Here is a 45,552-nt window from a genome sequence, read left to right on the forward strand (position 1 = left end):
TAACAAGTTTTTACTCATAAAGAACCCCGTTATTACTATCAATAAAACTTCTAGTAACGAGTTAATAGAATTTTTTTTTTATCTAACCTCCCTTTCCATATGTGGCGATTAGTTACTTTTTTCACCATTGCCAAGGGGAATTAGACCCCTGCCAATCTGTTCTATCAACTCGTTGAGGCTCAATCCGCGTTCAATGGCGATCGCGCGAATTCCCTCCCATCCCACCGACGTTACCTGGATATTTCTTTGCTTCTTGGGTTCTTCATAGCGGGGTTGTCCCCCAGAGCGGTTGAGGTTGGCTAGTGAGTTGGGATGGGGGTGAATTCCTTTCCTGGGTGACATAGCGTCGATAGCATTTCCTTTTTTTTACTATTTTCGCATTTTCTGGAGGCTTTTCGACGACAACTATGTTAGTGTTGAATAGTTCAAGAAAATTCCTGCCCGCGCTGACTCCCCTACTCCGGTTGCGGTCGAGCGCGGGCGAGCCTTGCATTCAACAAACTCGCCAGGAATGCGTCAAATGCAATCAGAAGCAGACGATCGGGAGCCGCAAGCGTTAATTGTTTTGCCGGGGGGTATTGGAGGGTGTACCTCTTGTGCTGCGAAACAACTGCGAATCGACCCCGAATTTCAATCTCTCATTCCTCCCCTGAGTAAAGACGAAAAAGCCGCCCTGCAAGCGAGCATTCTGGAGGAAGGATGCCGCGATCCGTTAGTAGTCTGGGCCGAGGAAAAGCTTCTCATCGACGGCCACAACAGGTTCGCCATCTGTACCGCGCACGGCATACCATACAAAATTGTAGAGATGTCTTTTGACAGTCGGAATGCAGTCAAGGTCTGGACGATCGCCAACCAGCTCGGGCGGCGCAGCCTGACACCAGAATCTGTTAGTTACCTGCGTGGCACGTGGTACGAGCTGACCAAGCAATCTCACGGGGGCAAGCGTTCGGCAAACTGTCATTTTGACAGTTTGACAGACAAAATATCGCCAGATAGAGCAAGCTGTCAAAATGGCAGCTTGACAGACAAAACAATGCTAGATGAGGCAAGCTGTCAAAATGACCACTTGACAGACAAAACAATGCCAGAAGGAGCAAGCTGTCAAAATGGCAGCTTGACAGACAAAACAGCACGAGAGTTAGGAGAACGGTTCAAAGCTTCCCCCAGAAAGATTTACCGGGATGCCCAATTTACTCGAGCTGTGGATGCTCTCAGTTTTACTGGAGGGGACGAAGTGAAGTGGAAAATACTGAATCGCTCTGCTGGGCTGACCAAGAAGCAGGTCATCGCTTTGGCAAACGACACTCGCAGCAATCCGGCTCAGGTTGCCAAAACTTTACAGGGGCGCGACAAAAAAGTAAAACCTGAAGGCGAACCTAAGATCGCCCACCACCTGACGCTCAAAATTGGTTCCTTGGTGGAAGTGTACGCGCCCGATCGCCAGGACGTTAACGGTCGGTTGGGGCGCATTCAGTCAGTGGGCGAGAAAACGGCTACCGTGTGGATGCGGCACATCCCTACTCTTGCCATGAATTTGCATACCTTCAAACACTCGGCTCTTACTGCTGTACCGCTCGAAAATCAACCCGGACTTCAAGAAATTTGCGATCGCACTGGCCGACTTCACCAATTAGGAAATCTAGACCCGTTTGAAATAGAAATTCTGAACTTGTTAGAAAGAGCAACGGTTCTTACTCCCACCGAATTGCAGTATTTAGAACAGATTGAGAACACACACAAGCTTGATTGAGTGCCTCACAACTATTCTTCTTTTTGATATCAGCAATAACTTCGGAATTTTTAGTTGATTCACTTGACAGTTCAAACACTGAGTCAATCAATTTTTGTTGAGCTGCTAATTGTTGCAGTGAATAACAAGCTATTGCTCGCACTCGCTCAGGAGACTTGCTAGCATTTTTAGCAGCAAACGGCCCCCAGAAAGCACTCAGTACAATCTTAATCTGTTCCGATATTGGGTATGTTTGACTCAAACAGTAATCCCAAACCATCTTATCGAATGGGTCGTCTACTGCAACTAACACACCCGATATTTGCGACTGCACTTGCTTCTGATTTTGGTCAGGTAACGGCTGATTGTTCAAATTGGCTATCATAGATTTCTCCTGTTAAGCTAACTTATTTACATCCCATTCTCGATTTTAGTATTTGCCCTCAAGGAACAAACTCTCGTTCTTGAGGGGAGCGAATCCACAAAGTACAAAATCCTTTTTGTGCAGGTTTCCCCTCTACTGTCAGTGTCACCCCCAATCGATTTATCTCAGTTTCACACAGTTTTTTGCCGCCTTTTTCGCTCAACAAAGCTTGATTCCAGCTCATAAATTGGCGAGCATATTTCCCTTCATTGCTGGTTGCCCACTGAATTGTATCGGCGTTCTTGCGAGCAAACTGACCCTCTTTGCTCAGCCCCCATTCGAGCGCTACGGCTTGTTCTAAAGTGAGCTGGCGCGGCCCTTTTGGGTCGAGTTCAGGCGGTGGAATAAACCGGGGCAGCGCTAACCCGATAAACGCGCCAATCGCCATTGCCCCTAACACTACCCCGCTCCCAAAAATCACCGACCAAATATCGTGAGCAACTTTCTCTAAAGCTGCTTGTCGCACTAGGGTGTAAACTGAGTTGGAAATGTGGCGATGTTGCACCTTAACAGCCGCTTTTCCCTGCCGTTCTAAAAACTCCCTGCTTTCTTTTTCCCAATTTTCAGTAAGCTGGCGAACTTGTTCCAGTTCTTGAGAAATAACAGCTTGAGAATCTTTCAAATCACCTTGCCATTGAGATTGCCAATTCTTGAAAAACTGGTCAATCTCTTGTGGTTTTTTTTCTAACAGCAGTTCGAGTTGACCTGTAGCCAGCAATACGATAAAAAGCGGGTCATTTTTATTGAGACCGTATCGGTAAGCTGTCTGAATGACATGAGAGCGAAATTTGGAGTCTTTGCCCTTGAGTACCTGGCTGATTAGTGACTCAGTATCTCTCTCGTACATGGGAGGGGCAGATAAAGGATCTCTGTTCAGAGCTTCTCTTTCCCTCGAATCATCGTCTATGAGTTCCCAAAACTCCTCTTCATTTAGCTTATTCCCATCTAATCTCAACTTTTCTTCTACTGCATCTTCTGGGAATGTATCTGGAGAATCGGGCAAACTTTGCGAATTTTCAGCGGATTGTATGGAATTATTTTTGGTATTATTAAGTCTGCCCTGTTCCCTTGGCGTTTCCAATATCTCGCCAAACTCTTCAGAGTCAACTTCGGAAAGTTCTTCTAAAAGTCGATCGGACATTTAACCTCCTACCTAATCAAAATCCTAATCTTTATGCTGTTCTGCATCGCGCATTCTATAGTGTGAACTCATATTTTGTCCGTCTCCTAACGAGTTCATCACCCATTGATATCGTTTCCGGCTGCATCGTCAGGTGATAAATTAGAGGGCAATTTATGAATGATTGTTACAAGTCGCCACCTATCTCGGCGCAATTTTCAGTTGTTCGATTCACAGTCAACAGTCAACATCATAAGGAGTGCAACCGGAATTGATATGACTGTAAAATTTACAGGAATACCCGCAAATTATCGGTTTAGACACTATCTGTAGTATTAAGATGTGTTTCGGCACACCCAGCCCGCTGGCCCAGTGGTGAAGAAGTTTTTGAAACCCTGGAAATCTCGTAGCGGGCGATCTTCTTATTTTCCGAATTTAAACGCAATAAACAACGTTTATTGCTAATATCCAACACCTGGGATAACACAACTGCGTTGATTGCCCTCAGCCAGCGGGCTGGTTTCGGCACACCCTATCAGTAGAGTCTGTGCGTAAGCCTTAATTTAGATTCTTAAAAGCTTACGATACCTTTTTTACAAATTACAGCCTCCTGAGACTTTACAACCTGTTGCTTATTTTGTTACTCAATTTGTGGCTCATTTTCTATCTGCATTTCCTCATTTTTTTTTAGTTCATGGGGCGCGATGGCTTCTTTTTTATTGCGATTGGGTGCGTTGTTAAACAAACCTACATCTTCTATCAGACGGAAACAGTCTTCCAGAAAAGTATGCAATCGCTGCTGACTAATTAAGAAGAATTCAGAGTGTTTCATTGCTTGAGAAAATGACAACCGCTTCGTATCAATAAACTTGCGCTCTCTTGCACTCAGAGCCGGCAAATCTACGACAGGAATTCGGTAATTATTAATGAGCTTGTTCATTTCCTTATGGCTTTGTACGTGCGACCAATCTTTGCAAACTCCAAAATTGCGGACAAAAATGTGATTGAGCTGACCTTCAAAGTAGTTGAAAGAGTCAATAAACATTTCAATGCTGTCCGTCGTGCCACCGCAAATAAACCACTTGCATACATCAACTCCTGACTGCTCTTTAAAATCAGGAGAGGTTAAATTAGCTTCGTCAATCCATTTGTTGATAATGCTGTAAACCCGAGCTGGTAAATTGACAATCACAGGAGTTTCTACTGCTGTTTCAAAAATAATATCGATATCGAAAAACTTCTCTTCATCTTCAACTAAAGCTACGATTTTTGCATTGTGTTCAGGATAGCGCTGCTGCACGTCAGGATTTTGAAAATCGCCATCAATTAACGTGTACAGCAGTTCATACTTCTGATTGAATTCAACCAGAATCCGAGTTAGCATCGACTTGCCAACGCCACCTTTCTCGCCGTCAACCAAGTGAATCATGTTAGTCATTTCATTCCTCCTTGCTGGATGTCGATGTCTATTCAAGACTTAATAATTTTTAACTAAAGCTAGGCCCGACCATTGCTGGATCGAAACCAGCTAAGTTAAATGCGCTGTTTTCAAACTCAACTTCTCCCGAAAATTCCTCTGGTTCTTTTTCTTCGGGCAAACTTGCGGGATTTGAACTCTCAGGGGCAGTTAATTCCGTAGCAATAGATGCACCTGAATTCGATAAGTGAGGGAAAGTAGCTAAAGGAATTAAACCCGAAGAAATACCAGGGGCAATTACTCCTAACTCGGTACAGTTAAATCCCGCATCTCGGCAAACTTCATCTATCTGCCTGAGCAAAAAATTAATGCTTTCTCGCCTCAAATACTCTAAGTCTGTACTAGAATGACTACCGCTATTGCGTAAAGATGCTAATAGCCACCGCGCTTTGATCAGAGGTAAAATCGTTTCTTTGAAGCTAAAAAAAGGATGATTTTGTAGGTAAGACAGCAAGATAGCGTCTTCGGAATCTGGCAAAACTTGACAGCGCCAGCAAAATTCCTTGTAGCGTTTTCTAGGCATAATTCCTCACCTTCTTTCCAGCACCTCGGTAGGGCCCTCCCAATAAGAGAGCTGCATCTAAGTTTGCTTCTGATTCCTCTAATGAAGGTTCTGTATTCGACGACTCATCACTCAATTTATTAGAATCATCTAAGCAGCTATCTTTGATACTTGAATTAGCCTGTTGTTGAGCGCAAATTTCAGTGTTTTGTTCAGTAATATCTTCAGTGTTTGGTTCAGTGGGTTCCTCAAGTTTTGGTTCAGTAATATCTTCAGTCTTTTGTTCAGCGGGTTCCTCAAGTTTTGGTTCAGTAATATCTTCAGTCTTTTGCTCAGTAGATTCCTCAAATTTTTGTTCAGTAGATTGCTCGGATTTAGCGTGAGTAAATTGCTCAAGTTTTAATTTAGTAGGTGGCTCGGATTTTGGGTGAGTAGGTTGTTCAGATTTTGGCTTGGTAGATTGTTCAGATTTTGGCTTGGTAGATTGTTCAGCACATTCTTTTACACTCTGTATATCAGTCGTAGGGACTGGAGCATCTCCTGAACTGGAAGTTGTATCTTCTGCCCTCTGAGAAGTTGCCGCAACAGACCTTTGCCTCAGTACCTCAAACTGAGATTTGAAGTAAGAAAATAGTCCGTAAACATCAGCTACGCGGCAACCTAAACCATCAGGATCGAGCGTTTTTGGCACTGTTATACCTGCGTGCCAAGACAGCGAATAATGAGAAAACTGATTTCGCAGTTCGGGCTTCATATATTCAGAAGTCCCCCCGCAAAATACAATTTCATCTAAATCGGGCGGCAGCACTTCATTAATCCAATGAGATAGCATTCGAGCGTAGTCGAAGCGAGACAGCTTGACTGCTTCAATCAATTGGTCAACTTCTCGATCTTTCGCTGTCTCCTCTCGATTCCGAGCAATTCGGTAAAAGTAAGGGCGGTTGTAGCTTACGCCCGCTTGAGCGATTGATAAAGCCAAACGGGAAGCATCATAGTTAGAGGTTCGCTCTTGAACTAGATCCACCAACCTTACCATTCCTAAGTCTGAAGTTTTGCCCTTACCGACAGCACCGCGTGCCGAAACTATTACCGAAGCATTGCGAAATCCTACCATAACAAAGGCAGTTACCCGCTGCTTGAAAGCTGAACCTAAATTACTGTTGTGGATCAAAGCAATGCCGCCACCTTCTTGCAAAGCTTGGGTTTTGTCCAGGGTGACGGATAGCTTGCCTGTGGGTGTTTCAAATGAAGCCGAGTATTGACTTAATAGCTCAAAAAATTGCTTGGAGTCATTAAATTCGCCTGGGGGCAAGAAAACGGAGATCGCAGCGCTGAATTGATTGCCTAAATCTAACTTCCGCGACACTACCCACAAAGCTGCTAGAGCTTTGTACAAAGCGCTACTGTACTTCAGTCCCGCTAAACCGATGTGAGCATTGAATTGCGCTGCTGCCAAGTAGCCAACGGCTCGGCATTCATTACCAATTGCCACCCAAGCAATATTTTCGGGAGATGCTGATGCGAGGTTGGGTTGTGTGAAACAATTGGCTATGTCTTGGCTCACCGGCCCCACCTGCGATTCCATTACAAAGGAGCTTGCTTTACTGGCTGCTTGCGAGCTTTGGCAGAAAACTCTAGTAGATAAGCCGCCAAAATCTATAGCCAGAATTGCATCGGGTATTGAGGATTTTTTCTTCATAAATGCTGGCTTTTATTACGTTATAAAATGATAGTATTGGCTTCTATTTAAGTCTGACCTCACCAAATCTGGTGGTTTTAGATAGTTAAAATAGCCCCCTCCAAATGGCGGGGTACAGGCTGCCTTGCAAGGAAAAAATCTCGGTTTGTGTCGGTTGCTTTGCGCTTCCTACAAATAGCAACTATGTCAAGATTAGGCTAAGATGAAAGGCGAAAGATTGATTTTGATAACTATCCTGTCTTCGTTTAACTCAAGCTGAGCGGGGAGTTCTGGAGCTTCAAAGAAATAAATTGGGTACGGTAATCTTCGGGCAGCTTGATTTGATGTTGCCGCTCGAAACTTTGCAACTCGGCTTCCGCAAGCGTTTGCCTCAGTTTGTATTGGTGAGAATCTGCGCGTGTTCCGTGCAGATTTTTATCTTCTTCCTGCAAGGGTTGAAGCAGTTCTGCTAATTCTTTAATATTCTTTGATATTTTCAATTGCCGATTCCAGAGAGCAATCCATCATATCCCAGTCAATGCCATCATCGGGGAACAGCGATAATTGCCCGGGTGATACGTTGGATTGCCCGCGGTTGTGATAAGAAAGGTGACACGCAGTACAAAGGGCTATTAAATTTTCTGGACGGTTGTCCTCCGGTATCCGGTTGCGGTGGTGCACTGTCAAAGTTAGGGAACATCGTTCGGATTTGGTTAAGCCACTTTTCTTACCGGGTCGGAGGCATTGTTGATTGCACTTAGCGCAGCGCCAGAGCGCACTTTCTTTCACGGATAACGCAATCTCTCGCCAATTTTTTGGATACCTTTTGGGTTTTGCCATAAACGTCAAAGCTCATCTCTCTATAGGGCGATCGCTTTTGTTGCCATTACTCAGAATACCGCCTCCTCCGGGCATAAAAGCGATCGCATTCGGGGAGGCAAGGGCATGGCGGGCGGGTTGGGGTTTGGGTTTAGTTTGGCTCGAAATCTGGGTTGGCGGCGATCGCGCATGGCGCTACAGCTCAAGATCCTATTAGTTTTTTCACTCCTTCAAGATAGAAAATCCTGATATTACCGAAACTCCTGTAGGCTTAAATACACTTGACTATCTAAGTAATTAATAATCTCCCGGCGTTGCGCTTGACTTAGATATGCTTTTGATCCTTGATACTTCAGTTTTAATTCTTCAACTCCATTTTCGATAAATTTCATTTTGCATTGACTGATAAATGTTGCTGATACATTTAATATTTTTTGAATTTTAGAACAAGGCATCCCCTCAATCCACATCATTACGGACATTGCTCGCTTCAGTTCTCGCTAAAGGAGGGGTTGCTCTCGATAAAATCACTTAACTCTTTTAAAGGTTGTTGCTCACACATATTGTTTTTTTCACTGAAATTCAGTATGCAAGTATTATACTCCACAACCATTATAAAGTATAAATTTTGGTGAATCATTTAGGATTGCTATAGCCTTTCTCAGAAAGATGAGGTACTATCCGGCATAGGGCATAGGGCATAGGGCATAGGGCATACCTCACTTTTTTGAGAACCGCTATATATGCGGTCAAGTGATTGCTGCTGCTGTGACAGAAGACGGCGAAACAATAGGGCTGACAGAAGCTCAGTTTCAATTAGTTGCGGCTAATCTGACTTTGGTTATCATCCTGTAATAAATTCTGCCTCAAGTCCGTACTTGGGGCAACTCGATTATTTTAAAAACTACCTAATAACACATAACTAATAACTAACACAACTAAAACGAAATGGCTATCGCAATGGGTGCAAACAACAATGGTGAGAACATCATGCCCAGAAAGAAGACGCAATTACCTGCCTCCCAGGAATCTGTTACATCGACTGAATCTACGCCCAACACCTCCTTATTGGATGCCATTTGCACTCAATTGCTAGCAGCATCAGAACAGGGAATAGAAGCACTGACCGCCCTCAAAGCTCAACTAACAGCACAGCACGACACCCCGGATACTCCTGAATCCGACTCAATTGTGCAGCAAGCGTGGCAACACATGAATCCAGAGCAACGCGCTCTTATCTCCAGTCGCTGCGATGCTCACCGAGAAAAAGAACGAGTGCGCGGTAAATCATTGCACCAACTCACCGCCGAACTGGAGGACTTTGATGAGCTAATCGACAGCATCGAAGGTGAAGAAATCACACCCGAATTAGAAGCAGCGGTGCAACAACTACTCGAACAACGCGATAACACCCACGACCAATGGCTCATCAAAGTAGACAATTACTGCGCTGCCATCACCAACCGCCACGCTGTGAGCAAACAACGGAAAGCTGAAGCAGAACGCCTGAGTAAACTAGCAGCATCGGATAGCACACGGGTTGATTGGATGAAGCAACAACTCAAGAAGTGTCTCGAATCCCAGGGTGTGAAAAACCTGAGCTTACAGCGTTTCCACTTAACTATCAGCAAGAAGGGCGGAGTGTTGCCCATCAAACTCGCTTGTGAAGTAGCACAACTTCCTCCCCAGTTTCAACGCATTGAGGTATCAGCCGATAACTCCGCTATCCGCAAAGCTTTGGAATCAGGAGATATCGAAGCTCAGCAAATTGCACAATTCGGAGAACGTGAAACCCACTTGAGTGTGCGGTAATCTTAGCATTAAAGCCTAAGAATATCCTCCTGGGTAACAAAGCTAAATTGTCAGGCTTAAATGTTAAAATAGAAACAAAAATAATGGCAAAATAATGGCTACCGCTAGTGTAGAAAAAATAGTAAGTTAGAGGTGACACCATGCACTTTAGGTTTAGATTGCGCTCAAATGGGTTTAGATGAATGCGGAGAGTGCATCAATGAAGAAAGTTGCCACCACTACACAGAAGCTTGGAATTTGTACGAGATAGTGCTACTCAAAGGATTACCAGGAGCGGTGTATATATGCTGGCCTGGCAGAGATGCGAATACCGAATGGACGAATGAGCAATGGGGATTTAAGCACCTCAATAACTGCGATTGGTTCACTACACAGCATCATTGAATACCTTTGCCCAGTGGCAACACGCCTATTACAAACTTAGCTCTAGAAAGAACACCAAGTACGTTCGCAGTGACTTATTTGATGAGTTTGAAGCGTTGAGAACGCAGGTAGACACGGAGTACGGGAAACGACAAGAAAGCAGCGCTCTCATCCTATTTGAATAACAGAACACATAAAAATGACCAGAAACATTCACACATTCCTCAGAACGGCTTGCTTCGTGAGATGCCGTCACCCTTCCCATCACGAACGAGGATACACCTTAAAGCATCATAAACTTGAGGGCATCATTCAAGTTTGGTTCAACTCTTTTGAGCTGTTGGATGAGGCAGAAAAAGTTTTGAGAACAGAAGGGCTTGAACTAAAGATAACTTTGGCTTATCAATCTAACGGCTGTTTTCTTTCGATTGATTGTTAGATAACTACTACACTCTTGGATTAATGGAGTCATAAAATATGCAGATTTTCTCATTGAGAAAATACAATCCCATGTCTCATTCCAATCGGATGGTATCGCGCTATGAGTATCCCTACTGCTATCACGACAATGTGTATAACTTCAAAAAAATGATTTATCCAATCAACCCGTTTGATGATGGGGTATGGATTGAAGCTAGTCGAGTTCCGCCTGAAGTGTTCGTGCAGTCTATTAAAGTAGAGTTGATTCTGAGAGATGCGAAAAATCCTTGGCTGAATGCCATCAAAAATGATTCATCAGAAATGATGGTTCGTGTTGATGCCCAATGGATTCAAACATTTAAAATACCCCGATATCTGGGAGGTAACTCAAATGAAATAACAACAAAATAAAGAGCAATTCGTTGTTGAGCATTGACTGAAACAACGGTAGATATTGAATACACGAAAGGGCAAAAAACCAGCGTTTCCATGCCTTTTTACTTGAACAAGGAGGAATCATGTTAGGAACACACTTCATCGAATTACCCGTAGCGATGCCACCCATGTTACCCGGGATGGTGGGAGTCAACAACACTCAATACTTTGCTCTTTATTACCAAGGAAGCAAAGCCACATGGAGTAATGGCAGAGCAATGGCTACATTTAGCTACTACGCCGTGTATGCGCCACTGATAGAACACATAACTCTCGCAATCCACTTAGAATCTTACAACTTAGGCTCTGATGATGAATTGCCCGAACACGCAATTTTATGCGACACTGTTCGCCATAAAATGTATGTCGGCGCGTACAAAGAAATCGATTATTTCCTGTTACAGCAGCATCCCCATGAGCCGTCCCACTTGACCGCCCAAGAGTTTGAAGAAGCCGTGAAAGCGGTGGAAAGTATGACCTTAGAGCAAATGCAGCGTTTGGGAATGTTCGAGATGTTCGGCAACACCAATCCCCAAGCGCGCCTCGCAACCACAGAATTGGTGCAGTGGCTAGACCAACAAATCACCGAAGAATTGATACAGCAATATATCCAATTAGCTAATCGGGGTAATTGGACAGCGGTGAGGGCATTAGACACCCTCAAGCGTAGAATCTCGGAAACTAGGAAATACCACCAGCAATTAGAGAGCAACTAAATTATCTATGCCGGAGAAGTCTCGATATTACAGCCTCGGCATGGGTACAAAACACCCATAGTGTAGCAAACGCGGAGTTAGCCCATGAAGCGATTGACTTGGAGGGATAAAGCAATTTATTCAGTAATTTTCTCAATGCTTGGCAGCTTTCTAACAGTAACGAATACCTTTAATTCTGGGGGTCACCTCGTTCGAGGCGTTTTGACTGCCTCAACAGCTCAGGTGTCGAGTTTATCCTTAGCCTTGTTTGCCCTAAGCCGATCGTTTACCAAGCGTTTGTTGCTCTGTTCGGTATACGCTGCAAAACCCAGTACCCAGAGCATCCGGTGCAATTCGGCAGGTTTCCAGCCCTCATCCTTGGCTAATTCTTGCATTTGCTCTAAAAGGGGAGCAGGCACGGAAAAATCTATGCGTACCATTTTAGGAGCATCAATGTCGGGCATTTTCAATTTCCACAATTCATATACTGCTTATCCTACAAGGATTTAGGGGCTCCTAAGTCCTTAAGGATTCTCCCTCATGCCCAATATTCACCTCTGAGGGTATACACAGGGCCTCAGAAGGGTATAATGTGGAAATTCATCCAAAACCAAACCCCGCCCCCTCTGACTCGCAATCTTCTGGGGCGGGGTATGGCACTCACTTTCGGGAGATTTCCTCTATGTTCGCAGATTACGGGCAGCCATCGCAACCCGCCCGACCAAGCTTTGTAGAAATACCCAATCCCCGCGTCACCACCACAATGGGACGCATGGAAGTGACCGACGTTCGCCCTGAAACAGTCACCGGTCGCCTGCTAAATGACCGAGATAATTTGATACAGGAAGACGGACAGCCAGTTTACATCTGCGTTCGGAAACATGAGATGTTGTGTGACACCGAACGAGCCAACATGATGAGTTGGTGGGAACTGGGGGAACAAGCGATTGCGGGACACACAACGCCCCGAAAATATTCCCTCGAATCCTTAATCAACAGATTGGACGGGTTGAAGTTAGATGAACTCTACGCTTTGCGAACCTTCGTTTGTTTGGAGAGCGACCCATTCCAAGCGTATTCGGGTAGCGTCAACAGCGACTTATCCCACTTGCAGGCTTGGTTCCCGACAGTGCGAGTTCTTGAGCGTGTCGAACAAAACCAACTAGCAAGCGCGCTGTGCTGGCGAATAGCTAGCAACTCCAACGCATCAAGCGCACCATCTCCAGGCGACGGGAGGGACGATCGATAGCGATCGCCAGTTTCTTCCATCAAGATACCAGTGAGGAATGACCATGACCAACGGCAATGGGTCTAACGGCGTGTCGCCTCAGCCAGATCCAATACAAAAGTTAACGGAATATGTCGAATCTTTGGAAATTTCTCTGGAAATTCAGGAGGATAAAACAGACGTTATTGAAGATCAGGTGGCAAATCTGACCGAGCAGATAACTGAGTTAAAACAACAAGTAAAACAGATATATGGAGATGAAGAGGACTGGGAACGTATGTCCAAGACTTGACGGACTTATCGCACGCCGTCAGGCTAAAAACCGATTGCAACTGTCTAAGCTGGAGCGAACCAAGCGCTTGCGAGATGAAGCTGCTTTGGGTAGACCTTTTAGAAAGTCTCCCCTGCTAGACTTCGTTGATGACTTGGTACATAGACCCCCAAATCAAGAACAGATGCGCCAGCTCAAAGAACTACTTCTAGAAGAACAGAAAGCGATCGCTAAACTCATTGCTTTAGTTGACGAGCACCTAGAGTAGTTGTCTGCCGTTCGCGAAACAGCCCAGCCACATCCGCTGCTGGGCAAGTTTTGTTTTTTGTGGATGGTAGGCGAGATCGTTGGGAAATTCTTGATTTCGCTCCGCAAACGCGCTGCGTGGATTAGCTGCAAATTGGATGATTTTTCGGTTATCGTGCCGGAATTAAGCGAGTGGAAATGAGAGCTTCGGAAACAGCTATCCCAAACAGAAACTCCCGTAAATAGTGAAACATCCCAAGCAACTGAGTTGGCTCCGAACCAGGAATCAGAAGACTCTCAAGAATTGTGGGAATTAGCCAAGAAGCGGCTCAAGCGAATCCTGGCAAACCGATGAAGTTACTGCACGGGAAGATACTTAAACAAAAATACGAAATTTCCTCTTCAACGGCGAACACGCTCGCGCTGGAAAACTGTAAAGCTACCTTTAAACTAAGTAAGCGGACACCAGCGGATTCGGATCGGATACATTGTTTCAAACCGATTCCAGAGAGCACTCTATAATATCCCAGTCAAGGCCATCATCGGGGAACAAGGATAATTGCCCCGGCGATACGTTAGATTGACCACGATTGTGATAGGACAGGTGACACGCGGTACACAGAGCGATTAAGTTTTCAGGGCGATTGTCCTCCGGTATCCGATTGCGATGGTGCACCGCTAAAGTTAAAGCACACCGTTCAGATTTGGTTAAGTCGCTTTGTTTGCCGGGTCGGAGGCATTGTTGATGGCACTTAGCGCAGCGCCAAAGAGCGCTTTCTTTCACCGAGAGCGCAATCTCTTGCCAATTGTCGGGATACCTCTTTGGTTTAGGCATAGCGGTAAAAGCTCATCTTTTCAAAATATGTCGATCGCTCTGTTAAGTAAATTCAATTCAAAATTATCAGCAGCTAATCAACTTCAACGCTGTCTTGATTCTCCCACAGGAATTCTGCTAGTAAGCGAAAATCTTCAACGGTCGGCTCATACTCGCAAGCTACGAACCATGCTTCGGTTAAAGTAGCCTATTGTTCGGGAGTCTCAGGTTTTTGGCGCACGGCTGGTGAGGAAATTGGTTCTGATGCGGGCTTCTGATGGGTTAATCCCCGATCTTACCAGTTGTAGTTCAAAATTAAAAAACGAAATTGGAGTTTGTATTCTGAAGCAGGGTTTGCACAACTATCCGCCGATTGCAACAGGTCCAGTCGAACTCTATTTTGAATATATTCCCGACCTAGAAAGCTGAGGGGAAATCATCATGATGAGCTGGGAATTGGGAAAGTCTGGCGCGCAATATGTTAAAGATACGTCCATTCGTTATCCCTTTCCTCCTCCCAATCAAAATATGCCTTGCCGACGAAATGTCTGCATCAGGGCTTCTATGCGGAGTCGGGCCCAGAAGGAACGTATTTTGCGATCGGAACATCCCATCAAACGGATTGCCCGTTAAATGGTTTGTAGAAACGAGTATCTTGAAATGCTCGGTAAATTTAGTTTCACGAACAACTCAGGAGCGCTCGCCTCACACCGAATCATCGATCCACCCGCAAGCCGAACAATCCCAATGCACCGGGGGCGTTTCATATTGGGGATAAGTCATTTCACACCGGGGACATCGATCAGTAAATAGTGGATGGGTATCCAGCAGCTCTAACTGTTGCAAGGCGTGTCCACCGCTGCCGGGCGTTGCAGGATAAGTTCGCCGTCATAGTAGCTTGCACCCTCGGGTTCCCAGAGTTCCTCCGGTTCAGCGTTAGGGTTTTCTTAAAAGTCGGGGCAAGTGTCGGTGTCTGAGCCTGTGGCGTGGACGGCACAAACTAAGTAAGGATTGATTGCGCGCGTAGAGAAGACAGCGATGGCTCCGCCCCGGATGGAGCCTACGCATTCGGGAAGTTTGGGCATGGCGGGTGGATTGGGGTTTGGTTTAGTTTCTCCCAGAATTGGATATTGGAAGCGATCGCACTCGCGTCAAGACACCGCTGCTTTACCCGCATCAAGGATACCTCGCAAAAACTGGACTAATTCAGCAAATTGCTCTGGGTTATTTTCAAGCAACCATTCTGTAAGCATTACTGAGTGCGTAGTTTTCCTAAACTCGACCCGCGCTTCGGATAACTCGGAAAATAGCACATCGAGCAGTTTAGCTGCGTTAATATTTGCGTCAACGTATTGGGGATTTGATAAATCCTGCTGAGTAGTATCTTTCGATAAAAAATCCTTCTTTTCCTTTAACTTAACCTTATTGGTTTCCAGCCCTTCTCGGACTGCTTCGCTGGTAAGAGGTTGTTCTCGCCCCGCATCTTCTCGATTGAGAACGGCTGCTATAGCATCGGGATAGAGCAGGTAATTTTCATACATACACCTTTCCAGAAAATGAATTGGCTCTGGACTCCTTTTCCGCAAATCCGTGAGATCCTGTTTAGTTCTATTTTCCCGGTCAAACACAAATCCAACAGCAGGAGGGTACAAATTATTCCCACCGCTGAGCCGTTGGTATAAGTCAAACATAACATCAGCAAAGTGAGCCTTCTTTCCCGATAAATCCCCCGTGTTTTTGATGCTGACAATTTTAGTTACTGTCAAAAGTTTTGGAGCTAGCTTTTCCAATATGAGCGGGAAGCACAGTTCCTCGGTCGGCCCTTCCACCCAGAGAATGCTATCAGCACCGAAAACATCAGACAAACTCACTCCCAGTTCGGCTAATAGAGAGCGCTGTTCCTTAATATCTTTTGCATTCATCGCTGATGCTTGGGTTTGGCCATCCTCATATCGAAGTTTCACAATAGTTGAAGGATTGGCAGCGGAAATAATCTCGGCCGAATGAGTGGCAATAAAATATTGGTGCTGCGGAAACTCTTTGAGGATTTGTATCAGCTTCTTGGCCGCCCCTGGATGCAAATAAGATTGGGGTTCGTCAATAATAATCGGTCTGTGTTCTGGGGAAGCCAGTACCGCGTAAAGAATCGCCAGCACTTGACCGGTACCAGTTCCACAGTCTGACAAGCTAAATGCCAAGTCTTCTCTGCCGCTTTCGAGAGATTTTGTAGGCCAAAGTAATATTTTAAGGTCGGGAGGCTGACGAGTTTGCTTCGATAAAATTTTAGTTGAAACCCATTCAAACTGTGGAAACATGGTAGAGACGTGCTGATTGAAACTTTCGTACAACTTTTTTTTACTGGGCGATTCCAATAAATGAATAACTTCAGCCAGGTTTGAAGCGCTTGAATTGAGATTTTCATCATTTCCAATAGAGCATTGTCCAACGAACCGCTGGGCTTGAAGTTGGGAAACGCGGTTTGCGAATTCGTCAAAAAGCGTTACGAAAAAATTTTCCTCTATATGCCTGTCTGCTTCATCAGTTTCTTGGCAGAATGTAAAGCGATCGTTCGCATCTTTTTTTATAAGATTTTTTTGGCTCCCTCTATTAAACCCCATCCTCATTGGGTCTGGCCGGTAGTACGTTAACTCAACAGCCGGATCTAAATCTTTGATTGAAATGCCATCCCGGTTTACTGAATGAACCGTTGATTTTGAAACAGTTAACTCTACATCGCTGGGATTGTCCATCCACTTTTGGAATAAAGCAAGCACTTCGGATGCGGGCAAGTACGAATTGCGAGCCGAAGACAATCCTACATAGTAGTTGGGTGATAAATTATCGAACAGGCTGTGAATTTCTGCTTTTGTGAAGATTAAAGTTACTTTGGCGACAGATTCTCGGATTGGCGTTGAATTGGGTTGCGGAAGCGTTTCGATACTGCGGTGCGGGCTTGTCTCAAAGCTCAGGCTCAGAGCTTCCAGCAGCGCTGTTTTTCCTGAATTGTTGGCTCCCACAATAATATTGATGCCGGGTTGGAATTCTAACACCCCAGACTCCCGGAATGACTTGTAATTAAGTAACTGAAGACGAGAGATGTACATAGCTGTGTTTCGGGGCAAACTTTAATCAATAAACTAGCGTAGTTGTAGGAGCGATCGCACTTCTGGTCAGTTAATCCCATCTGGCAAGTACAAATCATCACCTGGCAATCTCCTGCCCGTAACCTCTTGCCGGTTCTCCAACATAACCGAATCAACGAATTCACCAAACCGCAGATTGTACTCTGGTTCAGTACGCTTGATGCTGAATGCTGTGTCAGCCCGCCGTTCGATGGATTCTGCCATGCTGGCTTGCACTAAAGCTTGAGCTTTTACGTTGCCTTTACCTACTTCATGCAACCAATATGCTGTAGCTAATGCAATGGGAATAGGCTTGATTAATTGAGCGTTGCCTTCAACTGGAATGCTTTGAGCTTGCGTAAAATTATATCCGCCAAAAGGCAGAGCCAAGGGCGATTTCCCAGTGAGAAACCGGCTCAAGGCGCTGCCCTTTTTGTCCACCGCACCCATAACCCCAATTGCATCGACTTTGTAGCCACCGTCGGGTAGCTGGTAAACGTGAAGCGGAATTGCACCTAAAAGGATGGTGGCAGAAATAGCTTTAACTGTCATTTGTTAGTTCAAATAAATTATAATGACCAGAGATTAGCCTATTTTTCACTAATTAATCAACGATATCTCTGAGCAAATAATTTAGTTTGCGGACTACCGAACCTAGCAAGTAGTGTTTGCTCTACATAGAGCAATCCACCGCTGAGAATGATGACTTAGAACTTCGCGTTGGCTGTCCTAGGTCGCAGGACTTCGACATTCAGCTCTAGTTTTTCTCCCAGCCACAAAGAATGTGTTGTATGGTCTGCCAGATCGTCGCCTGTTTCGGGATGGACGAGAATATTTAGTTCCTCGCGGTGGAGCATCAACCAGGGAACTACCATGCCAAACTGCGGGGGTAAAAATGCAACTTGATACATCGCTTGGGGGTGGGGGCCGATGGGGCAATCGTGCCAGCGCCCTAGCTGCACCTCAAACTGAGCCAATCCTTCGCGTACACGCGCAGCAGCATCACGACTATCACTGTCAAAGTAAATATGTGCGTGAAAACCAACAATTTCGATGGTGTCTGCTTTCATGATTTTCAGTGGGGTATTATGGGGAGGTTCATTGCAGCCAAATCCAACAAAGAAGTATACCCTAGCTTATTAATTTTACTTGCGAGTAAACATTACTCTTTCACAATACCGCCTATATTTTAGGGTGAACCAATGACTCAAGAAAACAACTGGTTTGAGACAGCACGATTGGGAATGTTTGTTCATTGGAGTCATAGCAGCCAGTGCGGGTACGAAGTATCTTGGCCCTTGGTTGGAGGCGTCTTTAGCTTGCCGTACTGCCAAGATGTCCCGGTAGCAGACTATCACCGCACCGCCCAAACTTTCAATCCGACTGAATACGACCCTCAAACTTGGGCGCATTTAGCGAAACGCTTGGGGATGCAGTACGTGATTTTGACGGCTAAACATCATGATGGGTTTTCCTTATTTCATACCCAGCAATCCGAATTTTCTATCGAGTATGCGCCGTACAAAAAAGATATTGTTCGAGAATTTGTGGAGGCGATGCGGGCGGAGGGTTTGCGAATTGGGTTGTATTTTTCCTTGATTGACTGGCATTACCCTGACTATCCGGCTTTTACAGAAGCCGATAAACCGTATCAGTTTGGGAAATTCCGACAGCCGACGAATTCTCAGTGGGAGCGCTACCTTGAATTTATGTTCGCTCAAGTCAAAGAATTGTTGAGCAACTACGGAAAGATTGACCTGCTTTGGTTTGATGGCGGTTGGGAGCGAAAACCAGAACAATGGCAAGCTAGACAGCTACATGAAATGATTCGCTCGCTGCAACCCCATTTGCTAATCAACGATCGCCTCAGAGGATTTGGAGACTTCGATACCTGCGAGCAATTCATTCCCCCCCAACCGCCTCAACGTACTTGGGAAGCTTGCCTAACTCTGAATGAAAGCTGGGGTTACAACCCGAAGGACACCCAATTCAAGTCAGCTCGCCAACTTATTCATACCCTCTGTGAAGTTGCAGGTAAAGGTGGCAATTTGCTGTTGAATGTCAGTCCTATGGGTAATGGGCAGATTCAATCTGAACAATTGGATTTGTTGCAATCCGTAGAAGCATGGATGGCTGTTCATGCCCAGAGTATCGTAGGAACACAGCCTGGACTGGAACCTTGGCAATTCTACGGCCCTTCTACTCGGCGGGGCAATCGCTTTTACTTATTCTTGCTGATGAAGCCCTACGACTCAGTAACAGTACGAGGTGTACCCATTAAACGGATTCAAGCCGTTTCTCAAGTCGCTGGAGGGGAATCATTACAATACTCCACTCGCTGTGCCATTGTCGATTCTATGTTAAGTGCCGATCCTCTTGGGGAGTTAACAATTCAAGTGCCTGAAGAAGCTCTCAATCCCTATGCTACGGTGATTGCAGTTGATATTGCTCCAGTCAACGATAACGATACTTAAAGGAAGATGTAACCAGTGTAGCGATCGCACTTTTTCACTTCCTACCCCAGTTGCAGATCGCATCCGACGAGGGCAGCCGACAACACTTTTGCTTCCATCCCGTACAGATCGTTCAGCACAACCTTGACATCAGGAAACGCAAAATACTCCGTCAGCTTGCCAATGCGGTAATTAAAGGGTTGATATCGGTGTTTGAAGTACAGTTCCACATTCCCCCGGTGTTCCCACAATCCTAGCAAATTGACAACCACATCCGAGTAATGCGCTCTGACATCCCGCTGCACTTCGGCGATGCGTTCCTCGATCGATCGAGTTGTCACCCCAATTTTATAGAAGCACTGGCCGTCCGCTTTGACCTCCAGAAAATAGAGCCAATTCACCAAAATCCGACGAAGTTGTGCTCGATAAATCAGCAAGTCAGCCCGCCGTTCTTCTAAGCAGGATAAACCCGCAGATAAAGCAATCTCTACAGAGCCTTCTAAATTCATTAACTCTGACAGCAGCAGGGGTTCTTGGACTTTGTTGAACAGCGCCAGGGGAAGCGCACCCACTGGGATTTTACCGAGGTTAGTGAATTGATAAGAGCGAGATCCCTCTGATTCCAACAATCCTTTCAACTGCCACCGAAAGTTTACCAAGTCTTGGGGAATGGCGTAATTTTGTGCGCCGTACTCTTTCCACAGCACCTTCAACTGTTCTAATTCATCACCCTTAAGTTGTATGTTGAAGCTGTCGTAGAGGGGCAGCGATGGGAAAGCTTTGGTTTTAATCCGCTGCGAGACTGGTTTACAAGTTTCCTCAGTGTGGGCGAAGTGGTGTTCTTTCACGTTCCCCTTTTTCGCTGTGAGGGAGCCTCCGCAGTAGAGGCAAGCAAGGTTAGTTTTTCCGCGCACAACTTCATCAATGCTCGTCAGTTCGCCGCTGAGAGCAACACCAAATTTAAGCCACATCGCCTTTCAATTCTCCTTTCAGCAGGTTTTGTAGGTGCACCCGCTCCACATGACCGACAATTTTAACAAATCCAGGGGTGAGGGCTTCTGCCTTGGGAAAGAAAGCGATCGCAGGTCACTCTCAAGCTGGTTCCGCATTTGGGCCCCAGCAGTTATCGGGGCCCAGGTGAACTTTCTACAATGTGCCTTGGGCTGCCGTCTGTTCGATACAACGAGGTTTTTATGTTGCTGAGCTGCTGTCATTTGGCTTACCCGTATTACCAGACCCACTACCTCCAGAAGATGCTGAAGGATTTGATGCGTTTGGGGTTGGGCTGGGGCTTGTCTCGACAGCTTTTGAGGGTTGAGGACGTAACTTATGAACGCCATTCCAACTATCATTATTTGTTTTTACAGACTCGCGATGAGTATTACCGATATTGTCTTGATTCATGTTTGTTCCTTTTTCAATTAAGCTAATTGTCGCCGAATACATACCAATTATAACCACCATTATCATGCCCATGACAAAACTGATTGTGGCGACTCGATCTAAAAAAACTAAGTGTCTACTTTCAGTTTCAGAACCGTTCAGCATTTCTTCGATGTGGTTAGCATTCTTACCGAGAATCCAAATGACTGAAATCACAGTGAACAAAAAGGCAATAAGCGCAGCGCCAAAAATTAAGACCTGTGAAAAGTTTGAAACACCAACTGTTCTTAACAATGTAACTAATAATCCGATGGCGCTAGTTGATAAAGTTAATAATTGCTTATCACGTTCAAGTTTAGTGTTAAGCCATGCGCTTATCATGGCACTGTAAAATGCCCTGTCTTTGGCTTCATAATCTTCTTTGTTCAAAATTTTAATAGTTTCGAGGTTAACAAACTTGACAATCAGACAGCTTTTACTGACGGGGTGACAACCCCGTCAGCAGCTTTTACTTAGATTTTATGAAGTGGCGCTGGAGAGATTCGGACAAAGATTCAACATTCGCCGCCCATGAAGAGGGTATCTCTTTACGAGAGATGGCATAGCCATCAGGTGCGTCCCTCCATGCAGCTATAAGAACTGGGAGGAGTTGTGCGATTTCGTATGCCGTAATATCATCCTTTGGTTGAAAGGTGTATGTCTGTTCAGACCGGAACGACTCTGTTGTGCGAGTGAAACTCATAGCCAATTTCCATAGATAATTCAAAGAACTTTTTAAATGTAGCGGTCGGTAAAAAAAATCGATTAGAACATACCGCTCGACGAGAGTACGGTTATCCGACTCGGGCAAGTGTCCAGCAAACAAAGTACGCACGGTGGGTGACTATCTCATTCTTGTGGTTTTTCGTTCTATTACTTGTCACGAACCCAAAATAATAAGGCGGTCATTAATTGACCGTCTCTCATAAATATAAGCGAGTATTTCCTCGCAAAAGGCAGATAAATTAATTTTCTGCCATTGTGTCTAAGTTATTACCCTTATCACCATCCGGGTTCGTGCGAAGAAATTCTTTACCATCCTGACGGTGGACAACGTGTACCCCCTCGATTTTGCCTCCTTCAGTCATCTCGATAGCTTTTTCTACAGGGGTAAACTTTTGGTTGCCATCTAACAGAACATGACTGATGTTGCCATTTTCGTCTTCTCTTGCATTAACAATTCGTCTATTACCAGCCATTTTTTCTCCTTTGGTGAACTTTATCAACCCTAACGAATATCAGAAAACATAAATTAGAAAACACCGTCTCACTAGAGTACGGTTATCCTACCTGGGTAATTATTTAGTCATTCGCTAAGCGGAGTTAAATATTATCCCTAAGAGATAGTTGAGTTAATAGGGCAGCAGCTCGCACGATTAAGAATTGTAACAAATCTAGAGATGAGAACTTCTGGCTTGAGGGGGGAAAGCAACCGTCATTCGATTTGGGATGCGTGACTTTAATCCTTGCATCCAAAATCTAAAATCTAAAATCTAAAATCTAAAATCTAAAATTGCTCGTCACCAATCGGGAATTTCTTCAGCCGAGGAGTCTGCTTGGGCTTGTGACAGTTGGTGAGTGGGCAACGGATTTTCTGGGGTTGGGGGAGCTAAATCAGGATATATAGTTTTCCTGACGTAGGAAAGGGTAGAGAGTGCGGAGACGGCTCCTCTTACTTGGTCGGGCCGCACTTCTAAGTATTTCTGCAACTGTTCTAAATTGCGGTGGCCGCTGATTTCTTGAATAATCCGCAGCGGGATACCCGCGTTGCTCATCTGAGTCAGGGCCGACCTTCTGAGGCTGTGGGTGGAAGCGCCGATAATGCCGACTTTTTCGCAGGCTTCTTGGAATAGGTGAGAGGCGGCTTCCGGGTTCGCGTGTTTCCAGCGGTGGTTGAGGTGGCGGCTGGGGAACAGGTAGGGGTGTTCGGGATGTTTGTAGGTTTCTAACAGCAGCCTCAACTCTTGAATGATCGGGATAGTGCGGGTGCCGAGCTTGCCTTTGGTGTTGCCCTTGCGGATGATCATTTCGGAGCGGATGACATTCGCTGGGGTGAAAACATCGATGACTTTCAAGCTGCACGCTTCGGCAATGCGGCAGGCGGTGTAGAGACAAACTCCGAAGAGGGCGCGATCGCGATCAGTTTGCAAACCTTCGTTGAACAAAAGTTCGATTTCCTGTTGCGTGAATATCTTGGCCTGCCCATGTCCCTCTATTTTCATGCTTGGTGTATACTCGACCCGACACCAGAAAGTTTGCCGCACTTACTGCATTGCTGCATTGGTTTGGGGTATTTCTTAATGCTATGGGTGAGCGGGGTCAAGGGGAAGAAGGGGCGATAGCCCAACGAGAGCAAGAGCGATCGGTCAATACTACAATTGCCAACCAATATCCCTACCGATCTATCCTCAAACAAGGGTGGGTCGCTCGCGCTCGTATGAACGACTGTACTCCAATTGTATTTTTAAGTCCCTACAGTCTTTTTGTAAGGGTATATCTAACTCTGTGGCAATAGATAAGACGCGCTCGCAATCTGAAACAGTCAAATCTAAGTTTCTCATTTGATAATGAAGGTCTGCTAGGTTGTAAAGAACGATCGCCTCCTTCACAAAATCGCCAATTTCTCTAAAATTTTCCAGTGCCTTTTGCAAGCATTCCCAAGCTTCTGTATATCGTTCGAGTTCGCTTTGAGTATTTCCTAAATTACATAATGCTGCTGCTTCTCCTTCGCAATCGCCAATCTGTCGTGCTATATCTAAATGATGTTGATGGTATTCAATTGCTTAAGGTTGCTACACAGTTCAATCTTTTCGCGGTAGTACCCCCACAGAGTTAACTGTAGGTGTAGCTCTCGCTCGAGTGGTGGATTGAGACGAGTAGAAAAGACGGCGATAGCTTCTTTCCATGCTGCGACGGCAAAAAGATGGTGGCAAGTTTCTAGGTATCCCCGCACCTTGTCTAGATTGGAAGCATCTTGCGGGGGTTTGTATTTTGTCAACCAATTAATTATGGCTCGATATTGGGCGCGTAGCTGAGGTGAAATTTTGCGAAGCTTCAGAGAATTTGCAGCCAATCCTATTTGCGATAAAACTAACTCCCCAGAAGGTAAAATATCTGGGGTTTCTATGTTTTGCTGTTGTGTTTCTAGTGCTTTGTTAGCCATTTATACCTTGGTAGGCGCGATCTGCTCAAGTCTCAAAAAGTAATTCTCTTAACCCTGCTACTGCCTTCACCGCCCTCTTCTTGCTCAATGACTTGTAATTGATCCTAAAACAGAAAATAGCGGGCAAAAGAGACAATCTCAGGCTTGTGGGAATTTTTCTCGATTCCGTGAGCCTAACTGCTGAAATGAGTCAAGCGGTATACCTAGTTCATTGGCAATGGAAAAAGCCTGTTGACAATGCTTGCGAACCAAATCTTTATTACCTGATTTTTGATAAAAGGCTGTTAAATTTAAAAGAACATTAACTTCAGTCAAACGATTGCCAATTTCTCTACAGATTTCCAGAGATTCCTGAAAATATTTCATGGATTCTGAATCCTGTTGACAAATTGCTAGTGTAGTTGCTAAGTTAAATAATGCCTCCCCCTCTCCTGCACGATCTTCGATGGTTCGCATAATGGTTAAATGTTGCTGCTGGTATGCAATAGCTTTCTCGTAATTTTCTAAACCACCATAAGCTTGCGCGAGACTTCCCAAAACCCTTCCCTCTAGCGAAGGGTTGTAGCTTTGACGTAAAATCCTCAGACTCTCCTGCTGGTACTTAATTGCTTTGGAGTATTTTCGCTGTTGACAAAACACCAGCCCTAAGTTGTTCAAAGCGATAGCTTGCCCTTGATAATTATGATTTTTCCATACAATAACTAAACCTTGCCAATGGTAATTAATTGATTTGGAGTGATCTTGTAAATATAAGTAAACAAGTCCGAGGCTATTTTGAATTGCACTTTCATGCTGACAATCGGGAAGTGTACGTGCAAGCTCTAATGCCTGTTGATAATATTCAATGGCTTTTTCCAGGTATCCCTGAGCATAATATACCTTGCCCATACCATATAAGAAAATAGTCTGATAATAGGGATTTATATTAGCTAAGGACTCTAAAAATCTATTGTATAATTTTGATAAATTTCTATAATATCCCCAAGTAAATAGTTGATTATGTAACTGTTCATTTTCTGGCTCAATAATATTAATGACTAAAATCTTTAAAGCTTGATTCCAAGCTTCGACTTCAGATAGATGATGGAATGCCTCCAAATAACCTCGTACTCGATCTAGATTTGAAGCATCTGTCGCGGGCTTATACTTTGTGAGCCAGTTAATAACGGCTCTGTACTGGGTACGTTTAGTCAGTGGTTTGATAGACTTAACAGTGGCTGGCTCGATACCAAGATAGGACAGGATTGAATCACCAGGGGGAGTGATGTTAACTTCATTGGTGATTTTTAATTCTTTAGCTTCTGGTTCAGTAAGGTAGCTCATTGTTTTTCAATTAATTATCAAAAAGTAATTTTCTTAACCCTGCTACTGCGTGTTCACCGTCTTCTTCTTGTTCAATGACGTGTAATTGCTCCTCTATTAGCTCGGCATATTCGTCTATGCCAATTTCCAGCGCTATTTTACTTAGAGTAATCATGGCTGTTTCTACTTCAGGGGATTGTATGCAGGCAAATATATACAAACTTCGCATTCCTAATAATGCTGCTAGCTCGAACTGTTTGAGCAAGCGGTAGGCATCGCTTAAATTATGTATTGCTGATCCTGCTGCCCATTTATCGCCAATCCCAGCGGCAATTCCTAAGCTTTTTTTGTGATATTCAATGGCTGTCTCGTATTGTTCTAAATAAGTATAAGTATTGCCTAAATTACTGAGTGCATATGACTCACCTTGTTTATCGCCTATGTTACGGGCGAGCGCTAATCCTTGTTTGTAATATTTAATAGCTTTCTCGTATTGTTTTGTAGAATTACAAACTACCCCTAAATTACCTAACGCTGTTTTTTCTCCTTCCAAATATCCTATTTCACGGGAAAGTTCTAGCTGCTGTTGATATAAATCCCAGGCTAATGAGTTGTCCAGCAAAGCAAAACAGACATTACCCAAACTGCCTAGCGCAATGGCTTCATTTCTCCTATTCCCCAATTTCATAATAATTGATAAGCTACCCTGCATATTTTCGGCAGCCTTATGGTAGTCTTTTAAGAAGTAGTAGACAATACCCAAATTTCCAAGGGCATTAGCTATTCCTTTGCGATCGCCAATCTTGTGGGCGATTTCCCAATGTTGTCGATGATACTCAATAGCTTGCTCGTAATTTCCCTGTAGTCGGTAGATAACACCAAGGTTTCCTAGTAGTTTTCCTTGATTTTGTTCATGAGATATAGTATTAGAAATTGCTAAGGCTTCTTGGTAAAGCTCGATAGCTACTTGGTATTGACCTAACAAACCATAAATATTGCCGAGATTAGTCAGCGCCGTTTTTTGAGATTCGGGTTCGGGGGCAATCGCTAACTGTTGTTGATGGCACTCAATAGCTTTCTGATAGTTGCCTAAATCGCAATGTGCTAGCCCTAAACTATTTAAGCAGATATCATCAATTTGATGATTAACTTTTCCTAAAATTTCGCTGCACAAATCTATTTGTTCTCGGTAGTAGCCAAAATTACCGAGCTGACTGTGTAATGCTTCATCTAAATAAATATCTTCAGAATTATTGAGAGGAGCAGTCCAAGTTGTAACAGCTACTCCTATCTTAATTAAGTTGGCAGCTTTTTCCCAAGCACCAACTGCACAGAAATGGTAGAATGCTTCTAGATAACCACGTAATTGTTCTAATTTAGGTGAATCTGGCTGAGGTTTGTATTTGGTCAGCCAGTTTATGACCGCTCTGTATTGAGTACGTTTCCATTTCGGAGTAAGAAGTTTTAACGTAGCTTGTTCAATACCAAGTTCAGCTAAAAATGAATCGCCGGAATGTATGGTACTAACTTCTTGTCTAGCCAGTTTTTCTTCAATATTTAGCTCAGCTTTTTTATTCATAAATTCACCTAATTATTGGATGCGTTATTTTGCGACATAACATACTAAATTAAGAAATTGATTGAGATAATTAGCACTTTATTATATAAAGTAAGATAATATCAGATTCTTTTGGAAATGACCAACTGGGTTGGCTAGCTAGCATCAATCACGTCCGAATCTGTTTCAGCTAAGCAAGTTGCTATTTGTTCCGCAACAGAGTCGCCATCTAACTCTGCAATTTCAGCTAATGCTACTTCAATATCCTGAACATCCAATTCTGTAGTTTGGATCAGCCTCCAGACTATGTTCACAGCATCTCGAGCATCCGGCAGTTGAAGGCGATCAAAAATAGCAAGGCTCCGTAAAATATGCAGGAGTGCTTGTTGCCAGTCTTGAATGCGAGCATAACTCATCGCGAGGTTGTAGAGAGCATAGCCTACCGAGTCTTCGGCACCAATTTCTTGGGAATGGATAAAACTTTGGTGAAAATAATCAATACCTTTATCCACATCATCCAAAGCAGTGTAAGCAATTCCGAGACTGATGAGAGCTTCATTTTCGTTTTCAACATCTCCTGCTTTGCGGGCTAAATTGACACTGGCGTGGAAGTAGCCAATGGCTCGTGCAACCTGCTTTAGCCGAATGTAGCAGTTACCAATTGTGCCGAGGGCGGCAACCTGGTTACGCAAATCGCCGATTCGACGAGCGATTTTCAAACCCTGTTTCAAACGCTGAATCGCAGTTTTATAGTGCTTTTTGTGAAAAGCAATGCTGCCTAGTCCAAGAATTGCTGTGGCTTCTGAACCAGAGTCTCCGATTTCTCCTGCCAGCCCTAATGCTGTTTGATAGAATTGCTCAGATTGCTCAATTTCTTGTAGGGCAATATGTGCTTTTCCCAACGCTGCCAGTGCAATCGTTTCAGTGCTCAGATCTCCCAGACTTCGAGCGAGATTGAGAGCCTTGTGGTGAAATGAGATTGCTTGATGATGTTCGCCGATGCCGTAATAAACATTGCCAATGCTGCCTAAAATAGTTCCTTCATTCACTCGATCGCCCAATTTTTTCGCAATATCGAGTGCTTCCTGCTGTTGATGCAGAGATTCTTCAGGATTTCCCTGCATGAGCAAAGCATCTCCTAAACCGCTCAGCGCACGCATTTGTCCTCTTGGGTAAGAAAACTCGATCGCAAGTTCTAAAGCCTGCTGGTAATAGTCGATGGCTGTTTCATGGTTCCAGAGATATTTATTGACATCGCCTAGATTGTTGAAAGAGGTAATTTTGCCCTTAGTATCTCCAATGCGATCGACAATTGACCAATCCTGTTGATAATAATCAAGTGCCCGATCGTACTCACCGATTCCTAGATAAACATCACCTAAATTGCTGAGTACAAGACTCTGAATGTAGTCATCTTCCTGGCTGCGAGCAATTTCTAAGGCTCGCTCCAGAACTGAAGTGGCAGTCTGGTAATCCCCAAGGCTACTGTAGGTACTACCGAGATTGGAAAGGGTTATGCTTTCCTGTTTGATTTGACCGAATTTTTGTGATTCTTCCAGAGCCGTGCGATAGTAATCAATAGCTGTTTGAAATTCCCCAATCGTGTCGCAAGCGTTTCCTAAACCATTTAGTAGGGAGATATTTCTTGTGTGGTTTAGTTTACCTAGCAGCTTCTGATACAAATTGATTTGTTCAGAGTATGCGCCCCAGGTTCCTAGAGCATCGTCTAGATCTTCATCTGTTAAACCAGCAACACGAATCATCAATACTCGATCGGCTTTTTCCCAGTCTTCTAGTTGGAAAAAGTGATAGCAGGTTTCGAGATATCCCCGCACCATCTCCAAATTGGAGCCGGAGGACGGAGGCTGGTATTTGGTTAGCCAATTGACGATCGCTCTGTATTGGGTGCGTTTCCAATGGGGTTTGATAGATTTAAGATCAGTTCGATCGATGCCAAGTTCTGCTAAAATTGAATCAGTAGAGGGTATTAGTCGATCCATTTTTTAGCACCTAATGAAAAGTTCTCTGTCAAATTACTCATAGCTGGACTCCAATTGTTGTTTTAATTCCATACACTCTTTTTTGAGAGGGATGTCTAACTCTGTCGCAATTGATAAGGCGCGATCGCAATACATCAGCGCTTGCTCGGAATACGTCAACTTCTGATAAAGCTTTGCTAAGTTATATAGAGCAGTAGCCTCAGTAGAAATATCACGAATTTTATGCAAAATGTCTAGGGCTTGCTGCAAAGATTCTAACGCTTCTGAATACTTATCATATTCAATGAGAATAGCTCCCAAATTGCACAATGTCATTCCTTCTCCTTGACGATCGCCGATTTCCTTTGCGATTATTAAAGACTGCTGATAGTAATCTATTGCACCAGAAAAATGTTTTTGGGAATAATTAGCACTACCCAAATTAATCAATGCAGTTGCTTCTCCTTGTAGATCGCCGATTTCCCGTGCAATTGTCAAATGCTGCTGGTGGTATTTAATGGCTTGCTCGTAATTTCCTAATGAATCACAGATATTGCCAATATTACCCAAAGCACCGGCTTCTCCCTGTCGATCACCGATTTCACGCGAAATAGCTAAATGCTTATGCTGGTAATTAATGGCTTGCTCGTAATTTCCTTGAGCATCGCAGACATTACCCAAATTGCCTAGTGCATTCCCTTCTGCTTTTCGATCGCCGATTTCCCGCGAAATAGCCAAATGCTTCTGATAACAATCAGTGGCTTTAACATATTCTGCTAGAAAATAGTAGGTATTTCCCAAATTACCTAATGCAGTTCCTTGTCCCTGAAGATCCCCTATTATCTGTGCGATGGTTAAATATTTTTCATGGTACTTAATTGCACCACTGTAATCTCCCAGCAAATGGTAAACATTACCCAGATTTCCCAGCGCATTTCCCTCTCCCTGGCGATCGCCGACTTCCCGTGCGATTGTCAAATGTCGCTGGTGGTATTCAATTGCTAGATGGTAATTTCCTAATGAATTGTAAGTATTGCCTAAGTTTCCTAGCGCCATCGCTTCTCCTTGGCGATCGCCGATTTCTAGTGCAATAGCCAAATGCTGCTGGTGGCAATCAATTGCTAGATGGTAATTTCCAAGTTCGTAATAAGCAAAACCCAAACCGCTGAGTGCTATTCCTTCTCCCTGACGATTCCCGATTTCTCGTGCAATAGCCAAATGCTGCTGATGGTATTCAATAGCGCGGGAAAAGTTCCCTAGAGAATTGTAAGTATTGCCTAAATTCCCTAATACCCTTCCTTCTTCTTGGCGATCGCCTATTTCCTGTAAGATGGCTAAAGACTGTTTGTAGAACTCAATCGCATGGGTAACGTCACCTAAAGAATTGTAGGCAATAGCAAGATTCCCCAGTGCGATTGCTTCTTCCTGAGAATCACCTAGCGATCGCGCGAGTTCCAGATGCTGCTCATGGCACTCAATTCCTCGGTGGTAGTTTCCAGTAGAATTAGTAACAATGCCTAGCCCATTCCAACAAATAGCATCCCATCTAGAATCTAACTTGCCTAAGAGTCTATTGTACAGATCCGATACCTGGCTATAGTAACTCCAAAGGCGCAATTGCGCGTGCAATTCTTCATTAGTAGGTGTATTGAGGTCAATAGAAAGAAGATTCTTAGCTTGTCCCCAATTTTCTACTTCGCAGAGATGGTGAAATGCTTCGATCAAGCCTTTGACCTCCTCTATATTGGAAGCATCGAGATGCGGTTTATAGTTAGCAATCCAATTGACGATCGCTCTGTATTGGGTGCGCTTCCAACGGGGTTTGATAGATTTAATATCGGTTGGATTGATTCCAAGTTCTGCTAAAACTAAATTGCTGGAAGGTATAATACTAACTTCCTGTAAACTCAATTCGTCCTGATTAGATAATTCTGTTATGTGATTCATAAGCTAGAGTTAATTAGTATAAAATACAGAAAATCAAGGCTTTTTAATTGAATCAAGTACATAAGGTTGAGATAACACATAATGCACCAGGTTCGCAGCAGCGGCGGCAGCCAATGGTTGATGCTTTTTATGTTTTGTCCCGTCTCCCCAATCGCAGATAGATTTCACTAAAATCCACGGTGTCCTTGATTCTCTTGCTGCTGCACAAAGTCCAGAGCCTTCCATCTCTCCTCCTTTGGCTTGCGGAAACTGCTTAAAAAGCATAGCTTTAAATTCTGGATCGTCAACTAACTTTTCTCCTGAGAGAATAGGGCTAGGAATAATTTTAGATATCTTCCCGTTAGGAAGAACAAACTGCCATTCATAAGCATTTTCAAAGCGATTAAGTAATGTCCCATCACTTGGAGGAATACTACCGCGAGGTGTTATTTCTTTTCCCGGGCGCTGTCTTTCGTAGAAAATAATCTCTGAGGCAACTAAAACATCTCCTATTTTCTGCTCAGTCGGACATTTACCAAAGGCAATACCCACCATAATAACTGCCTTCGGATTCCACATATCCAGAGCTTGATTAGTTGCTAAGGTAGATGCACCATCATCTACTGATCCCATCCTGCATTTAGTAACAATCGTGTTGTAACAGCCTAACTTTCCACAATAGTATGTTCCTGATTTAGCGTATATTCGTAAAATCTGTTCTTGGTCAGGATAAGGATCAAGCAATTTCAAGACTGCTTGCAGTTCAACACTGGTCGCGGTAATTATTACAACATCACTACTATCTTTTATTTTTTGACATTCTTTTTCATCAATTACTCTGGTTTGTGGGAAAGATGGCGAGTACCAATTTTGCTCATCTAGACTATATTCTTCTTGAGCCAATTCATGCTTTCTATATTTGGTTAGCATTGCTTCGCATTCCTCGATCAAATAATGATTGAGATTTTTTCTAGCAGCTTCTAAGGCTAAATTGCATTTTTGTCTGGCTATATCTATGTGTTCTGCTATTTCATAGGTTATTGCTAATTCTTTGAGAGCTTTTGCTTTCAAAGCACTATCTCCTAGTGTATCAGAGATAGAGTAGGCTTTATATAAATTGTCTACAACTGACTGTAAATCGACTAGGCTTAAGTTTCCGATAGATTGAGAACGTTTGGCTTCTCTTTCGGCGAACGCTAAATTTACTAAAGTTTCCGCCTCTTCTAGTAAGAATTGATTTTCTTGATAAATAGCAATAGATTTTTTATAAAAATCTATTGCTGTCTTATACTTTTGGAGTTCACAATCAATCATACCAAGACAACGTAATCGTCTTGCTTGTATCTCTGGAATTTCAATTTTCTTAAAAATGTCAAAACATTTTGCCTGTAATTCAATAGCCTTGTCGTAATTTTCAAGAAAAAAATGTAGATATCCTAAACTACATATTGCATCTGCTTGCCACACGACATCGTTAATACTGACTGAAATATTTAATTGTTGTTGATAGTATTCGATTGCCATTTCATACTGATGATGACAAGTGAGTAGACTACCCAATCCGGCTAAGGCTATGACTTGTGCTTGTTGATTTGAGGTTTGGAAAGCCACTTCCAAAATTTGAAGATAGTGTTGAGCTGCCTCCTGATACTTGCCTTGAATTTTTGCATTATTTCCCAGTAAAATTAGTTGAGTTATCGTTAAAGCATCTTCTCCATAAATCTGTACCTTGCGAAAATCATTCAGCATAATCATCCAGTTGTTTTAAATGTTCAAGCGATACACTCCTAATTAAATTGTGCTGCCTTAACAAACATCGATCGCCTTCAACTACTCCTTCCACTAAATAGCGATCGCGCAACGCATCCAACGCTACCTGCTGTTCATCTTCATCCCGATCCCAATCCTCTAGATGCGAGAGCCAAAAATCCTCCGGTACTGGACAGCGATATACCGAAGCTTCGCACAACAATATATAGGCATAGCGAACATCTTTTGCCAACCGATTAAAAGTCTTTTCTAGTCGAAATCGCACATTCCTTCGTAAGTTGCGCGTGTATCGATGCAGGTTGAACTTATCATCGGCTGATGCTGTTATTCCCTTAGTTTTCGCTTCTTCGATCGCCTTCTCAACCTCTTCTACTTCCCGTCCATACTGATTCCAGTAAGCCAGAACATTACTATCAAAAGGCTGATTTATAATTTCTCCAGCAATCACCCGCAACGCTAAAGGATGCCCTTCATAAGCACGCCCAATTCGTTCTAAATAGGGTTTACCTGTTGACTCTGTACCAACATCTAATCCTGTTTTATCGAACAATCGCAACCGTTCTGGTTCTTCGAGACCGCTCAGAGGCTGGCAATACCAAAAATTTTGATACCTCGTTCCTATTGTTGGGATTTGAGCGGGTAAATCTTGCGAAGTTAGGATGATACAGCTTTCACAAGAATCTGCGGCTAGCAAACTTTCAAAAAATCGCACCCACCACTCATCTTTAAAATCACTCCATCCCTCTTCTTCATTCCCCTGTAAAATGTTCTCTAAAGAATCAAGTTGAACCAAATAGCGATTCTCTTTTAGATGTCTCACCAACCGATATAACAGGCGCTGAGTATCTTTGCGGTCTTCCGGTGTAATCAGTTCGCCCCACTTCTCCAGCCACCTCGCCGCTACGCTAGCAAAATCATTAGATTGCTGTTCGTCCTCAAAATTCTCTTCGTGAAACTTACTCCAATCTCCCTCAAACCAGTCTGATAACTCGACTGCCAATCTTTCCCCCAAAGCCGTTTTACCAATCCCTGTAATCCCCACAACTATTAATAATCGACAAGAGGAGCGAATTCGAGGACTCAAATCCTGAATCAGACTTTCCCGACCAACCCAAGTATCATCAAGTGCAAAGAAGTTGAGCGGACGAACATTAGAGGCGGGTGAACTATCAGTCACAGGTGTTTGTAAAGGATTTGGGAAAACTTGTTTGCGTTCGCGCGGGGCTAAAGTTTGTAATTTACCGATATCCGGTTTGCGAGTTCTAGGTTGATTAGTCAGACGACGGTAAAGCAGTTCATACCCATCTGTATTATTCAACCTATAGTTAGTCGCACCGCGTAGAGTTTTGGGAATAAAATTAGTGTCCTGGGGACTAAAAGTGACAGGGATGAACTTTGAGTTTTTACCTTGAGCATCGTAGAGTTCTTCAATAATTAACCCACTCTCCCAGGTTGCGCCCTTACCTTTTCCCACTTCTTCATGCCCTCGAAATCGCCGATGGTACTGTTCCGTACAGACAACCAGCACAAAATCTGCTGCTTCAACCTGGTTCAGCATCCAGCGCTGCCATCCTTCAGCCGGCGAATCTTCATATTGGTCAATATTGCAGTCAATACCATCCTCGCGAAAGCGATCGGCAAGTTCCAAAATCCGCTCCTTGTGTTCTTGGGAGTCATGACTGTAGCTGATAAAAACTTTTGGAGGTGTAGAGTCAGAACTCATGATTTGAGCAGATTTAGGTAAAAGGAGTGGCAGAGTAGATTGTTGGGAAGATGTCTTATCCGCCTTCTCAATCTGAAGCTTTGCCAAAATCTGAAAAGCAAACGCACTCGCATTCCGTGCAGCCATTTCCTGAGAGCCACCTGCATCGGCTTCACTCTTACCATCAATCAAGTCGGAAATCCCACGGATAACCAGTGCCGAAACTTGGTGATTGGCATGAGCCGCTTGTAGCAAGCCCCGCCCCTCCATCTCCACAGCTACCGCATCACCATAATTCAACTGGATAAACTTAAAAACATTAGACTTGCTTGAAGCAATCACTTTTTCCCCGGCGGCAATCGGTGCAACGAATACGCGGGGGGTAGACTTCGGTGCAGATGTCAGCCTTTGCTGCCAGTCCGATTTCTTCGATTCAGCCCTCGCTCGCTGTATTAAGCTGTATGTAGATAGCCCTAAATCGGGTCTGGGTTGAAATTTCTGTTTTGCCTTGCCAGACTCGTAACCATAGACCTTCGTCGCGGCTACCACATCACCGATCGCCACATCCTTGATGCCGCCAGCCACTCCCACAAACAGGATGACACTGGGATTGAAGTAGGCGATCGCCCTTTCCGCTTCCCCCGCCGCCCCAGCATTGCCTGCACCCACTTCGACAATGCCAACTTCCCACGACGTAGCGTTAGCAACAAATTTTCCGCGTTCGTAAATTGTGCCTTGGGGGTGCATCTCCTCCTGTAAATCGGTGAGATGGGTACGGACAGCCATATATTCAACCGGAAGAGCAGTCAATATTACTGCGCGAGGCATGGGTTAATCCTTGAAATAATCTGAATATCCACTATTTTGGCTATTTAATCAGGATTTGCCTAGAGAAAGAGAGAATTTCTTTAGCTTGCTGGTAAATATTTGTTAATCAGTCACAATAAATATAGGATTTGAGAAACTGGGAGTCAGCCATGAGTGATAAAGACCAAATTATTGAAATTTTCTTTAAGGAATACGACAAACTGAAATCTGAGCAGGCTCAAAGGATTGGTTTTCGGGATAACCTGCTTTATGTAACGCTGGGTCTGTTTGTAACAGTTGTGTCATTCGCTGTTTCTAACCCGTCCAACTATTACACTTTACTGGTGATTCCTTGGGTGTGCCTCATTCTGGGCTGGACTTATGTGGTCAATGATGAAAAGATTTCGGCGATCGGCAAATACATCCGCTACAAGCTGGTTGATAAAGTGAAGGAATACACGGGCTATACGGATTTGGAAACCCTCTTTGGTTGGGAGATTGCTCACCGTGACGACAAACATCGCAAGCGCCGTAAGATTCAGCAATTAATTGTGGATCAAATTACGTTTGTCTTTTCGGGAGCGATCGCTTTGGCAGCATTCTGGTTCCTGGTTCCCAACCCGCCTCTGGGTGTGACAATTATTTCCTGGGTGGAAATTATACTTCTAATCGTATTGGGAGTAGAAATATTTATTTATGCTGATTTGGCAAAAGGACGCTAGCGTTTAATGCTAAAAAAGTGGACAACTAAGTTTTCGCAACTGACAACCTAAGCGATAAATTTGGTTTATCAAGAACCAGCGATTCGTCGGCATAATTCCAGAGCAATTTCATCCTGTTGGTCTGTGAGTAAACGCAACAAATGGCAGAAAGCCTCAAAGACAGACTTATTTTGCCGGAGTCGATTTTGGTCTCGCACCCAGACAGTATTTAGGAGGCAGGCAAGGGCTTCAGTTATCGACTTTTCCTTGAGAATATAATCCAATTTTTCCTGTTTTAGCATCTCTTCAAACCAAAGGATTGCTTTAAGGCGAATTGGATCTGCAACGGGTTTTTTCAACCATTTGGCGAACAAAGCAATGCGATGCTTGGATATGGGTATGCGCCTAAACCAATCTTCAAAAAGACACCTCATTTCTTTTATAAGAGAACTGTGACGTTCATCCCATTTATCAATTGAAAATTGACCGATACCAATAAGTTCCTCCCAAACCTCCGCATGGTAAGACCACTTAAACTTAGCGGATTCTGGAGGTAATACATAATTAAGAATAGCACGTGTAGTCGCAACATAGTTGAGTGGAATAGAAGTTTGCTGCAATCCATATTGATGGAATGTCTGCATAAGAATTTCAGACCAGTAATGTGCTTCTTGGGGAAGGTCTAAAATGGGTTGCCACAGTTTTTCTGGTTGTTCATTTAAATCCATATATAAAATAGCTATACCAACACGCTCTAATACCCACTGTTCTAGCTCATTTGGGTAAAAATTTTCACTGTGCCATTGATTCCCTTCTCCAGATACTGATACTCGTCGCATCACATAAGATAGTGCTTCGCTCCAAAACTCTATTATATTACAACGCTCTTCTGCATTAGTGACTTTATCAAGAGTAGGAAGCCAAGCATGAGCTGCTTGTATAAGCTGAAAGTCTAGGTCGTATTGTCGTCTTGGTATAGTTTCGTCAATAGCACGAAAGCGATCGGATTCATCGATTAACCTCCACGTATTGATTGTGGATGGAGCAACCGCTTTAACAAACGCTTCTAATTGTTCTTTTACCCATTTATTTACTTCCTCTGAAAACTGTTGAATTAATTCTCGCTCTATTTGAAAATCTTCGACGAAGGCAATACGATTCCGAACAAAAGCCCATGCAAATAGAAATCGTCGCAGGCGAGTAAAGTCTTCAAGAAGAATTGAGCGTAGTTCTGCACAACGGCAAAATAAAATCTTTACTGCCTTGTAATGCCGAGCAAACACCATCAGTGCTATGAGGTAGCGAGCTTCTTCATTATCTTTATCCTCAGCCCAGATTAGAGGGAGTGCTTCAGCAACAAAACAATTCCAAGTAGAATCTGCTGGACTTTCAGGAAGATCAAACCGCTCTGATGGAGGAGGGTCAAGAACAATATCTCGAAGATAATCTAGGCACCATTGTTTACGTTCAGGATATTGAGCCAGCCAGTTACGATAAAAATGGAAAAGTACAGCAATCCCCCCACAGACACAAGCTGCTATTTCGCTGGGAGCGTATTGATTCTTTTGGTAACTATCATCACCATCACCTATGGAAATGATTTGTTGAACTTGTTCCCAAAACTGCTCAATGTCATTTTCTGTTAGTGTCTCCTGCCGATTGAGGTACCTACGACAGCGCATTGGGAAAATTAGGATTAGTAAATTAAATTCTTTGTTACGAAGTTCGTCAGCACGCTCTGCTTGTAAGTCATTAACTTTTGTATTAATAATGATATTACCGTATTCTGGATCTTGCTGAATCTGATAATTATTTATGTCGAAAGTCAAAATCAACTGTTGCAGAAAATCGCGAATCTCATCTTCAGAGTTAACCAAAAATCTAGTTTCCCATCTTTGCCGGGCCTGTTCAAAAAATGCTCTCATAGCAGGGGTCTTGAAAAATAACTCAAGGGCGATTTGGCGCAAATATTTTTGTCGATGTTCCAGATTGTTGAATTGTTGTGCTAATTGAAAAAAGAGTTTTCCTTTTAGAAAAGCACCCATCATTAAGTGATTCCGCCCCTCCACAAGTACCCTGGTTTCCCAAAAGTATATTTCTGGTATGCTAAGAATTGGTTGGAGAGAATTTTCAAACAGAGCCGGCAGTCGCTTACCCACGTCGCAGAGAACCTTCAAGAAAGCGACACTTTTGACTCGCCTTAATACAGTTAGGATATCTTCCTCAATAGGTTGTTTTTGATCAATACGAAGATAAAAATATTTCTCCAGGGCCATCAGTGCAACTTCAACAGTGTGAGGAATATTTCCTAACCCGGCTGACCAACCATAGACCCTAGAATCCCCAATAAACTCCCGTTCCACATTATCTATTAAAAGAACAATAATTCCAGGATGACGACAACTTTCTTTCACAAACTGAGCTAAAAATTCCTTCGTATCCCGCTCCTCTTGTTCCTCTACATATTCGTTAGCTTTTATTTCAGTACGGTGCTTCCACCTATCTGTAGTGAAGTCTACCAACCGGGCAATTAATTCCAATCCTTCAAGAAAGTTGATTTGCAGAAATGCTAAAAATGGGCCATGAGTGTATAGTGATGGAGACCAGTTTATGATACCTTCCAATTCAAGCCAATCTCTGGGACTCAAGTAGCTAGCCCACTCATATCTTTGGCGATGACAAATAAGAACGGCGAGAGTAACTTCACGAGCTACAGCCGGATTAACGTGAATTAGTGGCCAAAGTGTTTTTCCCTCAAGAATTACCTTACGAAAGTCATCATCTACATCTCTTCTAGGTCCATCTGGATATGGTTCAGGTAAAGGCTCATTAGGATCGAAGCGCGGATCTGAACTGGTTATTATCGACACAAGAATAGAACCTTGCCCCTCATTATCTTCGCTACTAATTTCTCCCGTTCTCTGACTAGCTCTAAGGGCAAAATCGCTGACAAGCTCAGGAAGCTCTCTTGCTCCAGCTAAAGCTACATAATAAAACTGCTTACGGTCTTTGTAGAGAGAAGAACTGTAATCTTTTTGTGCAAGGAGTGCTTTTTCTCCCAACAGAAGTCCGATTTCAGCCGCCTCCTGCCGCAGTATCGTTCCGTGAGGCGCATAGTCAAGCCATAGTTTCACAATTTGCCCAATTTCAACAGGTGCTTTGACAATAAATTCTTCGTGATGTTCATAAATAAAACCAAGCATTGCCTGCCAGAATGGCCAGTGAGGGTAACGAAAGGTTGCTGAAAATTTAGTCTCGTCAAACCCTTGGGTACGAGCTATCTCAAGGTATTGTGGATCTGGTAGGGTCGCAGATACTAAAAATCTAGTGAGCAGACGCTTAAGTAATAGCCCCTCATTTTCTATCAAATTGGAGCGAATGAGTTCTAGCAGTGGGAGGGGATTTGCAGCAAATACTGGAGCTTCAAGTAAAATATCTTGTGCTAATAAATTAGCTTCATCGGCAAAAGTATCTAAGGTTTGGTGCCATTGGGAAATGTCGCCAATATGTTCTAGTAGATAAAGTCCATAGAGACGGAGAGCCCTGTGCCACATTGGGAAGGTCAGGCGTTCTCTGAGATAATTTACAAGGTCGTCCTTATGGGATACGAGAAGTCGAAACCTAGACCATTCGCCATACAAATCGTGCTGAAAAACAATACTATCATCAGGCGTTTTACTACAGATATTTTCGCTAAAAATATTCCTAATCAATTGCAGTTGACTTACTTCAAAATTATCGATTGGAATAGCTTGCTTTAGTGTTTCTGCTTGACGTTCAGCTAATAGTTTGACAAAGCGCATTCTTGCTGGGCCTTCATTACCGCGTGCTATTTCTGAATTCCAGAACCATGTAGCAACGCTTGATTCACCAACCCATGTTCCTACTTGAACATCATCTCCGAGACTTAGCCTGATAGTTACTAGGTCTAAAATTTTGAGATTTCCAAATATCTCTCTTAGATGGGTTTGATATTTAAGCCTGCTAGCACTAGGAAATTCTTGCCAAATAGGTTCGAGTTGATCAATAGATAATGGATTACACGGAAATATCGGCCATTCGTTAGTGAAAATGCTTTCTCGGATTAGGTTTTCACACAAACGTGACCACTCTTGTGTTTGGGAAGTTACTAATAATATCCATGACGATGATTCTTCCTGAAAATTAAATAATCTCAAAAATGTTGAAAGTAGTTTAAAAGAATTAGGATTGTATAGTCTATCAATTCCATCAAGAATAAGTATAGCAGGTTCATTAGATAGGGTTTTAATCATGCTTTCTAATGAATTGGTAAGCTGTAAGTCCGCCTCAAATGAGGCAAAATCAATTTTCTCAAAAGATCTAGCTTCAAACCAAAGAACAGATTGGTTTTCACCAATCAGCTTTTCAGCATAATCTCTAGCTAAAGAAGATTTTCCAACTCCAGAGATTCCACGAAGAACAGTTACACGGCTTTCAGTACAAGCTTTTTCAAGTTCCTCTAGCTGATTAGCTCGCTTTAAATATACTTTGCCCCCAATTTTGTTCGAGACTTGTTCCATTACTTGTTGGCTTTTTCTAAGCAATTTTACTCGATCCAAATCGATAGAATTAGGGGCTGGATCTTTTTTTGGTAAGTTAGATTTGAGAAAATCAATGAGAAAAGCAGCGGAGGCTTTAGCAGCCAATTCGCGAAAGGAGTCGTCTTTAAACTCGTCAGCATAATCACAAACACCTTTGGCAAAAATCATGTAGTCAAGTTCTTGAATTTCTGAAACTATCCCAATAGCTTCGCCTTCCATTTCTAGTCCAATAATTTTTCTCTGAAATTCAGCGATATTGTTAAATATTAAGGGATTTTGTTGAACAGCCGTACCTGTAGCAATCGGACTTAAGTGAATCCTAAAATCGGGATCTAGTTCAGGTGAATCAGGAGAGTAAAATTGAGATTCCTCAAGCCATTTTTTTCCTTTGATAGTGAGTTTAAAACCTTCTTTCTCTATCCATTCCTTTTTCCTCAGTCTTTCCATTGCTGCCTTGCGATTTGGGCAATACCGATTGATATCAGGATGTTTAGTTGGGTGCAACGCTCCATTTTGCTCAAAAGCTGCTAATATACGCAGCAACCAATTAGACTGGTAATCTATAGAGAGCGGTCGCTCATTGATGAATGATGGTCGCCATTTATTTATCATTTCCTGTACTGCTATCTTCCACTTCGGTTTCAGATTAAATGTAGTGATATCTGGTTGAAAGACTTTATCTTCTCTTTGAACCTTAAGCTTTCCTTCGTCGTACCGAAAGACCCGATCAGCGACCAGAACATCTCCCAGAAAAACGTCACCGCGTCTCCCAGCACAAATTCCACACATCGCCAAGCATCGGGGGCTAAGTTCTTTCGTTAACTCCGTTGCCAGTGCGGCTGCTTTTGTGGCTCCCATTCCATTTGCCCACATTGTGGCTACGCGAAACGAAAAGCCTTGTTCGCTTTCAAAATCGCGGAAATAATATTTTGTGAAGTTCTGGTTGCTAAATTTTTCCCATGCCTCTTCGCCACCAGTAACTTCAAGTAGAGCATCAAACTCTTCCTTGAGGGCTGCAATGACTAAGACATCTACATTTTGACTTTCACTTAGCATTTTTTTGCCAATTAGTTTCTGGTTGGTTGCCTATATATAGACTAGGCTGAAATAGCTACTGTCTGCCTTGACCTTTGTTTCTTTGTGTCAACTGTCAATAAATCCCCTAAGCCAGATGTTTCCTTCACAATTTTGAACAGAAAAAGCTATGATCTTTCTAAGCGCCTGCTGCATTGATTAGGAAAATTCAACAAGGACATTGTAACAAAAATTAAACCAGTAAGCAAATTTGGAATAGCAGGATGTCATTAATAATATTTACAGAAAAAACGATCGCAAGTACAGTAGCAAAATGCAACTAAAAACTGGGCAAATTGTCAAGGTGCGATCGCGCCAATACCTCGTCGAAGAAGTCGCACCCAAATTCTCCGAGGATACAGACACCTTAGTGCGACTGTCGTGCTTAGAAGATGATGCCTTGGGAGAAAGCCTCGAAGTTCTGTGGGAGCGAGAAGTTGACGCCGTAGCGATCGGCAATAACTCTTGGGATTCCGTCGCGAAGCGGGGATTCGACAATCCTAAACTCTTCTCAGCTTACCTGCACACCCTGCGCTGGAACTGCGTTACTTCAACCGAACCCAAGCTATTTCAATCCCCCTACCGAGCAGGCATCGAAGTCAAAGCTTACCAGTTAGAACCCCTCCGCAAAGCCTTACTCATGCCGAGAGTTGGGTTATTTATTGCCGACGACGTAGGCTTAGGCAAAACGATCGAGGCGGGACTGATTTTGCGGGAAATGCTGATCCGCCAGAAAGTGCGACGAGTTGTGATTTCTTGCCCCCCGACAGTCGTGCGGCAGTGGCAAGAAGAAATGGAAAGCCGCTTCGGGCTCAGTTTCATAATTTGCGATCGCTCCTTTGTGGCCACCTGCAGGCGCGATCGCGGGTACGGCATCAACCCCTGGACAACTCACACCCGCTTCATCATCTCCCATGCTTTGCTCAGAGATGAAACCTACACCGGCCCACTGCGAGATTGGCTGGGCGAATTTGCAGCCGCATCGATGCTGATTTTAGATGAAGCGCACAATGCCGCCCCTGCCAGCGGTGCTAAATATGCCGTTGATTCCCAGCTAACTCGCACTGTGCGAGATTTAGCGCCTCGTTTTGAACATAAGTTATTTCTCTCAGCAACGCCTCACAACGGCCATTCTAATAGTTTTGCAGCGTTGTTAGAAATTTTAGATCCGCAGCGGTTTTGCCGGGGTGTCCCCGTGCGCGATCGCAAATTACTCGACTCGGTAATGGTGCGCCGTCTCAAGCGAGACTTGCGGGAAATTGGCGATGATTTTCCGAGAAGGGAAGTGATTGCGATCTCGATCGACAATCTGCCTGAAACTGCACCCGAACTCCAACTTTCGCGCTTGCTGCAACACTATCGAGAATTGCGAGAAGAGCGATTGCAAGGTGAATCTCGCAGCAACCAAGCAGCGGCGATGTTAGTAATTACCAATTTGCAAAAGCGCTTGCTGTCATCTATTGAAGCCTTTACTCGCACGTTGAAAGTTCACCGAGTAGCTTTAGAAAAGCAAGTTTCTAAACAGCCAATTTTGCGCTTAGAACGCTTACAACTGCTGTCAGAATCGGCGGGAGGTGATGATGAGCGGGCGGAACTGCCAGAGGAAGAAGTGCAGGCAGAAGAAGACGCGCAAATGGCAGCGGCAACTGCTAATAGTTTATCACAAATTACCCAGCGAGAACAAGAGATTTTGTCAGAAATGGCGGAAATTGCCAATGCTGCTCGTTATCAACCTGACCCGAGAATTATTAAGTTAATTGACTGGATTAGAGAAAATCTGTGTCCTGATTTAGGGCAGCCAAATGCTCAATGGTTAGAGCGGCGCGTCCTAATTTTCACAGAATATACGGATACCAAACGTTACTTAGAAGAACAATTGCGATCTGCCTTTGCCAATTCTCACTTAGAACACCAACGAATCGGCGTTTTTCATGGTGGCATTGGCGAGGAACGGCGCGAGGCTATTAAACAGGCATTTAACAGCGACCCAGCCAGCAATCCCCTCCGCATTCTGATTGCCACAGATGCAGCACGAGAAGGGATAAACTTACAAAATTATTGTGCTGATTTATTCCATTTTGACATACCTTGGAATCCCAGTCGCATGGAACAACGCAACGGTCGCATCGATCGCAAGCTTCAGCGTTCGCCTGTTGTTAATTGCCATTATTTTGTATTGCCACAGCGAATTGAAGATCGAGTTTTAGAGGTTTTAATTCAGAAGACAAAAACCATTCAAGCAGAGTTGGGAACTTTGACACCTGTTGTTGAAAAAAGTATGTCTCGTTTGCTGCACAATGGGATTATTCATAAAGAACTGGGAAAAATTACTCAATCCCTTGAAGAAATATCTGTAAGCTGCGTTAGTCCTAATTCAACTGCGCCGTTAGAAACATTTAATACTGACGCCCCCTACACAATCAACTCAGAAACAATTAATCCTAACACATCCACCGCCATTGGCGAAGAATTAGAAGAAATTCGCCTTCGCAAACAAGACCTCACTAAACAGATTTCCGAACTCCAAGAAATGCTCAAGAAATCGCGGGATTGGTTAGGTTTAGATGACCGCCATTTCCGGGATGCAATCTCCGCTTCTTTGGAAATTTTAGGTGCACAGCAACTCAAACCCATTGACGTAATCGCAGCAAACCACAATCCAGAAACAGCGAAATGGGAAATCCCTGCACTTAACCAACGAGTCGGGGCAGATCCAACTTGGACAGTGACGCTGGATACCTTGAGAAAACCTCGCCAAAGAAGTCAACAACTGTGGGATTGGCGTAGGGAATCTCCCATCCGACCAGTAGTTTTTCGTGACCCTGGTTCTCTGGATGGCGAAGTGGTACACTTGCATTTAGAACACAAAATTGTGCAGCGATTATTGGGACGATTTTTAGCCCAAGGATTTCTGCATGATGAATTAACTCGCGCTTGTATTTGTCTCACGGATGACCCGATTCCTAAAGTTATTGCCTTGGGGAGATTGTCACTTTATGGAGAAGGTGCTACCCGACTTCATGATGAAGTAATTGCCGTTGCTGCGGAGTGGATTGATCCGGCAAATAGGGGGCGGAAAAAACTGAAGCCTTTGGGAGAGGGAGAGAAAGAAAATGTATTGGAATTGTTAGAAAATTCTTTGGCAAATCCGCGATTGCGAGAGGTTTCTGAAGGGGTAAAAGTTCGCCTAAAGGAAAGTGCGTCTCAGGATGTTGAGGAGTTAATTCCGAACCTGGAAAGTCGGGCAGAAGTATTAGCCCAAAGGGCAAAGCGGAAGTTAAATGAGCGCGGTTTGAAAGAAGCAACTGAGATGAAGAAAATTTTAGAACAGCAGCAACAGCGCATTTTAGCACGGCAACAAGAAACTCAAGCGATTCAGTTATCTCTTTTTCCAGAAGAGGAACAGCGACAAGTGGATGCGGATAGGCGTTATTGGCAGAAACGTCTGCAAGGTTTGTCTGAGGAATTAGTGAAAGAACCGGCTCGAATTGAAGCAATTTATCAGGTAAAAGCGGTGCGAATTGAACCAGTGGGGTTAATGTATTTATATCCGGTGTCGGGTTGAGTCGGGGTAGGGTGCGTCAGAGTCTAGGTAGGGTGCGTCAGGTGATTATCCATAGTTATAGTTGGGTATTTTAAAGCTGACGCACCCTACAATTTAGGAAAGTAGGGTGCGTCAGGCGGTTATTCATAGTTATAGTTGGGTATTTTAAAGCTGACGCACCCTACAATTTAGGAGAGTAGGGTGCGTCAGGCGGTTATTCATAGTTATAGTTGGGTATTTTAAAGCTGACGCACCTTACAATTATAGCTAAAGTCAGGAGGAACAATGGCACAAGATCCAGAATTAATCAGACATAAAGAATGGTTGGGATTCCTGCAACCAGTGGGACTTGTTGTGCAGGGTAAACGCATCTAAATTAATTTGACAAACACCTAAATTTGTGCATTACTAAATAACTAAAAAAAACTTTTAAA

At 43.7% G+C, this 45,552-nt stretch carries 40 protein-coding genes; 15 read left to right on the top strand and 25 right to left on the bottom strand.

Annotated elements, in window-relative coordinates:
- Positions 1 to 108: 108 nt before the first annotated feature.
- Positions 109 to 342, bottom strand: coding sequence for a hypothetical protein (locus QUA50_RS20010; RefSeq protein ID WP_194012320.1), 234 nt, complete (start codon positions 340 to 342; stop codon positions 109 to 111).
- A gap of 178 nt (positions 343 to 520) precedes the next feature.
- On the opposite strand from QUA50_RS20010, the gene QUA50_RS20015 reads away from it, so the two are divergent.
- Positions 521 to 1,750, top strand: a complete 1,230-nt coding sequence (locus tag QUA50_RS20015; RefSeq protein WP_333266259.1) for a hypothetical protein — start codon at positions 521 to 523, stop codon at positions 1,748 to 1,750.
- On the opposite strand, the gene QUA50_RS20020 is transcribed toward QUA50_RS20015, so the two are convergent.
- The 6 genes from QUA50_RS20020 to QUA50_RS20045 form a co-directional block, all read right to left on the bottom strand.
- Positions 1,692 to 2,114, bottom strand: coding sequence for a hypothetical protein (locus tag QUA50_RS20020; RefSeq protein ID WP_333266258.1), 423 nt, complete (start codon positions 2,112 to 2,114; stop codon positions 1,692 to 1,694). The genes QUA50_RS20015 and QUA50_RS20020 overlap by 59 nt on opposite strands.
- 58 nt (positions 2,115 to 2,172) lie before the next feature.
- A complete protein-coding gene (locus QUA50_RS20025) occupies positions 2,173 to 3,294 on the bottom strand; it encodes a DUF6753 family protein (RefSeq protein ID WP_333266256.1) in 1,122 nt (373 codons plus the stop codon).
- A gap of 619 nt (positions 3,295 to 3,913) precedes the next feature.
- Entirely contained in the window at positions 3,914 to 4,711 is a 798-nt protein-coding gene (locus tag QUA50_RS20030; RefSeq protein WP_333266254.1) for a mobilization protein MobD-like protein, read from the bottom strand.
- A gap of 49 nt (positions 4,712 to 4,760) precedes the next feature.
- Entirely contained in the window at positions 4,761 to 5,273 is a 513-nt protein-coding gene (locus QUA50_RS20035) for a hypothetical protein (RefSeq protein ID WP_333078347.1), read from the bottom strand.
- Complete coding sequence (locus QUA50_RS20040) at positions 5,266 to 6,951, bottom strand: hypothetical protein (RefSeq protein WP_333266252.1); 1,686 nt, start codon at positions 6,949 to 6,951, stop codon at positions 5,266 to 5,268. The genes QUA50_RS20035 and QUA50_RS20040 overlap by 8 nt, the downstream gene beginning before the upstream one ends.
- A gap of 245 nt (positions 6,952 to 7,196) precedes the next feature.
- Complete coding sequence (locus tag QUA50_RS20045; protein WP_333266251.1) at positions 7,197 to 7,430, bottom strand: SMI1/KNR4 family protein; 234 nt, start codon at positions 7,428 to 7,430, stop codon at positions 7,197 to 7,199.
- Between the two features lie 251 nt (positions 7,431 to 7,681).
- Here QUA50_RS20045 and QUA50_RS20050 point away from each other — a divergent pair, with 251 nt between their 5' ends.
- Complete coding sequence (locus QUA50_RS20050) at positions 7,682 to 7,966, top strand: hypothetical protein (protein ID WP_333380194.1); 285 nt, start codon at positions 7,682 to 7,684, stop codon at positions 7,964 to 7,966.
- Between the two features lie 34 nt (positions 7,967 to 8,000).
- Here QUA50_RS20050 and QUA50_RS20055 read toward each other — a convergent pair whose 3' ends face one another.
- Positions 8,001 to 8,231, bottom strand: a complete 231-nt coding sequence (locus QUA50_RS20055) for a hypothetical protein (RefSeq protein ID WP_333433664.1) — start codon at positions 8,229 to 8,231, stop codon at positions 8,001 to 8,003.
- A gap of 466 nt (positions 8,232 to 8,697) precedes the next feature.
- Between QUA50_RS20055 and QUA50_RS20060 the strand changes: the two genes are divergently transcribed.
- The 5 genes from QUA50_RS20060 (at position 8,698) to QUA50_RS20080 (ending at position 11,495) form a co-directional block, all read left to right on the top strand.
- Complete coding sequence (locus QUA50_RS20060; protein ID WP_333266246.1) at positions 8,698 to 9,561, top strand: siphovirus Gp157 family protein; 864 nt, start codon at positions 8,698 to 8,700, stop codon at positions 9,559 to 9,561.
- A gap of 132 nt (positions 9,562 to 9,693) precedes the next feature.
- On the top strand, positions 9,694 to 9,945 hold the full coding sequence (locus tag QUA50_RS20065; protein WP_333298822.1) for a hypothetical protein: 252 nt from the start codon (positions 9,694 to 9,696) through the stop codon (positions 9,943 to 9,945).
- A 178-nt stretch (positions 9,946 to 10,123) separates the two neighbouring features.
- On the top strand, positions 10,124 to 10,363 hold the full coding sequence (locus tag QUA50_RS20070) for a hypothetical protein (RefSeq protein ID WP_333103592.1): 240 nt from the start codon (positions 10,124 to 10,126) through the stop codon (positions 10,361 to 10,363).
- 71 nt (positions 10,364 to 10,434) lie between these two features.
- A complete protein-coding gene (locus QUA50_RS20075; protein ID WP_333266245.1) occupies positions 10,435 to 10,755 on the top strand; it encodes a hypothetical protein in 321 nt (106 codons plus the stop codon).
- A gap of 107 nt (positions 10,756 to 10,862) precedes the next feature.
- Positions 10,863 to 11,495 (top strand): hypothetical protein, encoded by a 633-nt coding sequence (locus tag QUA50_RS20080; RefSeq protein WP_333266243.1) that lies wholly within the window; start codon positions 10,863 to 10,865, stop codon positions 11,493 to 11,495.
- A gap of 218 nt (positions 11,496 to 11,713) precedes the next feature.
- Here the strand turns inward: QUA50_RS20080 and QUA50_RS20085 are convergent, their stop codons facing one another.
- Entirely contained in the window at positions 11,714 to 11,938 is a 225-nt protein-coding gene (locus QUA50_RS20085; RefSeq protein WP_041623929.1) for a hypothetical protein, read from the bottom strand.
- Between the two features lie 218 nt (positions 11,939 to 12,156).
- On the opposite strand from QUA50_RS20085, the gene QUA50_RS20090 reads away from it, so the two are divergent.
- The 5 genes from QUA50_RS20090 to QUA50_RS20110 all read left to right on the top strand — a co-directional run bounded on the left by QUA50_RS20090 (position 12,157) and on the right by QUA50_RS20110 (position 14,666).
- Positions 12,157 to 12,723 (top strand): hypothetical protein, encoded by a 567-nt coding sequence (locus tag QUA50_RS20090; protein WP_333266241.1) that lies wholly within the window; start codon positions 12,157 to 12,159, stop codon positions 12,721 to 12,723.
- Positions 12,724 to 12,766: 43 nt separating this feature from the next.
- Entirely contained in the window at positions 12,767 to 12,994 is a 228-nt protein-coding gene (locus QUA50_RS20095) for a hypothetical protein (RefSeq protein ID WP_333266239.1), read from the top strand.
- Positions 12,995 to 13,028: 34 nt separating this feature from the next.
- A complete protein-coding gene (locus QUA50_RS20100) occupies positions 13,029 to 13,241 on the top strand; it encodes a hypothetical protein (RefSeq protein WP_333266237.1) in 213 nt (70 codons plus the stop codon).
- The gene (locus tag QUA50_RS20105) at positions 13,242 to 13,421 is read left to right on the top strand and encodes a hypothetical protein (protein ID WP_333266235.1); all 180 of its coding nucleotides are present in this window, start codon (positions 13,242 to 13,244) and stop codon (positions 13,419 to 13,421) included.
- Between the two features lie 1,053 nt (positions 13,422 to 14,474).
- Positions 14,475 to 14,666 (top strand): hypothetical protein, encoded by a 192-nt coding sequence (locus tag QUA50_RS20110; RefSeq protein WP_333103585.1) that lies wholly within the window; start codon positions 14,475 to 14,477, stop codon positions 14,664 to 14,666.
- Between the two features lie 518 nt (positions 14,667 to 15,184).
- Here the strand turns inward: QUA50_RS20110 and QUA50_RS20115 are convergent.
- The 3 genes from QUA50_RS20115 to QUA50_RS20125 form a co-directional block, all read right to left on the bottom strand.
- Positions 15,185 to 17,137, bottom strand: coding sequence for an AAA family ATPase (locus QUA50_RS20115; protein WP_333083908.1), 1,953 nt, complete (start codon positions 17,135 to 17,137; stop codon positions 15,185 to 15,187).
- 66 nt (positions 17,138 to 17,203) lie between these two features.
- Positions 17,204 to 17,707, bottom strand: coding sequence for a hypothetical protein (locus QUA50_RS20120; protein ID WP_333266232.1), 504 nt, complete (start codon positions 17,705 to 17,707; stop codon positions 17,204 to 17,206).
- Positions 17,708 to 17,862: 155 nt separating this feature from the next.
- Positions 17,863 to 18,225 carry a DOPA 4,5-dioxygenase family protein gene (locus QUA50_RS20125; protein WP_333266230.1) on the bottom strand — a complete coding sequence of 121 codons (363 nt, stop codon included), beginning with the start codon at positions 18,223 to 18,225 and terminating at the stop codon, positions 17,863 to 17,865.
- Positions 18,226 to 18,357: 132 nt separating this feature from the next.
- On the opposite strand from QUA50_RS20125, the gene QUA50_RS20130 reads away from it, so the two are divergent.
- On the top strand, positions 18,358 to 19,629 hold the full coding sequence (locus QUA50_RS20130) for an alpha-L-fucosidase (RefSeq protein ID WP_333266228.1): 1,272 nt from the start codon (positions 18,358 to 18,360) through the stop codon (positions 19,627 to 19,629).
- Between the two features lie 41 nt (positions 19,630 to 19,670).
- Here the strand turns inward: QUA50_RS20130 and QUA50_RS20135 are convergent, their stop codons facing one another.
- From QUA50_RS20135 to QUA50_RS20185, 12 genes are all read right to left on the bottom strand, one after another.
- Entirely contained in the window at positions 19,671 to 20,579 is a 909-nt protein-coding gene (locus QUA50_RS20135) for a GIY-YIG nuclease family protein (RefSeq protein ID WP_333266226.1), read from the bottom strand.
- Between the two features lie 220 nt (positions 20,580 to 20,799).
- Positions 20,800 to 21,420 (bottom strand): hypothetical protein, encoded by a 621-nt coding sequence (locus tag QUA50_RS20140; RefSeq protein WP_333266225.1) that lies wholly within the window; start codon positions 21,418 to 21,420, stop codon positions 20,800 to 20,802.
- A 575-nt stretch (positions 21,421 to 21,995) separates the two neighbouring features.
- Complete coding sequence (locus QUA50_RS20145; RefSeq protein ID WP_190663966.1) at positions 21,996 to 22,229, bottom strand: DUF3892 domain-containing protein; 234 nt, start codon at positions 22,227 to 22,229, stop codon at positions 21,996 to 21,998.
- A 321-nt stretch (positions 22,230 to 22,550) separates the two neighbouring features.
- Positions 22,551 to 23,252 carry a site-specific integrase gene (locus tag QUA50_RS20150; protein WP_333266222.1) on the bottom strand — a complete coding sequence of 234 codons (702 nt, stop codon included), beginning with the start codon at positions 23,250 to 23,252 and terminating at the stop codon, positions 22,551 to 22,553.
- A 186-nt stretch (positions 23,253 to 23,438) separates the two neighbouring features.
- Positions 23,439 to 23,810, bottom strand: a complete 372-nt coding sequence (locus tag QUA50_RS29290; RefSeq protein ID WP_445243180.1) for a tetratricopeptide repeat protein — start codon at positions 23,808 to 23,810, stop codon at positions 23,439 to 23,441.
- Complete coding sequence (locus QUA50_RS20155) at positions 23,786 to 24,193, bottom strand: hypothetical protein (RefSeq protein ID WP_333266220.1); 408 nt, start codon at positions 24,191 to 24,193, stop codon at positions 23,786 to 23,788. Before QUA50_RS20155 ends, QUA50_RS29290 begins: the two co-directional genes overlap by 25 nt.
- 138 nt (positions 24,194 to 24,331) lie before the next feature.
- On the bottom strand, positions 24,332 to 25,516 hold the full coding sequence (locus QUA50_RS20160; RefSeq protein WP_333266218.1) for a tetratricopeptide repeat protein: 1,185 nt from the start codon (positions 25,514 to 25,516) through the stop codon (positions 24,332 to 24,334).
- A 10-nt stretch (positions 25,517 to 25,526) separates the two neighbouring features.
- On the bottom strand, positions 25,527 to 27,074 hold the full coding sequence (locus QUA50_RS20165) for a tetratricopeptide repeat protein (protein WP_333266216.1): 1,548 nt from the start codon (positions 27,072 to 27,074) through the stop codon (positions 25,527 to 25,529).
- Between the two features lie 134 nt (positions 27,075 to 27,208).
- On the bottom strand, positions 27,209 to 29,053 hold the full coding sequence (locus tag QUA50_RS20170) for a tetratricopeptide repeat protein (protein WP_333266214.1): 1,845 nt from the start codon (positions 29,051 to 29,053) through the stop codon (positions 27,209 to 27,211).
- 33 nt (positions 29,054 to 29,086) lie between these two features.
- The gene (locus QUA50_RS20175; protein ID WP_333266213.1) at positions 29,087 to 30,979 is read right to left on the bottom strand and encodes a tetratricopeptide repeat protein; all 1,893 of its coding nucleotides are present in this window, start codon (positions 30,977 to 30,979) and stop codon (positions 29,087 to 29,089) included.
- A gap of 33 nt (positions 30,980 to 31,012) precedes the next feature.
- Complete coding sequence (locus QUA50_RS20180; protein ID WP_333298820.1) at positions 31,013 to 32,713, bottom strand: tetratricopeptide repeat protein; 1,701 nt, start codon at positions 32,711 to 32,713, stop codon at positions 31,013 to 31,015.
- A complete protein-coding gene (locus tag QUA50_RS20185) occupies positions 32,697 to 35,258 on the bottom strand; it encodes a phosphorylase family protein (protein WP_333266209.1) in 2,562 nt (853 codons plus the stop codon). The genes QUA50_RS20180 and QUA50_RS20185 overlap by 17 nt, the downstream gene beginning before the upstream one ends.
- 149 nt (positions 35,259 to 35,407) lie before the next feature.
- On the opposite strand from QUA50_RS20185, the gene QUA50_RS20190 reads away from it, so the two are divergent.
- A complete protein-coding gene (locus tag QUA50_RS20190; RefSeq protein ID WP_333266207.1) occupies positions 35,408 to 35,959 on the top strand; it encodes a hypothetical protein in 552 nt (183 codons plus the stop codon).
- Positions 35,960 to 36,027: 68 nt separating this feature from the next.
- Here QUA50_RS20190 and QUA50_RS20195 read toward each other — a convergent pair whose 3' ends face one another.
- A complete protein-coding gene (locus QUA50_RS20195; RefSeq protein WP_333266205.1) occupies positions 36,028 to 41,556 on the bottom strand; it encodes a phosphorylase family protein in 5,529 nt (1,842 codons plus the stop codon).
- Between the two features lie 292 nt (positions 41,557 to 41,848).
- Between QUA50_RS20195 and drmD the strand changes: the two genes are divergently transcribed.
- Positions 41,849 to 45,139 carry a DISARM system SNF2-like helicase DrmD gene (gene drmD, locus QUA50_RS20200; RefSeq protein ID WP_333266203.1) on the top strand — a complete coding sequence of 1,097 codons (3,291 nt, stop codon included), beginning with the start codon at positions 41,849 to 41,851 and terminating at the stop codon, positions 45,137 to 45,139.
- Positions 45,140 to 45,552 lie beyond the last annotated feature (413 nt).

Origin of the sequence: Microcoleus sp. M2_D5 (assembly GCF_036701935.1) — a bacterium.
Classification (GTDB): domain Bacteria; phylum Cyanobacteriota; class Cyanobacteriia; order Cyanobacteriales; family Microcoleaceae; genus Microcoleus.

Coding starts and splice junctions, on each gene's coding strand:
- QUA50_RS20010 (WP_194012320.1), bottom strand. CDS start 342: ATGTCACCCAGGAAAGGAATTCACCCCCATCCCAACTCACTAGCCAAC.
- QUA50_RS20015 (WP_333266259.1), top strand. CDS start 521: ATGCAATCAGAAGCAGACGATCGGGAGCCGCAAGCGTTAATTGTTTTG.
- QUA50_RS20020 (WP_333266258.1), bottom strand. CDS start 2,114: ATGATAGCCAATTTGAACAATCAGCCGTTACCTGACCAAAATCAGAAG.
- QUA50_RS20025 (WP_333266256.1), bottom strand. CDS start 3,294: ATGTCCGATCGACTTTTAGAAGAACTTTCCGAAGTTGACTCTGAAGAG.
- QUA50_RS20030 (WP_333266254.1), bottom strand. CDS start 4,711: ATGACTAACATGATTCACTTGGTTGACGGCGAGAAAGGTGGCGTTGGC.
- QUA50_RS20035 (WP_333078347.1), bottom strand. CDS start 5,273: ATGCCTAGAAAACGCTACAAGGAATTTTGCTGGCGCTGTCAAGTTTTG.
- QUA50_RS20040 (WP_333266252.1), bottom strand. CDS start 6,951: ATGAAGAAAAAATCCTCAATACCCGATGCAATTCTGGCTATAGATTTT.
- QUA50_RS20055 (WP_333433664.1), bottom strand. CDS start 8,231: ATGTCCGTAATGATGTGGATTGAGGGGATGCCTTGTTCTAAAATTCAA.
- QUA50_RS20060 (WP_333266246.1), top strand. CDS start 8,698: ATGGCTATCGCAATGGGTGCAAACAACAATGGTGAGAACATCATGCCC.
- QUA50_RS20070 (WP_333103592.1), top strand. CDS start 10,124: ATGACCAGAAACATTCACACATTCCTCAGAACGGCTTGCTTCGTGAGA.
- QUA50_RS20075 (WP_333266245.1), top strand. CDS start 10,435: ATGTCTCATTCCAATCGGATGGTATCGCGCTATGAGTATCCCTACTGC.
- QUA50_RS20080 (WP_333266243.1), top strand. CDS start 10,863: ATGTTAGGAACACACTTCATCGAATTACCCGTAGCGATGCCACCCATG.
- QUA50_RS20085 (WP_041623929.1), bottom strand. CDS start 11,938: ATGCCCGACATTGATGCTCCTAAAATGGTACGCATAGATTTTTCCGTG.
- QUA50_RS20090 (WP_333266241.1), top strand. CDS start 12,157: ATGTTCGCAGATTACGGGCAGCCATCGCAACCCGCCCGACCAAGCTTT.
- QUA50_RS20095 (WP_333266239.1), top strand. CDS start 12,767: ATGACCAACGGCAATGGGTCTAACGGCGTGTCGCCTCAGCCAGATCCA.
- QUA50_RS20110 (WP_333103585.1), top strand. CDS start 14,475: ATGATGAGCTGGGAATTGGGAAAGTCTGGCGCGCAATATGTTAAAGAT.
- QUA50_RS20115 (WP_333083908.1), bottom strand. CDS start 17,137: ATGTACATCTCTCGTCTTCAGTTACTTAATTACAAGTCATTCCGGGAG.
- QUA50_RS20120 (WP_333266232.1), bottom strand. CDS start 17,707: ATGACAGTTAAAGCTATTTCTGCCACCATCCTTTTAGGTGCAATTCCG.
- QUA50_RS20125 (WP_333266230.1), bottom strand. CDS start 18,225: ATGAAAGCAGACACCATCGAAATTGTTGGTTTTCACGCACATATTTAC.
- QUA50_RS20130 (WP_333266228.1), top strand. CDS start 18,358: ATGACTCAAGAAAACAACTGGTTTGAGACAGCACGATTGGGAATGTTT.
- QUA50_RS20135 (WP_333266226.1), bottom strand. CDS start 20,579: ATGTGGCTTAAATTTGGTGTTGCTCTCAGCGGCGAACTGACGAGCATT.
- QUA50_RS20145 (WP_190663966.1), bottom strand. CDS start 22,229: ATGGCTGGTAATAGACGAATTGTTAATGCAAGAGAAGACGAAAATGGC.
- QUA50_RS20150 (WP_333266222.1), bottom strand. CDS start 23,252: ATGAAAATAGAGGGACATGGGCAGGCCAAGATATTCACGCAACAGGAA.
- QUA50_RS20155 (WP_333266220.1), bottom strand. CDS start 24,193: ATGGCTAACAAAGCACTAGAAACACAACAGCAAAACATAGAAACCCCA.
- QUA50_RS20160 (WP_333266218.1), bottom strand. CDS start 25,516: ATGAGCTACCTTACTGAACCAGAAGCTAAAGAATTAAAAATCACCAAT.
- QUA50_RS20165 (WP_333266216.1), bottom strand. CDS start 27,074: ATGAATAAAAAAGCTGAGCTAAATATTGAAGAAAAACTGGCTAGACAA.
- QUA50_RS20170 (WP_333266214.1), bottom strand. CDS start 29,053: ATGGATCGACTAATACCCTCTACTGATTCAATTTTAGCAGAACTTGGC.
- QUA50_RS20175 (WP_333266213.1), bottom strand. CDS start 30,979: ATGAATCACATAACAGAATTATCTAATCAGGACGAATTGAGTTTACAG.
- QUA50_RS20180 (WP_333298820.1), bottom strand. CDS start 32,713: ATGATTATGCTGAATGATTTTCGCAAGGTACAGATTTATGGAGAAGAT.
- QUA50_RS20185 (WP_333266209.1), bottom strand. CDS start 35,258: ATGCCTCGCGCAGTAATATTGACTGCTCTTCCGGTTGAATATATGGCT.
- QUA50_RS20190 (WP_333266207.1), top strand. CDS start 35,408: ATGAGTGATAAAGACCAAATTATTGAAATTTTCTTTAAGGAATACGAC.
- QUA50_RS20195 (WP_333266205.1), bottom strand. CDS start 41,556: ATGCTAAGTGAAAGTCAAAATGTAGATGTCTTAGTCATTGCAGCCCTC.
- drmD (WP_333266203.1), top strand. CDS start 41,849: ATGCAACTAAAAACTGGGCAAATTGTCAAGGTGCGATCGCGCCAATAC.